Raw genomic sequence first — 57671 nt, forward strand, 5'->3', positions numbered from 1 at the left:
TGTCTCAGTCCCAGTGTGGCCGATCACCCTCTCAGGTCGGCTATGTATCGTCGCCTAGGTGAGCCGTTACCTCACCTACTAGCTAATACAACGCAGGTCCATCTTGTAGTGGAGCAGTTGCCCCTTTCAAATGAATGACATGGGTCACCCATTGTTATGCGGTATTAGCTATCGTTTCCAATAGTTATCCCCCGCTACAAGGCAGGTTACCTACGCGTTACTCACCCGTTCGCAACTCTTCCAAGAAGAGCAAGCTCCTCTCTTCAGCGTTCTACTTGCATGTATTAGGCACGCCGCCAGCGTTCGTCCTGAGCCAGGATCAAACTCTCATTAAATTCTTTAATAATCGTTCGAGCGTTAACTCATTTCCGTCTTCTGACGTTTTTTTCTTGTAAATTGACAGGTTATAATTTCTTCTATCATAACCCTGCACTTGGTTTCTTATTCAGTTCTCAAAGGTCTTTGTCTCTCTTAAGACAACTCCTATATTCTAGCAAATCTAGAATATCTTGTCAACACTTTTTGAAAAGTTTTTTCCAAACTTCCTCGTGTCTCTGCTTCATCCTCCGATGTAGCCTATTCATATTATCATCTCTTGCTTACCTTGTCAATAACTTTTTTATTATTAAGTTAACTTATGTTTTACTTTTTCGATTAGTGATTTTTTGCCAAAATAAATAAGCAGGACATACATATATCCCGCCTAATTATTCTATTTGGCTTCGATCAAGCCGTAATTACCATCTTCACGTTTGTAAAGTACATTTGTTGTATGATCTTCGCTATCAGCATAGATAAAGAAGTCATGGCTTAACAATTCCATCTGAAGAATAGCTTCCTCAACATCCATTGGTTTCAACTCAATGTTTTTTGTTCTCACAACTTCAATAGATGGTGCTTCTTCAACTTCTTCCTTGTTAAAGTCAACTGAGAATACCTCACCTGTGGATACTTTTTCACGATGTTTACGAGCAATTTTTGTTTTGTTTTTACGGATTTGTCTTTCAATCTTATCAACTACCAAGTCAATTGAACCATACATATCCTGTGAAATATCTTCTGCACGTAAAATAACAGATCCTGTTGGTATGGTAACTTCCACTTTAGCAGTTTTTCCACGATAAATCTTAAGATTTACACGTGCATTCAATTCTTGGTCTTGGTTGAAATATTTTTCAATTTTGCTAAGTTTATTTTCAACATAGTCACGAAGAGCTTCCGTTACTTCGATGTTTTCACCACGGATACTATATTTAATCATAAAAGACCTCTTTCTCGCTTGTTAGCGTTTTCTTTATTTTTATTATATCCTTTTCATGAAAATTTGCAAGGATTTTTATTATCTGGCTAGGGAAAAGGTCACAATTTCCTCAACATGTGTTTTTTGCAATAATTGAACCATTTTATAAATCGTCGAGCCCGTTGTATAGATATCATCTACTATAACAATTTTTCTTGATAACTCTACGTTTTGTTTTATAAAAAATGGGTTTTCTTGATTTAAACGTTCTTTCCTTGTTTTAGAAGATTGCTTTTCAATATCCTTTTTCCCAAAAATGTTTTGATAGGGGAGTCCCTCTAGCAATCCTTCAACCTGGTTGAAGCCCCTTTCGGCAAATCGTTCTTCCGAGAGTGGCACTGGGACTAATGTGTATCCTTTCTTTAATAAGGGGTTCAGTGCATCCGCAATATCTTCTTGAAAAATTTTCCTTAGGTAATAGTCGCCCATAAATTTATAATGACTAAAGTACTCTTTCATAAACCCTTCATAGCGAAAGATTGCAATGTGATTTGGAGTGTAACCTTTTTTCTTCCAAATTTGACAATCAACACATTCATTTCCGTGCATTTCTTTGTAACAATTTGGACACCTTACTTTTGAGAGTTTCTTAAAATGACTCTTACATTCTGTGCAGCAATATTCCTTACTTTCCGTAAACGTGAGCAAATAGCGTAATCTGGGAATCACTTCGATACTTTCATTGCACATTAAACATCTCATCATCAAATCCTCCTTTTCTATTCATTGCTTTTATTTCTTGTCGACATTGCAATATCGATTTAGATAGTCCTTCATGAAAGAAATAGAGTTTTCCTGTAGGTCTCTCGGGCGAGCGCCCCACCCTACCACCAATCTGAAGAAGACTCGAACTTGTAAATAAGTGGTGATTTGCCATGCACACAAAAACATCTACTTTAGGAAAGGTCACCCCACGCTCAAGAATGGTAGTCGTCACAAGAATAGTCAGATCTTGTTTCCTAAATTTCTTTACCATTTCTGAACGCTCTTTACTTTTTGAGGAAACAAATGCTATTTTTTCTTCTGGGAAATAGTTTTGAAGAATTTTGGTAAATCTCTCACCCATTGCTATATTGGGAAAAAAGATTAATAAAGGAAACTTTGATTTTCTTTGCTTCTTGAGTTGTCTAAGGAGGGGTCTTGGAAGTTTTTGCTTAGATAAAGATTGTTGTAATTTCCCTTGCCAAAAGAATTGAGGAATCACTAAAGGGTTACCATGAAAGCGTCTGGCAAGGTGGTATTTTTCTAGTACACCGACTCGTACTTGCTCTTCCAGAGATACTGTAGAAGTTGCTGTTAGGTAAATAAGCTGTCCGGTTTTTTTCTTTGCTTGCTTAACAGCATGATTTAACATAGGATTTCCTACAAAGGGGAAAGCATCTACTTCGTCAACGATAATTAAGTCAAAACTCTGATAAAATTTTAGCAATTGATGTGTGGTGGCTATGACAAACGGACTCCCGTCGTATGGCTCGCTTTCAGCATGAAGTAAGGAAATACTACACGTAAAATCTCTTTGAAGACGTATATGCAATTCTCGGCAAACATCAACCCGAGGACTGGCAATAGCAACTCGGCCTTTAGTTTCAAGAACATAGGCAACGATTTTATAAATCATTTCCGTCTTACCAGCACCAGTTACAGCATGTACAAGACTGTTTTTCTGTTGTTGATAAGTTTTCAACAGTTTCTCTGAGACCTCAGCTTGATAAGAAGTTAATTTCCCCGACCACTTTAGAACAGGAAAGTTGATGTCAGCTTCTTTTGAAGCAAAGTAATAAAGTTGCTTCCCTTCTTGGTTTCTACCAAAGACTATACAAGCTCTGCAGTAATGTTTGCCATTTGGTAATTGCCATTCTTCCTCTATTGGACTAAAACATCTTTTGCACCTGAGTTGATTATCTATCTTTACCATGCTTTCTAATGTTAAAGCCTCAGAATAATAGTCTGTTGGCAATTGATCTTCTGTAAATAGTCGTCCATAATATTCTTTAGGTACCATACCTTTCTATTCGAAAATATGTTTGAATTCACGTTTTTATGATAAAATTTTTTTATGGATTACAAAACTATTACCAACGATGGAATCGTTGAAGAAGAAATCAAAAAATCTCGTTTTATTTGTCACTTGAAACGCATTAGCAGTGAAGAAGAAGGAAGAGAATATATTGCTCAGATTAAAAAAGAGCATCACAAGGCCAATCACTCTTGCTCAGCAATGATTGTCGGAGAAGATGGGCAAATTAAGCGTTCTAGTGATGATGGTGAACCTTCTGGGACGGCTGGTGTTCCCATGCTTACTGTCCTAGAAAAACAAGGACTAACTAATGTCGTGGCAGTAGTAACCCGTTATTTTGGTGGAATCAAGCTTGGAGCTGGTGGCCTTATCCGTGCTTACTCTGGTAGCGTTGCTCATGCCATTGAAGAAATTGGTCGAGTTGAAGTCAAGGAATTAACTGGGCTAACCATAGAGTTAACCTACTCTCAATACCAAGTCTTCTCCAATTTTCTTGAAAAAGAAGGGCTCCAAGAATTTGATACAACTTTCTTATCTGATGTTTCTACAACTTTGTTTGTTGAAGAGTCTGAAATTGAAAGGCTTGGACAAGAGCTTACTAACTTCTATCAAGGAAAAGTAAGTTATCAAAAGTCTGGCAAAAAAATCGTTGAAATTCCCCTTTGATAGTTAAACGTTATCACAGTGATAAAGAAGATGTATTTTACAAGTTAGGCCTACCGTCGTATACTTAAAACCATCAACCAAAGATTAAGAGGATTTTAAATATGACAATTTACAACTCAATTACCGAACTTGTTGGAAAAACACCAGTTATTAAACTTAACTCTATTGTTCCAGAAGGTTCAGCAGATGTTTATGTTAAACTTGAAGCATTTAACCCTGGTTCTTCAGTTAAAGACCGTATTGCTCTTCGTATGATTGAAGATGCTGAAAAAGCCGGTACAATTAAACCTGGAGATACTATCGTTGAACCAACTTCAGGTAACACTGGTATTGGTCTAGCTTGGGTTGGCGCTGCCAAAGGCTACAAGATCGTTATCGTAATGCCTGACACAATGAGTGTTGAACGTCGTAAAATCATCCAAGCTTATGGTGCTGAACTTGTTTTGACACCTGGTAGCGAAGGAATGAAGGGTGCTATCGCTAAAGCTAAGGAAGTTGCGGCTGAACGCAATGGTTGGGTGCCACTTCAATTTGCTAACCCTTCAAATCCAGCTGTTCATGCTGATACAACTGGCCAAGAGATTCTTGAAGATTTTGGTGCAGATGGTTTGGATGCCTTTGTCGCAGGTATCGGTACTGGTGGTACTATTTCAGGTGTTTCTAAAACTCTGAAAGCTGCTAACCCAAATATCAAAGTTTATGGTATTGAAGCTGATGAATCTGCTGTATTGAATGGTGACAAACCAGGGCCACACAAAATTCAAGGTATTTCAACTGGATTTATTCCTGACACATTGGATACAAAATCATATGACAGTGTTGTGCGTATTCCTTCTGATGAAGCTATCGCAACATCACGTACATTGGGTAGCGAGGAAGGTTTCCTAGCTGGTATCTCATCAGGTGCTGCTATTGCTGCTGCTCTTAAAGTTGCCGCTGAACTCGGCGAAGGTAAAAAAGTATTGACACTATTGCCTGATAATGGTGAACGTTACCTTTCTACAACACTTTATGATTTCCAAGACTAACAAAAAAGAAGCTAGAACATTAAATGTTCAGCTTCTTTTTTTACTGTCAAAAACTTATAGCCGGCAACTAGTCGTTCAAATAGAAGAACCTGTTGCTAAGCTACTAACCTATGGGAGTGAGATTCAGAGATAAATTCGTTAAGCTCTGACTCCCTTTTCTTATTAGTCTAACTCTTTTGATTCTGTTTCAGCAATTTCGGTAACTGTAAACCCTGCTTCTACAAAAACTTTTTTAAGGTGTTCTGGTTCCACATCCCCTTCAACTTGAAGTTCAACACGAAGAACAGTATCATTTTTAGGTGCAACAATTGTACGTTCAATGTTGAGATTTTCACTAGAAATGAGGTTGGCAATTTTTTCCAGGACACGTGGCGTATCTAAGACTTCAAGCCCAATACGGATTCCGGCTTGACCATAGCCAGAGATTTCCAAAAAGGCACGAAAAACATCCTTGTCTGTAATAATTCCAGAAATTTGGTCATTGTCCACAACGGGAAGAACACCAACTTTATTTTGAAGCATGATATAGATAGCATCCTCAAGACTAGCATATTTGGAAACAGTAAGGACATTCTTGATCATAATGTCTCCTACCTTTGTCTTATTAAGAAGATAGTTCATCTCATAGATTGATAAGCTAGTTGCTTTAGATGGTGAGGCATCAGCCATTGTCCCTTCTGTGATAAGACCAACCAGCTTGTCGTTCTCAATTACTGGTAAGCGGCGCAAACCTTTTTCACGCATAATGTCTGCAGCTGCTGCAACAGTTGTTTGTGGTGAAACGTAGACCACACGCTTCGCCATAAAATCTTTTACTGCCATTTTCATTTTCCTCCGAATAATTTCTTACTTGTATTATACCACACTAATTGTAAACGATTGCACTATTTTACTGAAAAATTAGCAAATTACAATCACGATAAGACTATAGAAAAACGCCCTTGGGCGCTTTTTCTTATCCTCCAAGATAGGCTTTACGAACTTCGTCTGACGCAAGAAGCTCTTTACCAGTACCTGAAAGAACGACTTTACCAGTTTCAAGAACATAACCACGATCCGCAATTGACAAAGCCTTATTGGCATTTTGTTCAATCAAAAGAACGGTAGTCCCTTGTGCCTTGATATCTTCGATAATGTCGAAAATTTCTTGAATAAAGATTGGGGCAAGTCCCATTGAAGGTTCATCCAAAAGCAAGAGTTTTGGACGGCTCATAAGGGCACGGCCCATTGCAAGCATTTGTTGCTCACCACCAGAAAGTGTGGCTGCATCTTGATTTTTACGTTCTTCTAGACGTGGAAAACGTTGGAAGACTTTCTTCAAGAGAGCTGCATTTTCCTCTTTATTTGTATGAAGGAAGGCTCCCATTTCAAGATTTTCCAAGACAGTTAATCCTGGGAAAACATGGCGCCCTTCTGGGACCTGAGCCAATCCTTCTGCGACAATCTTACGAGCTGGTGTTTTGTGAATATCTTTTCCAAGGTACGAAATAGTTCCAGCAGTTGGACGAACAAGACCAGAAATGGTACGAAGAATAGATGTCTTACCGGCACCATTAGCACCGATAAGTGTTACAACTTCACCTTCATTAACCTCAAAGCTAACATTTTTAACAGCTTCAATTGATCCGTATTTAATTGAGAGATTTTCAACTTTTAACATAGCCATTATGCTTCACCTCCCAAGTAAGCTTCAATAACACGTTTGTTATTCTTAATTTCATCAGGTGTTCCTTCTGCAATCAAGCGTCCATATTCCAAAACATAGATACGCTCAGTAACATCCATGACCAGACTCATATCGTGCTCAATCAAGATAATTGTGATACCAAAGTCTTTTTGAATTTGACGAATATGAGCCGTCAACTCAGCTGTTTCTTGTGGGTTCATACCTGCAGCTGGTTCATCAAGGAAAAGAATTTTAGGTTCCGTTGCTAATGCACGTACAATTTCCAAGTGACGTTGTTGTCCATATGCCAAGTTCTTCGCAAGTGTTTCTGCTTCATCATCCAAGTTGAAGATAGCCAATAATTTCATAGCTTTTTCTTTCAACTCTTCTTCACCTGAATAGTACTTAGGCAAACGCAAGAGTGATGCAAAGAAGTTTGAAGGTTGTTTATTTGACAAACCAACAAGAACATTTTCAAGTACAGTCATATCTTTGAAAAGGCGGATATTTTGGAAGGTACGTGACAAACCAAGAGAAGCAATCTTATAAGGTGCCTTACCATTTAGAACTGTACCATCGAGGGTAACGGTTCCTTCACTTGGTTCATAAACACCTGTCAACAAGTTGAACAAGGTTGTCTTACCAGCACCGTTTGGTCCGATAAGTCCGACCAATTCACCCTCGTTGAGTTCCATTGAAACATCACCAACGGCAGTCAGACCACCAAAGTTTTTAGTCAATTTTTTAACTTCAAGAAGTGCCATTTTTATTTGCCCTCCTTAGATTTATTGAAGAATTTTGAGAGATAGAGTTCTTTCGTTCCAAGAAGTCCACTTGGGCGGAAAAGCATGACAAGAATCAAAGCCAATGCGTAAATAATCATACGGAGGTTTGAAACGTTTTGAAGGAACATATTGATAATACCAAGAACAATAGCGGCAATGACAGTACCTGTAATTGATCCGAGACCACCAAGAACGGCAATGATAAGGTAATCAATTGATTTCATAATGGTGAAATCTTTTGGCACGACAGTACCGATGTAGCTAACATAAAGTGAACCGGCAATCGCTGAAATCATGGCACCGATAACAAAGATAAGTACCTTCATTTTTGTGACGTTAACACCCATTGACTCTGCAGCAATTTCATCTTCACGAAGTGTAATAGCTTGACGACCAGTCGCTGAACGCAAGAAGTTTAGCACTAAAATTGTGATGATGACTACAAAGAAATAAATGACAGGCCAACTTGTATAAGGAAGAATTCCTGTCAAACCAGCGGCACCATTGGTCAATTCACCACCATTAACAATAATGATACGGATAATTTCCGCCATACCAAGAGTGGCAATGGCAAGGTAATCTCCCTTCAAACGAAGAGTAGGTAGACCAAAGATAAGGGCAACGACAGCTGCAATGATAACACCAACAACCATAGAGAGGTAGAAACCATCATAAGTTGGCATCATGCCAGTAATAATAGCAGATGAGTAAGCACCAATTGCCATGAAACCGGCTTGTCCAAGTGTAAATTGTCCTGAGAAACCAAGGACCAAGTTAGTACCAAGTCCCATAAGAATTGAAATACCAATTCCCATTAAGATTTGGATGTAGTAAAGGTTCATGATACCTGAAAGTTCAAGGCCTTTCAAGATAAGGAAGAGCCCAATGATAAGACCAAACCAAATAAGGTTTACTTTTAGATTTTTCTTCATGTCTTACACCTTCTCTTTCACATTTTTACCGAGGATACCCGCTGGACGAACCAAGAGGATAACAATCAAGACACCATAAACAATGGCATCACGGTAACTTGACAAACCAATTGCAGTTGATAGAGTCTCCAAAATACCGATAACAAATCCACCAAGGGCTGCGCCTGGGATAATACCGATACCACCAAGAACAGCGGCAACAAAGGCTTTAATACCTGGTGTCATACCCATAAGAGGTTCAATTGAGTTGTAGTAAAGTCCAATAAGGACACCGGCAGCACCCGCAAGTGAAGAGCCAAGAGCAAATGTAAAGCTGATAGTATTGTTAACATTAATACCCATCAATTCAGCTGCATCGCTATCTACAGATACCGCACGCATGGCTTTACCCATTTTAGTTTTCTTAACAATCAATTGCAGAGCAACCATGAGAACAAGGGCAACCACCAAAATCAGCAATTGCACATTCGTCACAGAGATTGATCCAAGATGATAGGTATGCATTTTAATTGATTGTGGGAATGAACGTGTGTCTGCTCCGACGAAGTAAACCATGATGTATTCAAGGAAGAATGACACACCAATGGCCGTAATCAAGGCAGAAATACGTGTTGAATTACGGAGTGGGCGATAAGCCAAGAACTCGATAACAACCCCTAAAATGGCACATACAATCATGGAGAACACAAGGGCAATCCAGAAATTCATCTTCAAGCTGTTAATCGCATAGTAACCAACGAAGGCACCTATCATGTAGATGTCTCCATGGGCAAAGTTAATCAATTTGATAATCCCATAAACCATAGTATAACCAAGGGCAAGTAGGGCATAGATACTACCCAAGATGATACCATTGACTAGTTGTTGGGGAAGTTGTTCAAAAAACATATATAACCAAACTTTCTAGTTCATTTTCAGTAAAGATAAGAGCTTATTTTTCAATTTCAACGGCTTCTGCTGAAACTTCTTCACCATTATCTCTTTTAACCATAAGAGCTGCTTTAATCGGGTTATGCTCCTTGTCAATTGTCATTTTACCGGTAACCCCAACATAGTTTTTCATTTTTGCAAGATTATTGGTAATATCAACTGATGTTTTCGCACCCTTAGAGGCTTCTGCAACCATATAAACAGAGTCGTAGGCTAACGCAGCAAACATATTTGGTTCAGTCTTGTAAGTTTTCTTATATGCTTCGATGAAGCCTGATGCTTTATCAGAAAGAGAAACTTTTGTTGAATATCCTGATACGTAGTAAACGTTTGAGGCATTCTTTTTACCTGCAAGCTCTGTAAATTTCGCATCACTAAATCCGTCAGGTCCAAGGATTGGTTTATCAATTCCAAGGTCACGTGCTTGTTTAGTGATAATACCTGTTTCAGTATAATAACCAGGCATTACAATAGCATCATAATCAAGGTCTTTGAATTTAGTCAAAGCTGATTGATAGTCCTTATCCCCTGAAGCGAAAGTTGCTTCAGTAACGATTTGGCCTTTGTATTCACGCTTGAATTCATCCGCAATCCCCTTAGCATAATCAGAAGCATTATCGTAGTAAAGAACGACCTTCTTAGCATGCAAGTTATTAAAGGAATAAGCTGCCAAAACTTTACCTTGGTAACTATCTTTAAAGGTTGTACGGAAAACGAATTTCTTCGTTCCTTTAGCATCTACCGTAAGGTCATCCTGTGTACCAGATGGAGTCATCAAAGGAACCCCTGTTTTTTGAGATACAAGGCTGGCAGCAGCAACTGCACCAGATGTTGCCGGACCAACGATAGCATTTACATTATTCTGGATAGCCAAGTTAGTTGAAGATGTTGAAGCTTCAGCATTTTCAGATTTATTATCTTTAGTGACGAGTTCTAGCTTTTTACCATCAACACCGCCAGCTTTATTGATTTCTTCAACAGCCAACTTAATACCATTTTGCTCGGCTTTACCATAGGCCGCAACAGGACCTGTCAACTCCATGTTGACACCGATCTTAATCGTATCCCCAATCTTGGTACCAGTGGCTTTAGCAGTCACGTCTGGTGACTTACCACAAGCAACCAAGAAAATGGATGCAAAAAAGGCTAACACAATAAGTGTGATCTTTTTAGACATAAGATTTCTCCTTAATATTTTCTTAAAAAAGTCCACCTTATAGCTTACAGAATTATCAGACAATTGTCAACTACACATAACTAAGCTTTAGCGGCAGTAATCGTTTCCATTACTTTAAGAATAACTCTTTAAAAAGAAAAAAACTTTTCTCTTATTAAAGAGAAAAGTTCTTATACGGTTCAGGGACTGAGGTGTCGTAACGTTCCAGACTACCTACAAAGTCCATATCAATATCAGAATAGTAAGAAGGCAGAACTTTTTTCACTGCTTTCATTCCATCGAGCTCTTTCAAAATATCCTCGACCTTGTCCTCATCTACATAAAGGTGCACATAACGCATCTTATAAGAATGGTAGACAACATCCCCAAACTTGGCAATTTTACGTAAGTCTCTATTGTAATATAAATAAACAATAATGCCTTGACGCTTAATCATGACTCATCTTCTCCTTTATGTTCGTGTCTCCCTTTTTATGATGTGGTTTATGAGGGGCAAGAGGTAGCCCAGTATCAATAAAAATCTGGTCTGAAACAGCTTGGGCAATCTCCTCACCAAGATTGGCTAAAATAGTCTGTAAATCGAACTCTGCCTGACGATAGCCAATAACCACCTCGTTTAAATCAATTTGACGCTTCATTCGCAAAACCTGACGTTTCAACTCTCTCACATCTGGTCTAAAAGCCTCATACGCCTTAGCAGTATCATAGCTATCCTTTAATTTTTGAAATGCAAAGAGTTGCTCTTGAAGTTCTCTATCATTTTCGAATTTCTGGCGTTTTAAACGATAATTCTCTACCTCAGGTAGCTTTAGAAAATACGAAACAAGATACTCTATAGCTTGATCAATCGCAAGCAACTCCTCATTGATTATTAACATGTTTTCTATTATAACACAAAAAGCCAGATGAAACGGTCCTTATACAACCGATTTGCATCTGACTTTTATTTAAGACAAGCTCAGTTTATTTTAATTGGTTATTAGCCATGATTTCATCGATGAAACCATATTCAAGCGTTTCTTGAGCACTCATCCAATTGTCACGTTCAGCGTCTACATGAACCTTTTCAATTGGTTGTCCAGAATTATCTGCTAAGATTTGCTCCAAGTTATTACGTGTCTTGAGCAAGTGTTCAGCTGCGATAGCCATGTCTGTTTGTTGCGTACCGCCACCAGTACCACCCATTGGTTGGTGAATCATGTACTCTGCATTTGGCAACATGAAACGTTTACCTTTGGTACCGCTTGAAGCGATAACTGTTCCCATAGATGCTGCCATCCCCATAACGATAGTCTGAACATCAGACTTGATGAAGTTCATTGTATCAACAATGGCAAGACCTGCCGAAACGGATCCACCTGGTGTATTAACATAAAGATAGATATCTTTTGTATTGTCTTGAGCATCCAAGAACAAGAGTTGGGCAATAATTGAGTTTGCCATATTATCTTCAACAGGACCTGTTAACATGATGATACGATCCTTGAGCAAACGTGAGTAAATATCATAAGAACGCTCACCGCGTGATGTTTGTTCAATTACTACAGGAATCATATGAATCCTCCTTTTAATATTGTCTTGATGCTATTATATGATTTTAGTCAAATTAGGTCAAATAAAAAACATCATTCTTAGCACTCTTTTGGAAAGAGTGCTAACCCCCCCTAAAATAATTTCACTTTAAACTTATTAATCTAGTAAAAAAAGGGAAATTTTCCCTTTTCAACTTATTTTGTACCAAAGAGACGGTCACCTGCATCTCCAAGACCTGGAACAATATAACCGTTTTCATTAAGTTTCTCATCCAAAGATGCTGTGTAGATATCGATATCTGGGTGAGCATCTTGCAATTTTTTGACACCTTCTGGTGCTGCAACCAAGCAAACAAACTTGATATTAGCAGCGCCACGTTTTTTAAGTGAGTCTACTGCCAAGATTGCTGAACCACCAGTCGCAAGCATTGGGTCTACTACAAAGATCTGACGTTGATCAATGTCTTCTGGTAATTTAACCAAGTACTCAACCGGCTCAAGAGTTTCCTCATCACGATACATACCAATATGACCAACTTTAGCTGCTGGTACAAGGCTAAGAAAACCATCGACCATACCAATACCCGCACGAAGGATTGGAACAATCGCTAATTTCTTACCAGAAAGTTGTTTTTGTACTGTTTTGGTAATTGGTGTTTGAATTTCAACCTCTTCGAGAGGAAGGTCACGAGATACTTCGTAACCCATAAGCATAGCAATTTCATTAACTAGCTCACGGAAGTCCTTAGTAGAAGTATCCTCACGACGGAGGATTGAAAGTTTATGTTGAATCAGTGGATGTGAAATAACTTGAAATTTACCCATAATAGTTTCTTCCTTTGCTTTATACTCACTCCATTATATCAAAAAGGCAAAAAAAACGCTTGCTTTTCTGCAAACGTTTTTGAAAAGGATTATTTTTTAGGTAAATGAATCTTTCCTGTGACCAAACCATAGCCAAGAAAAGCTAGACTAGCAATTGCTGCAAAGATAGTCGCCAAGATTGAAAGAATGTTGCTGTTTGAACCTTCTGAATCACTTGGTGTCTTAGGAGTCGTAGCAAGTTTGGTAGCAACTTTAGTATTGTTGCCTTTACTTGACTCATCAGACTTAGTTACTTCATTAGCTTTATCAACTCCGTGAGACTGAACTTTTTCTTCAGACTTAACTGGTTTTGGAGCTTCTGTTTCAGTCACAGACTCTTCTTTAACAATATTCGTTGGAACAGTTGGTCCAGTTGCTACAATAGTCTTTGGTACTGGTGTCGCAATCTCTGCGGCTTGAGCTACTGGACGACGATCACCCACAGAATCTCCTGTCGAAGGTTTCACAGGGACCGCTACATGATGATCATTTGAAGAATTGTTATCATTAGAGTGGTCTCCATAATATGGGAAAGGAGTACGAGCTGGAGAATCCGGATTCGTAGGACTTGTTGGTTTATCTTCTTTATCAGCTGATGGTTGATTATTGTCCGCCGGTTTAGAAGTTCCTGGTTTATTAGTCTTATCATCAACAGAATGATTACCTTCTGTTGGACTTACTGGTGTTTCTGGCTTATCTGCCTTCTTATCTCCACCATCTTTAACAGTTACAGTTAAGACACCGCGAGCTTCAGAAACGCCTGTTGAACCATCAACTGTAGGATAAGTATGTGGTTTAAGACCATAATCTGACACTGCATAATAATCTACATTAAAGTCCTCGTTTGGCAATTTAGCACTGTTTTGATCGCCTACGTGTACCAAGCTTTCACTAGATTTATCCCAAATCCAGTCCCCTTGGTTGGTCATCTTAGGAAGAACTTCTGTAGTATCATCTTCATTCATCTTAATGAGGAAGCTTGGAGCCCATGTTGATTTATTCTCAGCACCGGCAATTCCACCACGGTTAGTCATGTAAGAAGTTACCAAAAGAGTATCTGATGAGCCTTCAACAGGAACCGCATAGTAAGAATAGGTAGATGTACGCCAGTCAGCTGGTACAGAGGCTGTCAAGACCACACCTGAGCCATTAAGTGGACGATATTTTCCTCGGAGGCTGTCTGATACGAATCCAAGCATGACAACGTCATCACCGACAGCTTTACGCGCTGCTACAGTACCTTCAGCATCCGTAGATTTGTTGATACGTGAAGCAGTGAAGAGGTAATACTTGCCACCCATCTTAACAACACTTGGACGTTCTACTTCATCAGTAACCATGTGGCTAGTGACAAGCGGTGTGTAAAGTTCAGCTACAGATGGATTTTTCTCATTATCATCAAGTTTCAAGATACCGATAGAACCATTTGCCCATGATGCAAGGTTGTAAAGGTGTTTATTATTAACAATATTGAGGAATGACTTAAGGTTAAAGGCGTCATCTCCTCCATAGTTTGACCATTTGTAAATTTGTTTTTCGCCTTGGTAGTTTTCGTCACCTGTATTTGATTCAAAAATAAGGTAACGGCTACCGTTATCTTCAATGATGTGTGGGTCACGAAGACAGTAGTTATCCGTACGGTCTGGATTACCATCATGGTTATGGTCATCATCAAAAGTACTCATAAATTTAGGATAGCTTTGATAGTGATAATTATCTCCACCAAAGAGAATGTGGTCATTTTCAACTGACTTGATAACAACTTCGTCGTTTTCAACAGCCAAGTTAAGTGTAGCACTAGCCAATTGTTGCCAGTTTAATTTACCACCACTAGTATCATTCTTAGTGTAATAAAGTTGGATACTACCGTCAGAGTTTACCGTCGCTGAACCTGACCATTGTTGGTCATCTTCAAGGGCATTATAACCAAAGATTGGACCCGCATTTTTCCAATGTGTAAAGTCATTATCTCCGTATTTACTATAGAGCAAGTAAATGTGGTTTGAATTTTTATTTGGTGCACCGGCCATTGAAATAACCAACTGGTAACCATTCCAGTTGCTAACTACACCTGACTTAGCATCTTGGACTGGCCAAGAATCCCAAACGTCGATTTCTTCTTTTTTCATCGTTTGGGCATCAACAGTGTTGAAAGCAGGCATATTGATGATTGTATCTGCTTTAAAGTAAGGAACTGCCAATTTGCTGTCTTGCTTCAAGAAGCTAGCAACGATATCTTTCAAGTTACGGTAAGTCAAGCTAGTACCTGTACCCTTGATTGCATCATCACTAAAGTCAACTTTATTAAGTGCTTTAATTTCTTCCTCAGTCAAGGCAACGATTTGATCTGAGGTCATATTATCTTCAACAATAGACTTGATACGACCATTAAGTTTGCTAAGGTTTGCATTAGCAGCGCTGTTTTCAGTAGGTTTAAGGGCTACTTCAGTGTGTGTATCAGCTGTTTCTGAGCTTGCTGTTGAAGTTGGTGCTTCTACTGCAGCCTCTGATGTATGAGCTGGAGCAGAAACCGCAGCAACTGTTGATGAAGGTGTTGTTGCATCTGATGAAGATGTCACTACTGTGCTAGACGCCTTTTCTTCGACTACTGATGGAGTTGTGTTGCTTGGTTGTGTCTCTGTAACTGGTGTAGTTGCAACCTCTGAATGTGCAACTGAAGATTCAACTGCTTCTGAAGTTGCCACACTTGTTGCTGTTTCACTGGCTACCGTTAGAGATGCTGTGCTTGTTTCTGGTGTTGCTGTCGCAGTAGCTACCGCTGGTGCTGTTTCTGTAACTTGATCAGCTTTTACCTGAGTGGCACCCAAAAATGCCAAGGTACCAACGAGCGCTGATGTTGCCCCTACTGTGGCAACCTTACGGATGCTATAACGCATCTTTTTGCACTCTGCTTGCTTTGGTGCTACTGTATTTGACTGTGAATTAACTGTACTATCCATATTAAACTCTCCTTTTAGGTTTTCACATGTTTTATTCTATCATTTTTTAATCTAAATTCCAATCTTTTTTTAATGACAAATTTATATTTTTTGTAAAAAACTATTTTTTTGTTAAAATAATAACTACAAAATAAGTAATTTTATCAGGAAATATCACTATATGGAATCAAAATATTCACCTCTAATTTTAGCTCTCGTTTTTTTAATTTTATTTTTTGTTTTTATAATAAAAAATGAGAACGCTAACAATCCTTCCCAAAAAACAAATAAGGTTTCTATGAGTCAAACCTTTCATCTAGCATCTCATAAAGGATGGTCTAACGACCTACAGACTATCGTGTGGAATCAAGAAAAAAATTACTATGATATCTATTTTCTACATTCTGTAGATGGGGCTACTGATCCTTTTGGACCTAGCGGTCAAGATTGGATACATACAACGACTAAAGATTTTATCACCTATAGTAAACAAGAGACTGCTATACCAGCAAAGGGTGGCGACTCTAAAGAAGGATGGCATTCTGCTTGGACAGGGAGTGTAGTCACAGATAGTCAGGGGATTTCTGGTATCCAAAACGAAGAACCTGTCGCCTATTTTACTGGACTCATGGATGATGGAAGCCAAGCAATCTATGCTAGTGCATCAAATGACAAGGGAACTAGCTTTACTAAAGCCTTAAAAGATGGTAAACCTTTATTGACAAAGGAACAATCCTATAACGGTAAAGACTTCCGCGATCCTTATGTCTTCCACTTCAAAGACAAATTACTCATGTATGTCGCTGAAGGTGACGCCTTAGGTGTTTATCAATCTCAAGATGGTATCAACTGGACCAAAGCAGATAGCAAGGGAGACTCCAAAATCCTACCCGAAACATTTTTTAAGGGTCGTAACTGGCAGGACAACGCTCCTATCGAGTGTCCCGTTCTCAAAACAATGACAACAACTGATGGTCGGGACAAGCAAGTTCTCTTTTTTGGAGCTAAGGATACAGCCTCAGGCGAAACAACTGGAACCTACTATACTGTAGGGCATTTAGATGGTAACGGCTTATTTATTGCAGATACAGAAACAAAACGCTTAGATCAAGGCTCAGACTATTATGGCTCTAACTTCACTGGAAGCGATCGAATTGAAGAAAGCAACCATAACCTTATCAGTCTTGGCTGGGTTGGTAATTGGAACTACTTCACGTCAGGCATTCACAGTGACCAAGAGGCCAAGAGTGATTTTCTAAAAACTATCGGTTTTTACACTACACCCAGACAGCTACAGCTAGATAAGAACAATATTATTCAGTCTGCTCCCCTCTATAAAAATGAACAATTAACCCTCAAAAATCAAAACGGCAACATTTCGAGTCAAAGGCCACTCACCAGTGACAATAGAAAACCTTGGATTGATAAAAGTCACAATCAGAATGCTAATGGCCTTCTTGACCTTGCTGGAAAAAATAGTTCAGGGTATTACCAACTGCATTTTTCAAATATTAAGAAAGAAGGAGGCTATATCTACATTGATATCTGGCAAGGCTCTGATTACGTTAAAATCGCCTACCAAATAACAAGTGGTACCTATCAGGTCTCTGCCTATGCTGCCGAACTGAATAACAGCATGGATGGTAGTCAAACTGCCTCTTCTTACTATTACGATGGTCTCTTAGGTAACGGTCAAGGTTATAAAGCTGACAGTCACTATAAGGAAACTGATAATATCACTATAACGCTTATTACAGACAATCGTAGCTTGGAAATTTTCTTCCCCAATGGCCAAACCTACACTCTAGCCAGATTTAATACCTCTGGCAGGCAGGATGTCAAGGTCTTCTCCACTCAGAAAGATCTTCTATTAAACTTGAAAATCTACGATGTACACTCATAACAATAATAAAAGTGATGCTGTTCGCATCACTTTTATTATTTTCCAAAGACAGAAACGAGACGTTTAACTCCTTCTGCAACAACTGTGGTTGGCGTAGCTACGTTAAAGCGGAAATGTTTTTCTCCTTCAGAACCAAAAGTAATACCGTCATTTAGCACTACCTTGGCTTCTTCTTTAAGCAAACGTCCAAGCTCATTATGGTCTTGATCATAGGCTGAAAAATCAAGCCATACCAAGTAAGTTCCCTCAGGTTTCATGACCTTGATATTAGTCTTTTCACTAAGTTCCTTGGTTAAAAGGTCAATATTAGTTTCAAAGACAGTTTTCAATTCCTCTAACCAAGGTTTCCCATAGGTCAGAGCTGCCTGGGTTGTAATCAAACCAATGGTTGGAATTTCATGTTGATTATTTGCCAATTGCTTTTGTTTAAAGGCTTTACGTAAGTCTTCATTTTCAATGATAGTAAAACTGTTTTTGGTACCAGCAATATTAAAGGTTTTAGTAGCCGAACTAAGCACCAAGGTAAAGTCCTTGTAAGCATCTGAAATGGTATTCATAGAGATGTGCTTATTCCCATATAGAGCTAAGTCTTGGTGGATTTCATCAGATACCAAGAGGACACCATGTTTCTGGCACAAATCTGCCACCTTAGTCAATTCTTCTTTGGTCCAGACACGCCCACCTGGGTTATGTGGGCTACAGAAAACATAAAGTTTAACATCATTCTCGACGATATCACGTTCCAACTGTTCAAAATCAATTTCGAAATGGCCATTAACCTTAACAAGACTATTTTCAATCAACTGACGATTATTCAAACGGACCGAACGAGCAAAAGGCGGATAAACTGGTGTGTTGATGAGAACAGCATCACCTTCTTTGGTAAAGGCTTGAATAGCCGTTGAAATGGCTGGGACAACACCTTCAATGAGAACAATACTCTCTTTATCAACGACGTAACCGTGTTGATTTTTTTCCCAATTAATGATGGACTGATAAAGCTCTTCACTTGGATAAGGATAGCCAAAAATATGTGTCTCAGCATAGTTGATAACTGCATCCCTAATCTCAGGAACAGGTAGGAAGTCCATATCGGCAACCCAAAGCTCAAGTAGTTCTGGATTACTTTCGGCTTCGTGCCATTTCATGGTATTTTGATCCAAGCGATTTGGTTGTGTTGTAAAATCATAACGTGTCATAGATAACTCCTTAAAGACTAAGGGCATTTTCCAAGTCAGCAATCAAATCTTGTGCTGCTTCAATACCAATTGAAAGACGAAGCAAGTCGTCTGTCAAACCATAGGAAGCACGCACATCACCTGGAATATCTGCGTGAGTTTGTGTCGTTGGGTAGGTAATCAAGCTTTCGACACCACCTAGACTCTCTGCAAAGGTAAAGACTTTTAGGGAATTGATAATGGTTGGAATCTTGTCTTGATTAGCCACTTTGAAGGAAATCATACCACCCTTGCCTGGATAGAGGACTTCCTTAACAGCTGGTGACTTTTCTAAGAAAGCTACAACTTCTTGAGCATTGGCTGTCGATGCCTCCATTCGAAGTTTTAAGGTTTTAAGACCACGCATGAGCATATAGCTATCAAATGGTGACAAGGTAGGACCAGTCGTATTGAGGTTATAATAAAGTTTATCGTAGAATTCTTGGTTGCTGGTCACAACAACACCAGCCAAAACATCATTATGCCCTGATAGGTATTTAGTAGCTGAATGGACAACGATATCAGCACCTTGAGTAATCGGTGTTTGATAGATTGGGCTATAGAAAGTATTATCAACAATAACTACCGCACCTTTGTCATGAGCAATTTGGGCCACTTTTTCAATATCAAACTCAATCATAAGTGGGTTTGTCGGTGTTTCGATGTAGACAATATCGGTATCTTCTGTAATAGCCGCAATCATCTCGTCTTCTGTATTAGTGTATTCAAAAAAGAAGCGACCTTCTTTTTCCTTGTCATTAAACCAACGGAAAGAACCTCCGTAAAGGTCACGCGCAGCTACAACCTTACTGCCTACTGGGAAAATTTCAAAGGCCAAAACAATGGCGCTCATCCCTGAACTTGTCGCAATAGCATAATCTGCTTTTTCAATAGCTGCAAGTGTTTTTTCCACTGTTGCGCGTGTTGGATTTTTAGTTCGTGTATAGTCAAAACCAGTAGAATGGCCAAATTCTGGATGTTGGTAAGTTGTTGAAAAATGAATTGGTGAAGCCAAGGCTCCTGTTGCTTCATCCGAATTGATTCCTGCGTGTGCCAAAATGGTTTCTAATTGATATTCTTGTGTCATAATTTGTCCTTTCTACTTGGTAAAGTGAATATACCCCATATCTATGTCCTCTATTTTATCACTATTTTCTGAAAAATAATGGGAACTCCATCATACGGATTCTTGATAGTTAGTTATAGTTAATATCTATAACCTTTTGGGCATACTCTATATCTATTAGTAATAACTTAAAAGTAAGCCGTCGGCTTACTTTTAATCAAACAGTCTGTGCCTTATTTCCTCTAGAGCCATAATGATAAATGGACAGAGGAGTAAATAAAGCCAGTCATCAAGACCAATCGGAGCTGTATTAAAAAGAGTGTGGAAAAGAGGCACATAAGACAGGAGAATAAAGAGAATGATTTCTAAGACAATCCCCAGACTAATAATTCTATTAGCAAATGGTTTGATTTGGAAAATAGATCCTCTACCCTTTCGACTATTCATAGCCATACCAATCTGTGTGAAGATGATGGCTCCCAAGGTCATGGTTGTTGCCTCTCGGTAAAGAGGTCCTGAACTAGTTAGATAATTCAGATGCCCTTGATTAACCCAATAATTAAGGAAGAAGGCCCCCATAGCCAAGACAGACTCAATCATACCATACCAAGCAAAGGCTTTTAATAGTAATTGTCGATTCAGCAAACGATCTGATAGACGTCTTGGTGGTTTGTTCATAACGCCTTCTTCAGGTGGCTCAACCCCCAGTCCCAAAGCTGGCATCATATCCGTTCCAAGGTCAATAGCTAGGATTTGCATAACTGTTAAGGGAAGAGGAATACGCCCCAAGGAGAACAAGAAGAAAGCAGAGGGAATAGCTTCTGGAGTATTAGAATTAAAAATATAGGTCAAAAATTTTTGAATATTTCGGTAAACGGCACGTCCTTCTTCAACAGCATGGACAATAGAAGCAAAGTGGTCATCCGTTAAAATCATATCGGCAGATTCCTTGGCTACGTCAGTTCCCGATACCCCCATAGCTACACCGATGTCAGCCTTTTTAAGAGCAGGGGCATCATTAACACCATCACCAGTAACAGCAACAACCTCACCAAGTTCCTGAAGTGCATTGACTACACGATATTTTTGTTCAGGAGCTACACGAGCAAAGACAATCTCGCCTTTAAGAGCTTCTTTGAGATCTTGGTCGGTCATATCTGCCAGTTCAAGACCTGAAACAACACGGGCATTGTCACCTTTTACAATTCCAATTTTCTTGGCAATACTAAGAGCTGTCAACCCATAGTCACCTGTCACCATGATAATGCGAATACTGGCACGGTGACATTGCTCAATTGCTTCACGGACACCTTGACGTGGGGGATCACTCATAGCAACGAGTCCCACAAAGACCATATCTTCTTCGAGGGTCCGCATATCCCACTCGTCTTCTTTGATATGTTGGCTTTCCAAAGGACGATAAGCGACAGCTAAAACACGCAAGCCGTCACGAGCAAATTGATCGTTAGCAGTAAGAATAGCTTGACGTTCTGTAGTGGTCATAGATTTGATTGCTCCTTGACCATCATAATAGTCTGAGCAAAGTTCCATCACTTCTTTAGGCGCACCCTTAGTGATGGAAATATGGTGACTACCATCCAGACCTTTTTCGAGACTATGTACTGTTGTCATCCGTTTACGGTCAGAATCAAAGGGAATTTCTTTAATCCGAGGAGCCCAGATGTGGTTGTCATTTAAATCAAGGCCTGCTTTTTCTGCAAGAACATTAAGACAAGCTTCAGTCGGGTCTCCCAAGACCGTATAGTTAGGATTGTCAGCACTTGGCGCAACCACTTGAGCATTACTAGCCAAATGAGAAAAGCGGACCAGACGATTCAGGAGGTCATTTTCTTTAAGAGAAACAGGGTGACCATCCTGCTCAATGTGTCCTTCTGGTGCGTAACCTAGTCCAGTCACCTCATAATTACCTGACAAGGTCCATAAATGATTAACTGTCATGGCATTTTGAGTCAGGGTCCCTGTTTTATCTGAGCAAATAACAGAGGTTGCTCCGAGTGTCTCAACAGAAGACAATTTTTTCACTAAAGCATGTTCTTTAGCCATGCGCTGTACAGCCATAGCTAGAGATAGAGTAACTGTAGGAAGTAGCCCCTCAGGGATAAAGGCAACAATCATACCCAAGGCAAAGATGAAGGCTTGAGACAAAGGTTGGTGGACAAATAGTGTTGCTGCAATCATAAAGAAGAGACCTACAGATACTGCAATGACCGAAATCTGTTTGGTCAAATGGTCTAGTTCCTTTTGCAGTGGACTTTTTTCTTGAGCTAGGTTTTGCGTCAAGTCTGCAATTTGTCCGAACTCAGTTTTCATACCGATGGCTGATACTATAAAATGTCCAGAACCAGAGGAAACTGTGGTACCTGCAAACACCATATTGTCATATTCCAAATCAGTCTTATCAGGAGCCAAATCTGCTTGGTCTGATTTATAAATGGGATTAGACTCACCAGTGAGGGCAGACTGATTTACTTGCAAGTCTGTCACAGCAATCAAACGTCCATCTGCAGAAATACGGTCACCTTCTTCAATGAAAACCAAATCACCTGGCACCAAGTTCTGTGCAAGGATTTTATCTTCCTTTCCATCACGAAGAACTCGGGTGTAGGATGGAAGAAGCTTATTCAGTGCTTCCGTGGCTTGACTTGCCCTATATTCTTGAATAAAGCTAAAAAGACCGTTAATGATATTGACCAACCAAATCGCAATCCCCAGCTCCAAGCTATGAGAAATCACAGCAATAAAGCCACCAACCCACAACAAGAGAGCCATGAGACTGGTAAAATGTCTGACAAAGGTCAACCAAATAGGCTCTTTCTTGCTTTCTTTCAACTGATTAGGACCATAAGTTGCTTGTCTCTTTTTTACTTCTTGTGTGCTTAACCCTTGAGGGCTTGTTCGCAACACCTGATAAACCTGATCAGGGGTACAGGTTCCTAATTTAGTATCTCTTTGTCTAGAACTACCCATAATCCTTTCCTCGATTCTAAATCATAAAAGCGATTTCATATTTATGCCCTCATTATACTCCTTTTTCAGAAAATGTTGAAAGAAAAAAACCAAGCTACAAGACTTGGTTTCAAATACTATTTAATATGTAATTTAGCTCGTAATCTAGCTGCTCGAGCACCAAGCAATTGGTCAGCCATACGCGTCACAAGAGCAAGCACACCATAAACCAGAATACCCAGGCCACCTCCTAATACTAGATGAATGATACTTCCCATACGGCTTGTTGGAGATAGGATAAATTGGAACAACCAGTAGAAGACAGCAACTGGAATCGCCATGAGGACTGTAAGAATACAAATAAGTAGAGCTTTTCTAAAAACTGTCTTACGACTAAAATGCGTAACTGTGTGAAGGCGCTTATACATGAGAGCAATGGGAACACCTAAGCCGATAGCTGTTGAAATAACCGGGCCGAGAGCTCCTAGGAAAATAATCAATGGTAGCTGAAGAATTGCCTTAACCAACACCCCAATCGCAAAATAATTGATAGCTTTACGGGTCTCAAAGATGGCCTGAAGCATTGGTGCTAAAACACTATACAGGGCCAGGAAAATCACTTGAATCAAACTAGCAGCAAAAAGCAAATGAGCCTGACTGTCTGGTGCTCCATAAAAGACTGTGTAGAGTGGTTTGGCTAAAATCACTGAACCCGCAATAGCAGGTACAATAAAGAGCAAGAGTAACTGTAGATTATTAATAATGAGTTTGGCCGCCCCTCGAAGGTCCTTTTTAACCATATTTTCCGTTAAGAGTGGAATCCCAACCCCAGCAATAGAAATAGCAACGGCAATCAAAATCATAGTAATCTTACTTGGGTTTGAAGACAAATAAGCATAGAGAACCTGAAGCTGACTGTTACTATAGCTTGTAAACTTCTCCATAGTACGGATGAAAGTCCATTGGTCAATCAACTGGAAAAGTTGAACCGCTGACCCAGTGATAATGAAGGGGATGGCTTCCTTAAATGTCTCAATAACAATTGCAGTTGGATTGATATCAGGATGAACGGCCTGCTTACCAAAAAGACTCTTGAGCTTACCTTCCTTCCAAAGGTAGAAGAAAAGCACCCCGTAACTAGCCAACATACCAATGAAAGCGGCAAACGTCGATTGAACAACGGCAGTCACGTAGTCACCTGTCCCAATCCTCATAATGAAGAAAGTTGCCAACAGCATCCAAATGACACGAATAATCTGCTCCGCAATCTGACTCAAGGCGTATGGCTTCATGTTATTGAAGCCCTGGAAAAAGCCTCGTAAAACAGACATAGATGGAAAAATAACAACCGCCCAAGAAAGACTACGCATCACTCGAACCAAGTCTCCATCTCCCCCTGAAAGATAAGACATCCAAGGCGAAGCGAAGTACATGAAAACCCCAAAAATGACGCCCAGACCGACCATGTAATACAAGATACGCTTGAGTAGAAAGAAGCTCGTTTCCATTTTGCCGAGAGTATTGTATTTAGACACCTGCTTGGCAATGGCGACTGGAATCCCTGCTGTCGAAATCAAAAGGAAAAGGGCATAAATATTATACCCCTGACCAAAGAGGGCATTGGCTTGGTCTCCTTGTTTGCCCATCCAAGCATACCAAGGAATAATGTAGAGTGCCCCTAAGAGACGACTGATAATATTGGATGCTGTCATCCATGCCGTCCCTCTTAGCATCTGCTGCTGCTGTGTGTCAGTTTTAGTTTCAGTCATAACTTTCTTTCTAGAGAATAAAATATAATCTAGTTTATTATAAACTTTTGGCTGTGACTTGTAAAACAAGAACATTAAGGCTAAAATAGGAACTATGATTACTATTGAACAAGTTCTAGAGGTTCTTAAAAAGGACCGTAATTTTAGAGATATTATTGACCAAGACCACTACTACTATTCATGGACTGGAGTGACTTTTGAGCATCTTTCTTACGACAGTCGTGATGTCACACCATCTTCCCTCTTCTTTGCCAAGGGGGCTGGCTTCAAGCGTGAATTTTTAGAGAATGCTGTCAAAACTGGCTTGAGCTTCTACGTATCCGAAAAAGATTACCAAGTGGGAATCCCTGCCATTATTGTTTCAGATATCAAGCAAGCTATGAGCCTCGTTGCTCAGGCCTTCTACCAATACCCTCAAGACAAGCTGAAATTGCTGGCTTTTACTGGGACAAAAGGGAAAACAACGGCGGCCTACTTTGCCTATAACATTCTTAAGCAAAGTCATAAACCTGCTATGCTTTCAACCATGAACACGACACTAGACGGAAAAACCTTCTTCAAGTCTACCTTAACAACACCTGAGAGTTTGGATCTTTTCCGTATGATGTCCGAAGCTGTTGATAATGGCATGACCCATCTGATTATGGAGGTTTCAAGTCAGGCCTATCTAACCAAACGAGTCTATGGGTTAACCTTTGACGTAGGCGTCTTTCTTAACATCAGTCCAGACCACATCGGGCCTATTGAACACCCAACCTTTGAAGACTACTTCTACCACAAGCGTCTGCTCTTAGAAAATAGTCGAGCAGTCATCGTCAATAGTGGTATGGATCACTTCAATTTTGTTGCGGAGGAAGTCGCTGATAAAGACCACGACTTCTATGGTAAGGACTCTGAAAATACCGTTCAACATAGCTCAGGATTTAGCTTTAAAGCAAAAGGTAAACTAGCTGGTGATTACGATATCCAACTCATCGGTGACTTTAATCAGGATAATGCTATGGCTGCTGGTTTAGCCTGCTTACGTCTTGGAGCCAGTCTCGAAGACATTAAAAAAGGGATTGCTCAAACCTCTGTTCCAGGTCGTATGGAAATTCTCACTCAGGCAAATGGTGCTAAGGTATTTGTCGACTATGCTCACAATGGTGACAGTCTAGACAAGCTCTTGCAAGTCGTAACTGACCACCAAAAAGGTAGGATTGCTTTGATACTAGGAGCTCCTGGAAATAAGGGGGAAAGCCGTCGTAAAGACTTTGGTCATGTCCTCAACACTTACCCCGAGGTAGATGTCATCTTGTCTGCTGATGACCCTAACAAGGAAGACCCCCTTACCATCTGCCAAGAGATTGCTAGTCATATCAATCGTGAGGTGCGTATCATTGTTGATCGTGAGGAGGCCATCAAAACTGCCATGTCTGAAACTACAGGCTCAAAAGATGCTCTTGTTATCGCAGGTAAGGGAGCTGATGCCTTTCAAATTGTAAATGGTAAACACACTGATTATGCTGGTGATATTGAAGTCGCTAAGAAATATTTGTAAACAACAAAAAGTCAATTGAGGTATTACAATTAGCCTCAATTGACTTTTTTCTATATGGAAACTAGTCCTTACCTAGTGTCTTCTTAAAAATATCGTAGAAGGGATTGAGGGTCTTATCAAATGAGCCAACAAGCGTCTCTAATTGTCCGCCAAACTGACGCTTAAAGTTAAAGTTTCCTTTGCCAGAACTAGCTGCCTCAGTTTCAATAGTACCGTAAAAGTTAAAACGCTTTTTAGCCTTACTTTTAGCATATTTTATCATCTCCCAATGAAGCAAAACCGCTCCACCAAAATTAAGGTAGGCTTCATCATTACCTCCGTAAAAGCTGACAATTTCCGGACCATAATCCATGAAAAGATAAGCTGAAAGCGGTAATTTGTCAGTCTTGATTTGGTAAGACTTGAATTGCTCTAAGCGCTTATAGTAGCTTCTCAGCTGATCCTCCGCATCTGCTATTTGACCCTTGGTACGTTTTTTCTGAGGACCTTCTTTTAAAGCCTGAATCTTGGCTTCAAAAGACTGAATATTCTCGTCAAGATAAACTAGATAGGCTGGACAATCCAAATAAGCCAACATAAACTTGGCAGATTTGCCAAAACATTTTTTTAGATTTTGAAAATAAACCAGCGGATGAACAGAAAATCCCTTTCTCTCCGCCGTTCGACTTAAAATATCGTAGAACTGGTCAAGTTGATGCTCATCCAACTCTTCAATCTTGACATTCAGAGCAGTAAATTTTTTGAGGTCTCGCTTCAATGACGGAGAAAAGGCAGCAAGAATCTCATCAGAACCAGCAAAATTTTCAATTGGCTTGACAAACATCTGGTTAACTACTAAAGATTGCCCCGAATCCAAAGAGTGCTCAAAACCTAACGTTTCAAATACCTTTAGCACATCACTGGCCTTATCTACTTCGATATTTTCAAGCTTTTCATTTCTAATAAGATTTGTCAGATAAGGGTGTATGGAAAGTGTGGCAATATTTTTCTTTCTTAAATAGAGTATTAAAGCCTCAAGTAGCTCTGTCAAACTATCAAGAGAGTGGTAATTTAACAGGGGACCATGCAACAAGAGGGCCTTTTTAAATATACGAAAGCTCTTCTTATAAACGACTATTGTTTGGCCTACCCTTAAGCCATCTCTTTCGAAAACCAGGGCTTCTACTTTTTCTATATGGTCTTGACCTTCCTGAAGTTTGGACATCTCAGCAGACTGCAGAAAATTGGCACACTTTGCGGTTACCTGTGTGTTTTGATAATCCTCAAAACTAACACTTTTAACCCTAATAGACATTACTATCATCCCTTCCGTTTCATCCTATATCCCACATTTCCCTAAAATCATTAAATGCTTTTAATGATTGGCAAAGTTTTCCAAACCAAGAGGGGTATTTAGTGATTATGAATGTTACTCACAGATGATGAGGAAAATTAATTAAATTATTAAAATTACAAACATCATTATATACAAAATTATTGTTTTTGTTAAGCCTTTTGGGTGATTTTCTGAAACTTACATGAATGTTCATCTGATTATAAAAAGTCCTTCCACTTAAATGCAGAAGAACCTTTCTTCACCGATACTTACCTATAACGTCGCAATTGAGGTGGGGTATAAGACTGAACAAAGGCCTCAATTTCAGCAAAATCATCTGTAAAGAGGAATTTTGTAGCCGTTCCAGCCTCTAAAAAATCATGAGCAACCATGGTATCTAACATGGCCTTCATGGCATCATAATAGCCGTTTAGGTTAAAGAAAACACAGGGTTTGTCCAGCTTACCCACACGAGCAGCAGCAATGGCTTCTGAGATTTCTTCAAGTGTTCCGAGACCTCCTGGAAGGGCGATAAAGAGCTCACCCTGCTCTAACATAGCTGTCTTGCGCTCTGCCATCGTTTTTACTATCGTCATTGATGTCAATCCCTCATAAGCAATTTCTCTATCCTTAAGAAATTGCGGCATAATCCCATGAACCTGTCCACCATTTTCCAAAACAGTATCACCAAGAACCCCCATAAGACCCATCTTACTACCACCATAGACTAGGGTATGTCCATTTTTAGCAATCCAGCGACCTAAGGTAATTGTTGCCTCCTTAAAGCTTGGACTATCTCCCATATTAGCACCCAAATAGACTGTAACTTTCATCGTAGTCCTCCTTTTTATTCTATTATAACGCAAAATTCCTGCCATAATTGACAGGAATGTTATCTTAGTCTTTACGCTCCAAATTACGAAGCATTTCATCAATTTTATTACCGTATTCGATAGATTCATCCTTGATAAAGGTCAAATCTGGGATCTTATACATGGTCAAATTTTTACCAAGTTCACGTTTGATGGTACCAGTCGCCTTTTCAAGTCCTGTTTGGGCCTTTTGACTATCTGATGCCAAGTTTGAATGAATGGTATAAAATACCTTTGCAGCTGACAAATCGCCAAGCATTTGCACATCGGTAATGGTTACATCTTGAACACGTGGATCACGAACCTTCTTTTGAAGAATTTCGTTGACTTCACGTTTAATTTCCATCCCAACACGGTCTATACGAAATGAATTTCCCATAGTCTCATCCTTTCATTTTCTTATAATGGAACAAAAGCCAGGCCTGATGACCTAGCTTTGTCTCCTAAGTCAGCTCTTTCTGAGAAATCTGACAAAAATTAACGTTTGATTTCTTCCATGATGTAAGCTTCAATAACGTCGTCAACTTTAATATCGTTATAGTTTTCAATCATCAAACCACCCTCTTGAGCGTTTCCGACTTCTTTAACATCATCTTTAAAGTGTTTCAAACTTGCCAATTTACCATCGAAAATAACAACACCATCACGGATGACACGGGCACTTGATTCACGAGTAATTTTACCGCTAGTAACCATGAATCCACCGATTGTTCCGACTTTAGAAACTTTGAAGGTTTCACGAATGATTGCTTCACCAAGGATTTTTTCTTCAAATTCTGGATCAAGCATCCCTTTCATAGCATCTTCGATTTCTTCAATAACCTTATAGATAATGCTATGAAGACGAATTTCAACTTCATCAGTTTCTGCTTGTTGGCGAGCTTGAGGCGTAGGGCGAACGTTAAATCCGATAACCACAGCGTCTGAAGCTTCCGCAAGTGTAATATCAGATTCATTGATAGCACCTACCGCTGAGTGAACAACATTCACACGAACGCCTTCAACATCAATCTTAAGAAGTGATGCTGCCAAGGCTTCAACAGAACCTTGTACATCGGCCTTGATGATAACATTAACAGTCTTCATTTCACCAGCTTTAAGGGTATCAAAGAGGTTATCCAGACTAACACGGTGTGTTTGTTGACGTTGCTTCATAAGAGCACGTTTTGCACGTTCTTCACCAGCCGCACGGGCTGCTTTTTCATCTTCATATACGGCAAAATGGTCACCCGCCATAGGAGCTTCATTCAAACCAGTAATGGAAACTGGTGTTGATGGCGCTGCAGTCTTAATGCGACGACCAAGGTCATTAGTCATAGCACGGACACGTCCGAAGGTGTTACCAACAACGATTGGGTCTTGAACATGCAAGGTACCTTGTTGAACAAGGAGGGTAGCAACTGCACCTTTACCTTTATCCAAACGGGCTTCGATAACAGTACCGATAGCACGAACACTTGGATCCGCTTTAAGCTCTTCCACTTCAGCCACAAGAAGAACGGTTTCAAGCAATTCTTCAATGTTTTGGCCAAATTTAGCTGAGATTTCAACAAACTCGCTATCGCCACCCCAAGCAGTTGAGATAACGCCATGCTCTGCTAATTCACCGATAACACGTTCTGGGTTAGCACCTGGTTTATCAATCTTGTTAATCGCAACAATGATTGGAACACCAGCAGCCTTAGAGTGGTTGATGGCTTCAATCGTTTGTGGCATAACACCATCATCCGCAGCTACAATCAAGATAGTAATATCCGTAACAGAGGCACCACGAGCACGCATAGATGTAAAGGCCGCGTGTCCAGGAGTATCAAGGAAGGTAATTTTCTTACCACCCTCTTCAATTTGGTAGGCACCAATATGCTGTGTGATACCACCAGCTTCACCTGTAGCAACACGTGAGTTACGAAGGGTATCAAGAAGGGTTGTTTTACCATGGTCAACGTGTCCCATGATAGTAACAACTGGTGCACGTTCTACCATAGCATCTTTGTTAAGGTAATCTTCATCAACAAAGAAACGTTCGATATCAGCATTGTCAACTTCTTCTTTCTTGGTTGCTTCAATGCCATAGTCAACCATCAACAACTCAATGGTATCTCCATCCAGAGATTGGTTTTGAGTTGCCATAACACCCATCATGAAGAGTTTTTTAACGATTTCAGCTGGCTCACGTTTAATACGTTTTGCGATTTCTGCAACCGTCATACCCTCAGTGTATTCGAATTCTTTTGGCAATTCATGGAATTTACGCTCGGTTACTGGTTTTGGAGCCGAATTACCACGGTTGTTTTTACCTTTTTTATTTTTGTTTTTGTTCCAGTTACTATTTCGTTGATTTCTCACTTGGTTTTGATTATTCCACTTATTATTTCTTGTTTGCTTAGGTCCATCTTCATTCTCGCGACGATTATCACGTGATTTATCAGGACGTGCCTTTTTACGACGTGTATCTTGTGCTTGTGCGGCTGGGGCTGGTTGAGCAGCCACCGGAGCTGGTTTGGGAGCTGGCTTAGCTTCAGCCACTGCTTTTTGAGCGGCTACTTCTGCCTGATGCTTCTCTTGTCTTGCCTTTTCCTGCTCTTTTGCACGGCGTTGTTCTGCAGCTTTTTCTTCACGGAAACGCGTTTCACTTTGACGTGAATACTCTGCATTTTGCTCTGCCTTCAAGGCTGCTGCACGCGCTTTAAAGTCAATACGTGGACCTGCCTGATTGTTACGGGCAGCATCATTACGCTTATTTCGACCTTGATCATTGCGCTGTTTAGCTTGGAAATTACGGTCACGATTATTTTTGTTATCACGGTTTCCGTTATTACGGTTTCCTTGACCATTTCCATTTTGGTTACGACGGTCATTATTGTGACGTTTACCTTGATCGTTACCTTGTTTATTGCGATTACGGTTACGGTTGTCACGACCACCACCATTTTGGCGACGCTCTGCTTCTGCCTTAGCACGTGCTTCACGTTCTGCCTTAAAGTTACGACTTTGTGGCTTTTTCGGCGTCACAGGAGCTTCTTTAGCTTCAGCCTTTACGGTTTCCTTAGCAGGAGCCGGTTTGGACGTCGAAGCCTTTTCAGCTTTTGGCGTAACCTTCTCTTTCTTAGGAGCTGGTGCTACTTTTGGAGCAGGCTTACTCTCTGCCTTAGCTGTGCCTCCTTTTAAACTTGAAGTGATACGATTAGCATCAGCTTCTTCAACTGATGAGGAATGGCTTTTAACAGAAAGCCCTAGTTCTTGCGCCTTTGCGACAACAACCTTACTTTCTACACCAACCTCTTTTGCGATTTCATATAATCGTTTCTTTGACACGTGATGCCCTCCTATTCTTTAGTCCATAAGAGTCCTCATTTTCTTTGAAAATCCAGCATCAACCACAGCAACCGTTTTTCTCGGTTTACCAATAGCCATGCTTAATTCCAGTGCGTTAAACACTGTGGAGAATTCTATATTATAGTAGTTACATTTATCAGTCATCTTTTTAGTCACATTACTACCAGCGTCATTGGCAAGAAAGACTAATCTTGCCTTTCTTGATTGAACTGCCTTGATGACAAGTTCTTCGCCAGAAATAAGTTTTCCAGCCCTTTGCGCTAGTCCAAGTAAATTGGACAATTTTTCTGTGTTATTCAAGACCTAACTCTCTTCTTTTGACCTTGTGATCCACATAGGCGATAAGTTCATCGTAAAAACTTTCAGGAACTTCCATTGAAAAACTATGGTTAAAAGCTCGTTTCTTTTTAGCTTGGAGAGCTTCCTCATTATCTAATTTAATATAAGCTCCTCGGCCATTTTTCTTTCCTGTTGGATCAATGAAAATCTCACCATCTTTAGTTTTCACAATACGGAGCAAATCACGTTTATCAATGATTTCTCCTGAGACAACTGATTTTCGTAAAGGTATTTTTCGTGTTTTAGCCATCAAACACCTCTAAATTCTTCTTATTCTGCTTCTGTTACTTCTTCTGTTGTGACTTCAACAGGTGTAGTTTCTTCTGCAACAACCTCGTCTACAACTTCTTCTGTAGCAGCCTCAGCTTTTTCAGCTTCAAGAGCTTCATATTCAGTAGCTGACTTGATATCAATACGATAGCCAGTCAAGTGAGCCGCTAAACGAACGTTTTGTCCACGACGACCAATCGCAAGTGACAATTTATTATCTGGAACGACAACTGTCGCACGCTTGCTATCATTTTCGTCAAAGAGGACATAGTCCACTTCAGCAGGTGCAATAGCGTTGTAGATAAACTCAGCTGGATCTTCAACCCATTGAATAACATCAATGTTCTCTTCAACAGGAACTTCAATACCTGTCTTAGCATCCAAACGTGTTGGATGGAAGCGGCTGACCACCTTTTTGATATTATTTCCACCACGCCCAACAATGGTACCAATGGCATCAACATTAGGGTTATGGCTGCGAACAGCAACCTTAGTACGATCACCAGCTTCACGAGACACACTCATAATTTCTACAGTTCCATCAAATACCTCAGGAATCTCTTGTTCCATGATACGTTTGATGAACTCAGGATGGCTACGGCTTACAAAGACGTTAACACCTTTTGGATTATTTTCCACTTTATAAACATAGACATCGATCACATCGTGAGACTTAAAGCTTTCGCCAGGAATTTGATCTTGACGTGACAATTGAGCCTCAAGAGTCCCGAGATTGACATAAATGAAACGTTGGTCAAAGCGTTCAACTGTTCCTTGCATGATTTCACCTTCATGTTGTTTGTAGTCATTATAGGTGATTTCACGCATTTGCTTACGCATTTTTTCCATGATGGTTTGCTTAGCAGATTGCGCTGCCACACGACCAAATTCATCCACTGACTCTTCGAAACGAATCTTATCACCGAGTTCGTAGGCAGAACTAATAGCAAGCGCATCCTTAAGACTGATTTCCAAGCGGCTATCAAAGACTTCGTCTACAACTTCACGAACAGTATAAACTTGGAAATCACCTGTTTTTTCATTAAATTCAACAACAGCTGATTCTGATTGACCATAACGACGCTTGTAAGCTGATTTAAGCGATTCAACCACAGCTTCGATGATATCATCCTTGTTAATGTGTTTTTCTTCTTCCAAGACACGGAAGGCTTCTAGCATTTCTTTGCTCATATTCTTTGTCGTTTTAGCCCTTCAAAGGCAAAACTGGCATCCTTTCTTTATTTACACTAAGAGTTCTAGAGTTTGACTGCCAAACGAGCTTTAGCAACTGTTTGATAGGGAATCTCAACAGTTTTATGGCGAGTCTTGTCAAGATAATCAATTGTTAGGATTTCCCCATCAAAGGCCACCAAGTCACCTTGGAAAATCTTAATCTTATCAATAGCCTTGTAAAGACTAACATTGATATACTGACCAACAGCATTGGTCAAAGCTTCTTTGGTCTTCAAGGGACGCTCTAACCCTGGACTAGATACTTCCAGCATGTATTGGTCCGGAAAGGGATCAGGCTGAATAGTATCCAAGAGAGGACTGATAATTTCAGTCAGGTCTGCAGTATCTTCGACAGTAATACCACCTGGCTTATCAATCAAAACGGACAAGACATAGTCACTGCCAAGCTTTTCATACTCGATATCGACCAATTCGTAGGGCCCAGGAATAGCTGGTGCTACGACAGCCGTCACGAGATCAATAATTTTTTGTGACATTATGACCTCCTTACATACACAAGAGACGAAGTTTCTACTCCGCCTCTCTTTCATTATTTTCCTATATTATAGCATAGCTCATAAACCATTGCAAGGAATAACCATATCACAAGATAGACATAAGAAAAAGGATGGGAATTCCCAATCCTTCTATTGCGTCGCCGGAGCAGAACTATAAGTAGTCACACCAGAACCACCATTATTGTAAGTGGCACTTGCCGTACCTTGATCCTGAACATAGCTACCTGTTGTACCACTATAATTACTGCTATAAGTGGTGTTCCCACCATAAGTATTTACTGAAGCACTACCCGCTCCCTCTACAGTGGCACCCTCATACACTCCAGAGGATTCATTAGAGGCTGCATTTGATTTCGAATTAACGAAACTATCAGATCCATAACTTGATGCTCCTGAGCCAGAGAGAACCAAGGACGTCTTAAGATTAGACTCAGAAACCTTTTTCTTACCGACTTCTTTTCTAATACGGTTCTGTACTTTCAGGATATCTTCAGTTGAAGCCATTTGATAGCTTCCACCATTAATCATGGCATCCGAACCAGCCAACTGATAAGACTTAATATTTTTAAGGGCATCACTATAACCCATCAAACTACGGAGAGTATCTGTATCACCAAGCTCAATACTTGTTTGCACATTTGAGCTCACAGCTGATAAGATTTTTTTGTAGGAACCAATAGAGTCCATCTTCAAAATCTTGGCAACAACCTTCTGAATAACCTCACGCTGACGTTTTTGACGACCATAGTCACCATCAGGGTCATCATAACGCATACGCGAATAAACCAAGGCTTGTTCACCATTAATTTTGTGGGTTCCTGGCTCAACTTTTGCCTGAAATTCTGGTTCATTCTCTGCAATCGAAATTGGAAAATCGAAATGATTGGTTACTTCAATACCACCTACGGCATTAACCAGATCTATCATCCCTTGCATATTAATCAGTGCATAATAGTCAATATCAATGTCTAAAACCTTTTGAATCGTCGAGATAGCCAAGTCGGCGCCTCCCTCAGCATAGGCTGCATTCAGTTTGGCTTGTCCTGACCCCTCTATATCCGTTAACAGGTCACGTTCTAGACTGGTCATGGTTGTTTTCTTAGTCTCAGGATTCACCGTCACCAAAATCATGGTATCAGAGTTCCCTTCCCAGGTTTCCTTACGTTCTTTAGACCCCGTATCTACCCCCATTAACAAGATAGTTATCGGTTTAGTCTGTTGAATCGCCTTGCTATTACCTGTGGTTGCCTTAGACATCCTAAATGTCTTTGACAATTCACCAGTTGCATAGTTGTAGGTTGTCGTTAGGTAAATACCCGCAGCTACTACAGTAGTGGCAAAAATCGCCAACAACATTAATAAAATTTTTCGTCCAAGTTTCATATTTTTTCCTAATCTATAAGTTTAGCCATAAGGTAAACGTCTAGAAATTCTCCATTTTTAGTTCTGGCACCACGTTTCTTAGTGCCTTCGATGTCAAATCCAAATTTACGATAGAGGTGAACTGCCCGTTCATTACGTGCTTGAACCGTCAACTCTAAACGACGAATAGCCGGTGTATGATTGGCCCAATCAATCATTAATTCCATAAGAGACTGACCAACGCCATGTCCCCAATAAAGCTTAGAGACCGCAATAAAGACATCACCGATATGACTGGTTTTAGTGTCTTGGTCAGCAGTAACATTGCAAACACCAATGACCTCATGGCCTAATTTCGCCACTAAACAAATTTCGTTAGTCACATTTTGGCGACTATCAATATAAGATGCTAGCTGTTCAGCACTCAGGACAAAACTCCTATCATCCTGGGCTAGAAAGTCTGACTCCAAGGCCACCGTCTCAAGTAATAAGGCCAACGAAGTTGCATCTTCTCTTTGGGCTTCTTCAATGACTAATTCTTGCTCAGCCATTTAATATAGCCTCCTGAATTTCTTGGCTTCTCGGTCCAAAAGCTTCGAACGTCAACTGTCGTCCATCATCATGATGAGCTATCGAAATCAAGAGATAATCCCCTAAGAGATCCTCATCCAAGAGCTCACCCCACTCGATAATCGTTACGCCGTCGCCATATAGAAAATCATCCAAGTCAATAGAATCTGGATCATCGCCTATACGATACACATCTAAATGATATAGTGGCAAACGTCCTTCATACTCCCTAACGATAGTGTAGGTCGGACTTTTAATCATCTGTGAAATATTTAAACCTTTGGCAATCCCTTTCGTTAAAGTGGTTTTGCCCGCTCCCAGATCACCTGAGAGAACAATTATATCACCAGAATTGAGCAGGCTACCAATGTTTTGGCCAATGCTTATCAATTCCTCTTCATTTCGACTGTAAATCATGTTTTCATTATATCAAAAAATAAAAATATGGACTAGAATCCGCTGTAAATTTCCAGTAAAATCATGCAAATAATGACTCCTCTCAACCGCAAGTGCAGAGACGACGCACTAATTAAAAACTTATCTTAGCTTTATTTAGTACTCATAAAATTAAATCCCAAACATCTATTTGTCTTGATTTCAATTTCCTTTAAAAAACAGCCTTAAAAATAGGAAAATCGTGCTTCACAAGAGAACTACAAAAGCCCGACACAAGTGCCAGACTTTTGTATGATTCAAACTTTAGAGCACAGCCATACTGATGAAGTTAAGGATAAACAAGATATCCAAAATCCACATAATAAAGTGGACATCCTTAGCTTGACCTTTGACGATTTTGACCAAAGTATAAGTAAGGAAACCAGCTGCGATACCATAGGTAATACTATATGAGAATCCCATGAAAATAGAAGTGAAGAAGGCAGGAATAGCTTCAGACAAGTCTTCCCAATCGACACTCTTAAGGTTAGAGAGCATCATAACACCTACAATAATAAGAATAGGCGCTGTTGCCGCATTTGGAACGATTGACACCACTGGACTAAAGAAACTAGAAATGGCAAAGAGTACAGCAACCACAAGAGCTGTCAAACCAGTACGTCCACCAGCACCAATACCTGCTGCAGATTCAACGTAAGTTGTAACGTTTGAAGTCCCTGCAATGGCACCAATACTTGTACCAACAAGGTCAGAGTAAAGAGCACGGTCAAGAGCTTTTGATTCGTTGTTATCACCTGTTGAAGCAATGATACCAACCTTCTCACCAGTACCGATTAAGGTACCGATAGTATCGAAGATATCAGTCAATGAGAAGGCAAGGATAGCCATAAAGACACCAGGCAAACGAGAAACGTCTGCAAAGAGTGATCCCAATCCCTTAGATCCAAGCGCTGCACCAAAGACCTGACCAAGATCTTTAATAGATGATGTCAAGCTAGCTGCGTGCCAATCGATGCTTCCAAGATCAACGACACCAGCAAAAATAGCAATGATAGTCGTTACGAGGATTGAAAGAAGAACTCCACCACGAATACCTTTAACAATAAAGAAAATCGCAATCGCAAGACCAATCAAACCTACAATTACAGTTGGATTATTGAAGGCAACCAAACCTGGTGTAGCTGACGATGAAGCTGTAATTGACGCCTTGGCCATGTCAGCACCTTTACCTGCTACAGTGTAGGTATGTGGATTAATTGAGAATTTCAAGAAACCAGCATTTTTAATCCCAACATAGGCAAGGAAAACACCGATACCTGCTGAAATAGCAGATTTGAGAGCTGTTGGAATAGACTCAATAATCATCTTACGTACTTTAGTTACCGTGATGATCAATGAAATAACACCACATAGAAAGACCATTGCTAAGGCCTCTTGCCAAGTGTAACCCAAAGAAAAGACCACTGTGTAGGTGAAGAAGGCATTAAGCCCCATACCAGGCGCTTGAGCGTATGGTAGGTTAGCATAAAATGCCATCATCAATGTCCCTGCAACCGCACCAATAATTGTTGCTAAGAAAACACCTTGTGCAGGCATTCCTGTTTGGGCCAACATCGCTGGGTTAACAAAGAGGATGTAAGACATGGCAAAGAAAGTTGTCAATCCGGCAGTCACTTCTGTGCGGACATCAGTACCATGTTCTTTCAATTTGAAAAACTTTTCCATGAAAGTTTAGACTCCTTAATAAAAAATATTGTCAAAATCCGAATAATTTCGGAACATTCTCATGTAGAATGCAACATTACTATTCTACATGAAATCATTTGACGGTGCAAGGTTTATTTCCTGAGACTTTTCTTATGAAAAACCGAACGTTCTTAGAAAGCTCTTTCTTAATCACCAACAAAGGACAGATTTTTGCTATAATAGGAACATGACAAAAAAATTGATTGCACTAGATCTTGATGGAACGTTATTACGCCCAGATGGAACTATTTCAGAATTTACACAAAAAACGATTAAAGACGTACAAAACAAAGGACACCAAGTCGTTATTGCTACAGGTCGTCCTTATCGTATGGCTATTGACCATTACAAAACACTAGGGTTAGAAACACCACTCATCACCTTCAACGGCTCTTTGACCAATCTTCCAGACCAAGACTGGGCTTATGAGCATTCGGTTAAATTAGATAAGAAATATCTGATTAGCCTCTTACAACGCCATGATGAATTAGAGATGGATTTTCTGGCTAGTGAATATCGAAAACACTTCTATATCACTATGAATCACCCAGAGCGTATTCAACCACAACTCTTTGGTGTTGATAAAATTATTGAGGCTATGCGTTTAGAACCAACTAAAATCACGCGCAACCCAAATGCTCTTCTTATGCAAACTCGTCACGAAGATAAGTACCAGCTAGCCGATGATATCAAGAAAGACTTCAAGGAAGAAATTGAAGTTGATTCTTGGGGTGGCCCGCTTAATATTTTGGAATTTTCGCCTAAAGGTATTAACAAGGCCTACGCCCTGAACTACTTACTTAAGGCCATGCGTAAATCAACGGATGATTTGATTGCTTTTGGTGACGAACACAATGACACAGAGATGTTGGAACTTGCTAAAACTGGTTATGCCATGAAGAATGCTAGCTCTGTCCTTCTTCCCCACGCTAACGAACAAATTGAGTGGACTAATGAAGAGGATGGCGTTGCTCGCAAACTTCAAGAACTCTTTTTATAAACAAGAAAAGACACTGAAAATTTCTTCGGTGTCTTTTGTTCTGATTAAGGTAAAATAGCCACTGCACGCACTGGGGAACCTGTCGCCTTGTCCCAGTGAGGAAATGCAATTGAAATCAAAGCACCAACGGCTGGAACTTGATCCAATTGGTTCAAGACTTCTACCTGATAAATGTTTTGTTCCAAGAGGTAGTATTCGTTAACCAAGCCATGTTCTGCTGCTGGAATACCAGCATCTGTATCAAAAGTCTCATGACCGACAGCCTTAACATGGCGTTCATGAATCAAGAATTCTAGAGCTTCGCGGCTCCAACCTGGACTTTGCTGAACCCCATTTTCATCAAGGTTGCGCATAGCATCTTGATCTGGCCAACGCTTCGACCAATCACTACGAAAAGCGACAAAGGCCCCTTCAACAATTCGTCCATGTTCTGCTTCAAAGTCTAAGATATCTTGTTTGCTCAAGACAAAGTTTGGACTCGCAGCAACTTCTTTAGACTTGTCGATAACATAGAGTGGTAAAAGAAGATCTTTGAGGGCAATCTCATCCAACCAACGACCACCTTCTACAAAGTGAATCGGTGCATCAATATGCGTTCCGTATTGACCAACTACTGTAAATTTTTGAACATGGAAACCATCTTTTAATGTGAAAAGATCTTCTTGTTTCAAAGCAGGGAGGGCTGGGAAATGTGGACTTTCCGCATTAATTTTGTGGGTCAAGTCAACCCATTTCTTAGATTGCAATTCATTATAAATACTTAGTAAATCTGACATAAGGAGGTCCTCTTTTCTTATAGATTTAACCTTAAATAGTTAATTGAAGAAATTATAGCAGCCAACACTAGCTATTACAAGCATTTATCTCATTTTTTCTCAATCCCATTTTCTCTATTTAGATATAGCTAAAAACTATATCCAAATCCTTTTGTCTGAAAAGAAAGTATATTTGCGATAATTTGATATTTTTTTCAATTTTATGACACTTTTGTTACGAAAACCATTGACAAATCTATGATAACGTTTTACAATTAGATTGTTCTAATTTTCGAGGGACTAAAAAAATATTGTTGTCATTTTCATATCATGAATGATAATACCAATAATCATTTTTCTATTCCTAAGAAGCAATATATAAAAGGAGGAAGAACACTAATGGGTATCGGTATTATTATTGCTAGCCATGGTAAATTCGCTGAAGGTATTCACCAATCAGGTTCTATGATTTTTGGTGAACAAGAGAAAGTTCAAGTGGTTACTTTCATGCCAAATGAAGGTCCAGACGACTTGTACGCTCACTTCAAAGATGCCATCGCTCAATTTGACGCTGACGACGAAATTCTTGTCCTTGCAGACCTTTGGTCTGGATCACCATTTAACCAGGCAAGCCGTATCAAGGAAGAAAATCCTGATCGCAAGATGGTTATCGTGACAGGACTCAACTTGCCAATGCTTATCCAAGCATATACGGAACGTATGGTAGCTCCTGATGCTGGGGTTGAAGAGATTGTCGCTAACATTTATAAGGAAACAAAAGAAGGCGTTAAAGTCCTTCCAGAAGGCCTTATTCCTGAAGAAGACACTAAACCAGCAGACGCTAAACCTTCTATTCCTAAGGGTACCATTCCTGAAGGAACAGTACTTGGTGATGGAAAAATCAAATACGTTTTGGCTCGTGTTGACACACGTCTCCTCCACGGTCAGGTTGCGACTGGTTGGACTCACTCAACTCACCCAGACCGTATCATCGTTGTTTCAGACACTGTTTGTCATGATAAACTTCGTACAAACATGATTAAACAAGCCGCTCCATCTGGTGTTCAAGTTCACGTTATCCCAATTAAAAATATGGTTAAAGCAAACAATGACCCACGTTTTGGAGATACACGTGCTATGCTTCTCTTTGAATCTGTTGAAGATGCTCTTGCTGCTGTTAAAGCAGGTGTTGATATTAAAGAAATCAACCTTGGTTCTTCAGCTTATAAAGAAGGAAAAGTCAACGTTACTAAAGCTCTTTCATTTGACCAAACAGATGTGGATGCTATCAAAGAGTTGCAATCATTGGGTGTCAAATTTGACGTTCGTGGGGTACCAAGTGATAGCCCAGCAAACGTTGATGCCTTGATTAAGTCAGCTGAAACTAAATTAGCAGAGAAGAAATAATTTTGGAGGATGCATAAATGAGTTTAGTACAAATTATTTTAGTCGTAATTGTTGCTTTCATCATCGGTTGTAGCTCAGTTAACGACCAAATCGAAACATACCAGCCAGTTGTGGCTTGTTCCCTTATCGGTCTTGTTACTGGTCATCTCGAACTCGGCGTAATGTTGGGTGGTAGCTTACAATTGATCACTATGGGATGGGCAAACGTTGGTGCTGCCATGGCACCAGATGCCTCACTTGCCGCTGTAGCTTCTACAATCATCCTTATCTTGGGTGGTCAAGGAGCTAAAGGAATTGGTCCAGCCATCGCCCTTGCGGTTCCTTTGGCTGTTGCCGGTCTTGCCTTGACAATGTTTGTCCGTACTGCAACTGTCTTCATCGCTCACATTATGGATAGTCGTGCTGAAGATGCTGATATCGCTGGTATTGAAAGATGGCACTTTATCGGTATGTCCCTCCAAGGTCTCCGTGTTGCTATCCCTGCCCTCCTCTTGCTATTGATTCCTGCACACCTTGTACAATCTGGTCTTGAATCTATGCCTGAATGGTTAACATCAGGTATGACAATCGGTGGTGGTATGGTTGTAGCCGTTGGTTATGCCATGGTTATCAACATGATGTCTAGTCGCGAAGTTTGGCCATTCTTCTTCCTTGGTTTTGCTTTGGCTGCCCTCAAAGAATTGACCTTGATTAGCTTGGGTATCATCGGCCTCTGTCTTGCCGTTATGTACCTTGCACTTGAAGCTAGTGGTTCAAATGGTTCTTCAAATGATGGAGGATCAGGTGATCCCCTCGGTGAAATTCTGGAAGACTTTTAATTAGGAGGAAAGAAAATGGCTGATTCAAAAATTAAATTAACAAAAGCAGATCGTTTCAAAGCTTTCTTGCGCTCATACTTCCTTTTAGCTTCATTCAACTATGAACGTATGCAAAATGGTGGTGTGGCTTACACCCTTATTCCTGCAATCAAAAAACTTTATCAATCAAAAGAAGACCGAGCTGCGGCTCTTAAACGCCACTTGGAATTCTTCAATACACAACCATTCATGGCTAACCCAATCTTTGGGGTTACACTTGCCTTGGAAGAAGAACGTGCTAACGGGGCGGACATCGATGATGCCGCTATCTCAGGGGTTAAGGTTGGTATGATGGGGCCTCTTGCAGGTGCCGGTGACCCTCTCTTCTGGTTTACCCTTCGCCCAATCTTCCTTTCATTAGGAGCAGGTTTGGCTGTTTCAGGTAACATCTTGGGACCTATCGTCTTCTTCGTACTTTGGAATGCTATGGTCGCTGCCGTTAAATGGTACACTCAAGAGTTTGGTTATAGAGCTGGTGCTGCGATTACAGACGACGTATCTGGTAACCTTCTTCAACAAGTAACTCGTGGCGCATCAATGATGGGGATGTTCGTTATCGGTTCTCTTATCCAACGTTGGGTAAGCATTACCTTCACACCAGTTGTCTCTACTGTTAAACAACAAGAAGGAGCTTATATCGATTGGGATAAACTTCCAAAAGGTATTGCCGGTGTTAAAGAAGCCTTCCATCAACAAGCTGCTGGTCGCTCTCTTGACGTTAACAAAGTGACAACCTTGCAAGATAACTTGAACCAATTGATTCCTGGTCTTGCTGCCCTTGGTTTGACTTTCCTCTGCATGTACCTTCTTAAGAGAAAAGTTTCTCCAATCGTTATCATCTTAGGTATCTTTGTCCTTGCTATTGTGCTCCACATTATTGGTCTACTCTAATCGGAGCAAGGTATGGTTAAATCGCTCAATACCGAAATGGCTCACACAACTAAGGGAACTTGGTTTCGTGAAGGACCTATTTACGGAAATATCATGGTCGGTGATAAGGCCTTCGAATTTTACAATGATACGAAGTTACAAGACTACGTTCAAATTCCTTGGGATGAAGTCACTTATGTGATTGCCGATGTCTACTTCGGTGGTAAGTTCATCCCACGCTTTGAAATCCGTACTAAGCAAAATGGACGTTTCCGTTTTGCCAGTCGAAAAAGCCGAATAACTTTGAAAGAAATTCAAAAAAGAATTCCTCGAGAAAGTTTAAGAAAAGCACCTAGCTTCATCGTTGTTCTCAAACAAGGCTTTAAGAATCTTTTCCGACTCATTGTCAAAAAGAAATAATCTCCGAATATTATAAAAAGATTGTCCAATCTAATGGTTGGGCAATCTTTTTATAATATTTTGCTCATTTTTGAAAGAAATTGACTTATTTTGAAATTTTATCTCACTAGCTATTGACATTTACGTGAAAGCGTTTTACAATATAATTGTTCTTGATTTCTTATGTTTAAAAAGATTGAGAGACGCTTTTTTTAGCGTCTTGATAAAAATCGGAGATAGTCTTTTTAAGCCTAGGAAAAAATATTTTAAAGGAGGAGAACACGAATGGGTATCGGTATTATTATCGCCAGCCATGGTAAGTTCGCTGAGGGAATCCACCAATCAGGATCTATGATTTTTGGAGACCAAGAGAAGGTTCAAGTCGTTACCTTTATGCCAAGTGAAGGTCCTGACGACCTTTACGGCCACTTCAACGATGCCATCGCACAATTCGATGCTGATGATGAAATTCTTGTTTTGGCTGACCTTTGGAGTGGATCACCATTTAACCAAGCCAGCCGTATTGCTGGGGAAAATCCAGATCGTAAGATTGCCATCATCACAGGTCTTAACTTGCCAATGCTTATCCAAGCATACACAGAACGTATGATAGATGCTAACGCTACTGCAGAGCAAGTTGCTGGTAATATCATCAAGGAAGCTAAGGGTGGTATTAAAGCACTTCCAGAGGAACTTAATCCTGTGGAAGAAACAACAGCTGCACCTCAAGAAGCTGCAGCACCTCAAGGAGCTATCCCAGAAGGGACAGTTATTGGAGATGGTAAGCTCAAGATTAACTTGGCACGTTTGGATACACGTCTTTTGCATGGTCAGGTTGCAACTAACTGGACCCCTGCATCTAAAGCAGACCGTATCATTGTAGCATCAGACGATGTTGCTAAAGACGAATTGCGTAAGGAATTGATTAAACAAGCAGCACCAAATGGCGTTAAAGCTAACGTGGTTCCAATTCAAAAATTGATTGATGCTTCTAAAGATCCTCGCTTTGGTAACACACACGCTCTTATCTTGTTCGAAACTGTTCAAGATGCCCTTCGTGCTGTCGAAGGTGGCGTGCCAATCAAAGAACTTAACATTGGTTCTATGGCTCACTCAACTGGTAAAACAATGGTTAACAACGTTTTGTCAATGGACAAAGACGATGTTGCATGTTTTGAAAAATTGCGTGACCTTGGCGTAGCATTTGACGTTCGTAAGGTTCCAAACGATTCTAAGAAAGACTTGTTTGACCTTATCAAAAAAGCAAACGTTCAATAATCTTCATTCGGATACATTAGTTGACTTGCTCAGCTAATCACAACTCAATAGAAAAGGAATTATAACCATGTCAGATATGTCAATTATTTCTGCTATTTTGGTCGTAGTTGTTGCCTTCCTTGCTGGTCTTGAAGGTATCCTTGACCAATTCCAATTCCACCAACCACTTGTTGCTTGTACTCTTATTGGTGCTGCTACAGGTAACCTCACTGCAGGTATCATGCTTGGTGGTTCCCTTCAAATGATTGCCCTTGCCTGGGCCAATATCGGTGCTGCCGTAGCTCCTGACGCTGCCCTTGCATCTGTTGCTGCTGCCATTATTTTGGTTAAAGGTGGTAACTTCACAACTGAAGGTATCGGGGTTGCGACTGCAACAGCTATCCCACTTGCAGTTGCTGGTCTCTTCTTAACGATGCTTGTTCGTACAGCTTCTGTTGCCCTTGTTCACACTGCTGATAAGGCTGCAGAAAACGGAAATATCGCAGGTGTTGAACGTGCTCACTACCTAGCTCTTGTTCTTCAAGGTTTGCGTATTGCTGTTCCTGCTGCACTTCTTCTTGCTATCCCAGCTCAATCTGTTCAACATGCCCTTGGCTTGATGCCTGACTGGCTCAACCATGGTATGGTTGTCGGTGGTGGAATGGTTGTAGCCGTTGGTTATGCCATGGTTATCAACATGATGGCAACTCGTGAAGTTTGGCCATTCTTCGCCATTGGTTTTGCACTTGCAGCTATTAGTCAATTGACTCTTATTGCTCTTGGTGCAATCGGTGTCGCTATCGCCTTCGTTTACCTCAACCTTTCTAAACAAGGTGGCGGTAACGGTGGTGGTGGAACTGCTTCTGGTTCTGGCGACCCTATCGGCGATATTTTAGAAGACTACTAGGAAGGAGTGCTCTCATGGCTGAAAAAATTCAATTATCCAAATCAGATCGTCAAAAAGTTTGGTGGCGCTCACAATTCTTGCAAGGTTCATGGAACTACGAACGTATGCAAAACTTGGGTTGGGCTTACTCACTCATTCCTGCTATTAAAAAACTCTACTCAAAGAAAGAAGATCAAGCTGCTGCCTTAAAACGCCACTTGGAATTCTTTAATACTCACCCTTATGTTGCCGCTCCTATCATGGGTGTTACCCTAGCTCTTGAAGAAGAAAAAGCTAATGGTACTCCTATCGAAGATGCTGCTGTTCAAGGGGTTAAGATTGGTATGATGGGACCTCTTGCTGGTATCGGTGACCCAGTCTTCTGGTTCACAATCCGTCCTATCCTTGGGGCACTTGGTGCTTCTCTTGCTGCATCTGGTAACATTGCTGGTCCACTTATTTTCTTCATCGGTTGGAATATTATTCGTATGGCCTTCTTGTGGTATACTCAAGAACTTGGCTACAAAGCAGGTTCAGAAATTACTAAAGACATGTCTGGTGGTATCTTGAAAGATATTACTAAAGGGGCTTCAATCCTCGGTATGTTCATCCTTGCCGTCTTGGTTGAACGTTGGGTTTCAATCAACTTCATCGTAAATCTTCCTGGTAAGGTACTTTCTAAAGGTGCTTACATTGTATGGCCAAAAGGAAATGTTTCTGGTGACCAACTTAAAACTATCCTTGGTCAAGTCAACGATAAACTCAGCTTTGATAAGATTCAAGTCGATACCCTACAAAAACAATTGGATTCTTTGATTCCAGGTTTGATGGGACTTCTCCTTACGTTTGCATGTATGTGGTTGCTTAAGAAGAAAGTTTCACCAATCACAATCATTATCGGACTCTTTGTAGTTGGTATTATTGCAAGCTTCTTCAAAATTATGTAACAAAAAGAGTAAGAGTTTAGCCGAGCTAAACTCTTTTCTTATGCTATAATAAGGATATTACTATCAAAAAGCGAGAAAAATATGGCACAATCATTAAACAAAACAGTTGAATTGCATACAACAGGCGTCTCCTACATGGCCATCGGAGGTAAGGTGGGGAAGTTTCTAATTGGCGATGTGGCTATTGAATTCTATCCTGATATTAATGTTGAACAATACATTCAAATTCCTTGGACCAGCATCACTCAAATTGGTGCTAATGTGTCAGGAAAGAGAATCAGTCGTCATTTTGAAATCTTAACTGACAAGAGCAAATTTCTCTTTGCTTCTAAGGACTCTGGAAAGATTCTAAAGATTGCAAGGGAACACTTAGGAAATGACAAGGTCGTCAAATTACCAACTCTTCTTCAGACTATTGGCGCTCGTTTCAAAGGTTTATTTGCCAAAAAATCATAATTTTTGTATAATGTTAGGGACGGATAAGTAATAGCTAGACCTTTCCAGAAAGCCTGCGGTTGCTGCGAGCAGGTAGGGTTAACCTACGAAATTCTACCGTTTCATTTAATTAAAGACATAAACAAGTGCACTCCTGTGAAGTTGGATGGAACCGTGGCTCATGTCACTCCAACAGTTTCACTGGGGTGTTTTATTTTTTGGAGGAACCTATGTTAGATGTAAAACGTATTCGTAACGACTTCGATGCCCTTGCTGAAAAATTGGCTACACGTGGTGTCGCTGCTGAAACTTTAAATGAACTAAAAGAACTTGATGTCAAACGTCGTGAACTTCTTATCAAATCTGAAGAACTCAAAGCTCAACGTAACGTTGCCTCAGACGGTATTGCTCAAGCAAAACGTAATAAAGAAGACGCCTCAGAGCAAATTTCAGCCATGCAAAAAGTTTCTGCCGAAATCAAAGAAATTGATGCTGAACTTGCTGCTATCGATGAAAAACTTAACAGTATCGTTGTGACACTTCCAAACACACCACACGAGACTGTACCAGTTGGTGCTGACGAAGATGAAAATGTAGAAGTTCGCCGTTGGGGAACACCTCGTGACTTTGATTTTGAGATTAAACCTCACTGGGATCTTGGTGAAGACCTTGGTATTCTTGATTGGGAACGTGGTGCTAAGGTCACTGGTTCTCGCTTCCTCTTCTACAAAGGCTTGGGAGCAAAATTGGAACGTGCAATCTACAACTTCATGTTGGATGAACACGCTAAAGAAGGCTATACTGAAATGATTACACCTTACATGGTTAACCACGACTCAATGTTTGGTACTGGTCAATATCCAAAATTCAAAGAGGACACTTTCGAGCTTGACGGTACTGACTACGTCCTTATCCCAACAGCTGAAGTTCCTTTGACCAACTACTACCGTGGGGAAATTCTTGACGGAAAAGAATTACCAATCTACTTCACAGCCATGAGCCCTTCATTCCGTTCAGAAGCTGGTTCAGCTGGTCGTGATACACGTGGATTAATCCGTCTTCACCAATTCCACAAGGTTGAAATGGTCAAATTCTCAAAACCAGAAAGCTCATACGATGAATTGGAAAAAATGGTAGTTAACGCTGAAAATATTCTTCAAAAACTTAACTTGCCATACCGTGTCATCACTTTGTGTACTGGCGATATGGGATTCTCAGCTGCCAAAACTTACGATTTGGAAGTTTGGATTCCAGCACAAAACACTTACCGCGAAATTTCTTCATGTTCAAACACAGAAGATTTCCAAGCCCGTCGTGCACAAATCCGCTATCGTGACGAAGCTGATGGTAAGGTAAAACTTCTTCACACTCTTAACGGTTCAGGACTTGCTGTTGGACGTACAGTAGCCGCTATCCTTGAAAACTACCAAAACGAAGATGGTTCAGTAACTATCCCTGAAGTTCTTCGTCCTTACATGGGTGGTGCTGAAGTTATTGCACCAAAATAAATAAACGAATAAACGAGGCTGGAACAATCGTTCCAACCTCGTTTTTATTTTACTTTAAACCAATGATGCAGCTGTGAACTGAGCTTTTCGTCCACTTTCCGACTCGGGAGAACCCAAGTCAATCTTGTGGGGCTGATATTAAGAAAGCAATACCTTTGGGGGCTAATTTAAAATTCTCATTCAAAGCAGTAAGCCTTGTGTATGTATTCTCTTCGATTACACTATTACTACAATAAATCATTTGTGTCATGACAACTATCATAATAGGGCATTAATAGTTGAAAGCCTTCCATTAGTTGATCTATCAAGTCAGCCTCAGTCAAGCTACTCGTCACAGGTACATCATATTTAACCAATACCTTACGAACACGACCATCTCTAACTGCTGCTTTAAGCATCTGACGATTCTCTTCAGTTCCTTCTACACGATGACTGACACCATCTTCCTGGGCAAAATAGTATAGAGAGGGGGCAATAGGTAAGTCTAGGACCTTATGTTGCTTAGCTAGAGTGGTGTCTGATTTTTTCCGTTCGACAAAGCTAACTTCAACTGAAATCCCCCATTTTTTAGGCTGACCATAAAGGCGAATCGCCATGGCAACATCGTCTAAACTGTCCTCAGGGGCCCTATAATAGCACCAAAAGTGTGGGCGACATATTTGTGCCTGATTGGCCCAATTACTGACACGATCCATCTTAAAGGGTGCCAAACGCTCCTCTAAAACTTTTGATAAGACCTGCATTTCCTTACGAGCTGCTTGGCCAAGTGCCTTGAGCACTTCCATTTCTTCTTGATGTTGACCCGCTTTTTCAGGTTTGATATACTTAACCCCTTGTTTAGATAAATAAGCTTTAATATTTTCTAACATCATTTTCTCCTTAAAATACTAAAAGACCAACCCATAACGATTCTATTCTGGTTGGTCTCTTTTTTATTTACGTTTACGAGCAATCAAGTGGATTGGTGTTCCTTCAAAACCAAAGGCCTGACGAATTTGATTTTCCAAGAAACGCATATAAGAGAAGTGCATCAGTTCTTCTTCATTGACAAAGATAACAAATGTTGGTGGTTTAACCGAAACTTGTGTGCCGTAGAAAATCTTAAGGCGTTTTCCTTTGTCAGTTGGTGTTGGGTTGATGGCAATGGCATCCATGATAACATCATTCAAGACAGCCGATGAAATACGACGGTTTTGACTTTCACTGATGCGTTTAACCATCTCTGGCAACTTGTTAAGACGTTGTTTGGTCTCAGCCGATACAAAGATAATTGGTGCATAGCTCAAGAATTGGAACTGGTCACGGATATCTGCTTCCCAGTTAGCAACGGTATGATTGTCTTTCTTAATAGTATCCCATTTGTTAACTACGATGATAATCCCTTTACCAGCTTCATGGGCGAAACCAGCAATGCGCTTGTCATACTCACGGATACCTTCTTCTGCATTGATAACCATAAGAACAATATCAGAACGGTCAATGGCACGCATAGAACGCATGACAGAGTATTTCTCTGTATTTTCATAAACCTTACCAGATTTACGCATACCAGCGGTGTCAATCATGGTATACTCTTGACCTTCACTGTCCACAAAGTTTGTATCAATGGCATCGCGAGTCGTACCAGCAATTGGGCTGGCAATCACACGGTCCTCGCCCAAAATGGCGTTAATCAAACTTGATTTTCCGACATTTGGACGCCCAATCAAACTGAAACGAATGATGTCTGGATTTTCTTCTTCAATCTCTGTTGGGAGATTTTCAACGATAGCGTCGAGAACGTCCCCCGTTCCGATACCATGAACAGATGAAACAGGATAGGGATCGCCAAGCCCCAAAGAATAGAAATCATAGATATCTGCACGCATTTCAGGGTTATCCACTTTATTGACGGCTAGGATAACTGGCTTATGAGTCTTATAGAGAATACGAGCAACGTATTCATCCGCATCTGTTACGCCTTCCTTGCCTGAAACAACAAAGACAATAACGTCTGCTTCGGTCATGGCAATATCAGCTTGGTGCTTGATTTGCTCCATGAATGGGGCATCAACATCATCAATACCACCCGTATCAATCAAGCTAAACTGACGGTTAAGCCATTCAGCAGAAGTATAAATACGGTCACGTGTTACCCCCTCGACGTCTTCGACGATAGAGATACGTTCACCCGCAATTCGGTTAAATAGGGTCGACTTCCCAACATTGGGGCGACCCACGATAGCAACTGTAGGTAATGTCATATGTTTAAGTCCCTAGTTAAAACAGGGATTCCTTTCTTCGTTTAGCAACCTTACCTTCCACAAGGAAAGCAAAATCAATCATTTTTTTATCATTTATTGGGGCCAACTTAACGACGGTTAACGCCTCTCAAGTGAACCTCTTTGGCTAGAAAACGGATTCGCTCCATGACACGTTTAGCCTGCCATGTTTCGTCTCCCTGACGTCCATTGGATAGCTTAGCTTCTAAGTCCGCAAAGCTATAGTTAGACGTGAAGAAGGTCGGTAGCTCCTCAATCATGCGGTACTGGAGGATGACCTGCAAAACATCGTCTCTAATCCAAGAAGAGAACTGCTCTGCACCAATATCATCTAAAACCAAGACTTCTGCTTCTTTTACAGCATCAATTTGTTCCTTAACAGAACCATCTTTAATACCATTCTTAACATCAATGGTAAAGGATGGGTAGTGGATAATGGTCGTAGCAACCTTCTTGGTCTCTGAAAGTTCATGAGCCATGGCAGCCAACATAAAGGACTTTCCAACTCCCATGTCACCATAGAGGTAGAGACCCTTTTGATCTGGACTTGGATAATCAGCCACAAACTCTACAAGACTCTCATAGGTATCAACACGAGCCACATCGTCTAAAGCGATATCCGCAAAAGTAATCTTACGATAAGATTGAGGGAGACTTACCAAGTTAATCCGATTGGCAATAGCCTGTTGCTCCTGCTGCTCTTTGAGCTGACGTGTCTCCTTATAAGTCACATCGGCGTAGCCCTCATTCATGGTTAGAATTGGCTCATACCCCTTGGCAATGTAGGAGACATCACCTTCTTTGACCTTACGGCATTCCACCAAGAATTGATTAAACTTAGGGAGACTACGTTTGATTTCATCCTGACTTAAGCCATGCTCTTGAATAAAACGTGCCACTCTTGGATCTGCCAAGATTTGCTTGGTTAAATCTATTGCATCAACAGACCCATAATGACCCGTTCGGTTGAGGGTTTGTCCAACTCTTTCCATGGGCTACTCCTTTCCTTTTTCTAGTTTAGCCAAAGCACGACGTCTAATTTCGTCCAATTTGGCTTGATCAGCCTGGCTGGTCTGGTTGTCATAATTAGGATCACTCCAGCTCGGCACATTTGTTTTTTTCTTAGCATCAGCCTTAGTTTGCTTTGATTTCTTATCGTAACCACTACGCAAAGCTAAAAGCCCTTGTTCAGCACTGATGATTTTCTTAAAGGCAAAATCATTAGCAAGTTTAGAAATATACTCTCTATTCACATTGGTTGAATGTGTCCTACCCAAACTATAGGCAACCATGAGATTGATGACCTCATCCATAAAGCCTCTTTGTGCCAAGTCTGTGAGAATCTTCTTCTCAGAATTAGTCACAGCACCACCAGGACCCTTGGCACCTTGTAGATAATCTATAGGTTTTTCAGACCTAACCGCCTTAAGAACCTTTTCTTCAGTCTCCGTCAAAGCAGAGTCACCACCCAATTTTTGAGCTTGTGCCTGCTCTAATTGCACCTGCATACGCTTGACAATAATCTGATGGTTTACAGCTGTTTTTTTAGCCAAGAGATAGGTATCATACCAATTCATATGATGAATCTCAGACAATTTATAGATTTCGGTCACATCTGTCTTTTCATCTGTAAAGACAAGACCATCGGCCTGCATCCGATTTCTGAAGCTAGTTAAATCAAACGAATTCTTAGGCTTGATGTCTGACACGGTCTTCTGAGCCAAACGCTCATCTGTAAAGACATCTGAAAAACGTTTGGATAAATCTTGCAAACCGTGTAGACTTGCTGGTTTTAAAGCATTTACTGATGGTTCGCTAATTTTTTGTTCCAAAAGCGAGCTGTAAACCGCATGCTTGAGGAATTGCTCAATGGATAAAGGAGACTTAAGCTCAACAACATAAATTCCTTGGGGTGATTGGTAGAAGGCTAAAAGATCCACCGCTGTCAGGACGGCCAGAGCCTCCTTGAGGGGCTGCATGCCAAAATTGAGGTGATTCAAAATAGCCGCAAACTTATGACGGTGATTTCCATTGTCATAGAAAGCCACAAAATACTGGTAAAGAGCGTAACCCTCACTCCCAATAATGGGGTAGTAGCAACGCATTAAACTTGCCTGATCGGGAACGATAACCTGATTGCCAACATAGACAAATTCTTCAATAGGTCTCATTTTTTAGACTCTTTTTTCGCACGTACTGTCTTGGTGATTTCTTGAAGTAACTCTTCAATTTCATCAACATCTTTGAAAGAACGGTAAACACTGGCAAAACGGACATAGGTAATTTCATCAAGGTCAGCGAGTTCTTTCATGACTAAATTCCCAATAACCTCGCTATCAACCTCTCCATCATGGTTGCGGCGAATGTTTTGCTCAATCCGAGTGATAGCATTTTCAATATCCTCACTAGAAACTGGGCGTTTTTGTGCACTCATCAGGATACCATTGAAAATCTTATCACGAGAGAATTGTTCACGCGTACCGTCTTTTTTGACAACTAAAAGTGGAACTTCCTCCACACGCTCAAATGTTGTAAAACGAGTGTGACACGTATCACACTCCCGACGACGACGAATGGTATTTCCATCCTCTGCCTGACGGCTATCGATAACACTAGATTTATTATGTTGACATTTTGGACAACGCATGCATTTCACCACCAATCTTCGAAATTCGGTACTCTATTTTACCATAAAAGCACGTAAAAAGCACGCCCTAAGCTAGGACATGCTTATGAAGAGAGTCGCTATAGCACTCATTTTTTCTTACTTAAAGTTCAAGTTGTGGTGACGTAGTTTCTGCCCCTGCAAAAGGAATATAGAGGTCGAAACGTGTACCGACACCCAATTCAGAACTAACTTCAATACGGCATCGGTAAGCTTCCACAATTTGGTAAAGGATTGATAAACCAATACCCACACCAGATTGAGTTGTAGTACGATTACGTGCCTTGTCTGAACGGTAGAAGCGCTCAAAGATATGTTCGATGTCCTCTTTAGAAATTCCTTCACCATTATCTTGTACCTGTACCAACATTTCATTTTCCAGAGCTTTAATTGTTACCTGGATTTCCTTGTCAACAGGTGAATACTTGACGGCATTATCAATCAAAATTGTGATAGCCTGTTCAAAGTGTTGGCTGTAAATCTGTGCTGGACGCTCAGAACTTTCAAAATCATTGAGATAGAATTGGTAATCTTCATGCAAAACACGGAAGTTCCCAATAACCGTACGAATTGAAGAATTCAAATCACAAGTGTCATTTCTGTGATTCTCAAAGGATCCCTTAACTCGGATAGAATCCAACATATCATTGATCATAATGGTCATACGGTTGGCCTCATGGCTTGCAGCCTCCAGACTTTCTTCCAAAATCTCAGGGTCATTTTTACCCCAACGTTGCAAGAGGTCCATATGTCCCTTGATAACGGCAATCGGAGTACGCAACTCGTGACTCACGTCACTCAAGAAGCGCATCTGCATCTGATTATTCTCTTGGATTTTATCCATCATACGGTTAAAGTTAACCGCCAGATCACCAATTTCATCATGACTTTCAATCTTAGAACGGAGCTCCAAATCACTTGGTGAATCGGTAATAACCCCCATAGTCTCGTGCAACTGTCTCATCGGACGAAGAATAGATGTCAAGACAACGACAGTCGCTGCGATGACCAAGACCGTCATCCCTACTTCAAGGAAAATCAATAAGAAAATCAGACGCTCTTTGAGGGCATAATAGAATTCCAAATCATGGAAGATTTGGGCATAACCAACTATTGTCTTTTTATCTTTACCATAAATCGGAACCTCTAGCAAGAAGCCACGTTTTCCCTTATAAGACACTGACTTTAGTTTGTTAACCTCAGACATGCCTGGTGGAGAATCTGTATTCTCCTCAGAGGTAAAGATAAACGTTCCTTTTTTGTCATAAACAAAGACTGACTGATTTGAATAGAGTTTATTAGAAATCGCAACTTGGCCATCTAGAGAATGCTTTTCAGAAAGCACGCCATTAATAATTGATGCATAGATATTTTTAGGCGAATAAAGGGCAGCTAAGAGCGGTTCTGGACTTAATTCTTCATCAGAATCCCAGTCTTTTTCAATGTATGTAACAACCTTTGAGATGGTAGCATTTACATTTTGACGTTCACGTTGTAAAAGAAGCGTATTTGCTGAAAAAACAACAACGAGGGTGAACATCGATAATACAAGAAAGAAGACCACAGCAGTTGTCATGGTCAACTTTTTTCTAATGGTTACTTTACCGAATAATTTATCTTGTAATTTACTCATTTTTCACGAATAACATAACCCATGCCTCGTACCGTTTGAATATATGATTCTTTGCCTGGAACATCAATTTTTCCACGCAAGTAACGAATATAAACGTCTACAACGTTTGTTTCGATAGCATCATCATATTTCCAAACTTGAAGTAAAAGTTCTTCACGGGTCATCACTTGGTTCATATTGCTCAAAAGTGTGTTCAACAAATCAAACTCACGTTTTGTCAATGGGATAGCTTCATCACCACGTACAACTGTACGGTTTTGAACATCTAATTTCAAGTCACGGTAAGTTGACGCTTTAGCTGGTGCATTCTTAGCAGCTTCAATATCTTGACGACGGAAGGTCGCACGAATACGTGCCAAAAGTTCTTCAATCGCAAATGGTTTTACAATATAGTCATCAGCACCACGATCCAATCCGGCAACGATGTCCATGATTGAGTCGCGAGCTGTCATCATCATAATATAAGTATCTTTTTCCTGTTGGAGACGACGAGTTACTTCAAAACCGTCCATCTCAGGTAACATAAGATCCAAGAGAATAAGATCGAAATCTTTCTCAAGTGCCATTTCTAGTCCTTCACGTCCGTTGTCTGCTGTCACAACGTCGTATCCTTCGTGTTGAAGTTCTAACGAGACAAAACGAGCAAGGTTTTTCTCATCTTCAACAATCAAAATGCGTTTGCTCATAATAAGTATTTACCACTTTCTTAAATTTTTTTGACTTCTATTTCCCTTTAAAAGTCTGTCGATTTATTTAGCAAATAAATCTGAAAATTAACTTCTAATGATATAATAATATACAGTTTTAAAATTGTCAAACATTTTTAGTTTATTTTTTTGAATTAATTTTCATCAAATAGACCATTCAATTGGGCAAAAGGATTACTTGCCTCTTTTTTCTCTTGTTGGAGGGCTGCATATTCCTCTTCCGACAGGACTTCCCAGTCATTTCCTGAAAGAGAAATTTGACCTTTCTCTTCTTCTGGTGTTAAGACTTTCATAGGAATATTAAGAAGAATATTGTCCAATATACTCTCATCTAGATTAATGGCATCACCATCCAAGATAAGAACCAAGTTTTCTTCGACTAATTCCTTTTGTAGAAGGGCATCTGCCTCTTGAATAAAGGTCTCCGAGACTGGATAGTTAAAACTAAGCGTTACAGGCTCAAGAGAACGGCTAGATGGTAATGTAATATTATAAGCTAATTGATAATCCAAAAGGTACAAACCATTATCATAGACTACCTGTCCACTTGCTTGAATCTGTTCAAGATTTAAAACCTGATTATAGCGTTCTTTAATAGACTCCAAAAGTAAAGGTGCTTCGTTAAAAGCAAGCCCTTCTGGAGACTTTCTAACTTCTGAAAGATAAATCATTGTCAATCCTCAAACTAAATTTCCTCACGGGGAGTGATTTTTAATCCACAAGACCATAATCCCCCACAACCGCCTTTCATTAAAGCAACTATATTGTCACTTTCTTTTAAGCGAGTAATTATGATTTTAGACTTAATTAGTATTATATCAGATTTTTAAGAAAAAATAACACCTTAAATATTACATATTTCTTAAACTTAGAACTTCTTTAAAAGATAATGAAAAATACGTTCGCTCCTAATGTTCGCTCATTTTTGGTGTTAGATGAAAGGCCTTAATTATGGTAAAATAAGAGCATTGAAACTATTTAAAAGGAATATAAAAATGACACCTGAAGATTTTTACAAAGCTCTACAAGAAGAGGGATTCAATCTGAGTCAGCAGCAAAAAGACCAATTTCAACGCTATTTTGAGCTATTGGTAGAATGGAACGAAAAAATCAATCTTACGGCAATCACTGATAAAAACGATGTTTACCTTAAGCATTTCTATGATTCGTTGGCTCCCGTTCTGCAAGGACATATCAAAAATCAAGATATTCGACTCTTAGATATTGGGGCTGGAGCTGGTTTTCCAAGTCTCCCTATGAAGATTCTTTGTCCTAAGCTTGAAGTGACCATCATTGATTCTCTCAATAAACGCATCAATTTTCTCAATCTCTTGGCAGATGAGCTGCAACTTAGCGGTGTTCACTTCTATCATGGACGTGCCGAGGATTTTGGTCAAGATAAGTCCTTCCGTGCTCAATTTGATGTGGTGACTGCCCGTGCTGTTGCACGTCTGCAGATTCTCTCAGAATTGACCATTCCTTTCTTGAAGGTTGGTGGACAACTCATTGCACTTAAGGCTGCAGCTGCCGATGAAGAATTGGCTGAAGCTAAGAATGCTTTGAACCTCCTTTTTGCCAAACCTATTCTCAACGATAACTACCATTTACCAAATGGTGATGGGCGTCATATTACCATTGTCGAGAAGAAAAAAGAAACTCCAAACAAGTACCCTCGTCGTGCTGGAATGCCTAATAAGAAGCCACTATAACGTTCATCCAAGGATGTTTTTGATTCCTTGGATTATTGTTTCCCCTTATGGTAAATTTGGAGGTTTTCATTGATTAATCGTTTTTCTGTCACTCAAAGACTTGTGCTTAGTTTTGTCTTT

At 40.2% G+C, this 57671-nt stretch carries 55 protein-coding genes and 1 rRNA gene (1 of these 56 running past the window's edge); 16 read left to right on the plus strand and 40 right to left on the minus strand.

Features of this window, described 5'->3' with window-relative positions; translation table 11 throughout:
• From PCY14_RS01190 to PCY14_RS01205, 4 genes are all read right to left on the minus strand, one after another.
• A 16S ribosomal RNA gene (locus tag PCY14_RS01190) occupies positions 1-335 on the minus strand; the annotation flags it as partial.
• Positions 336-712: 377 nt separating this feature from the next.
• Complete coding sequence (gene raiA, locus PCY14_RS01195; RefSeq protein ID WP_164376397.1) at positions 713-1261, minus strand: ribosome-associated translation inhibitor RaiA; 549 nt, start codon at positions 1259-1261, stop codon at positions 713-715.
• Between the two features lie 78 nt (positions 1262-1339).
• On the minus strand, positions 1340-2002 hold the full coding sequence (locus PCY14_RS01200; protein WP_021145079.1) for a ComF family protein: 663 nt from the start codon (positions 2000-2002) through the stop codon (positions 1340-1342).
• The gene (locus PCY14_RS01205) at positions 1980-3302 is read right to left on the minus strand and encodes a DEAD/DEAH box helicase (RefSeq protein ID WP_164376396.1); all 1323 of its coding nucleotides are present in this window, start codon (positions 3300-3302) and stop codon (positions 1980-1982) included. Before PCY14_RS01205 ends, PCY14_RS01200 begins: the two co-directional genes overlap by 23 nt.
• Before the next feature lie 54 nt (positions 3303-3356).
• Between PCY14_RS01205 and PCY14_RS01210 the strand changes: the two genes are divergently transcribed.
• A complete protein-coding gene (locus PCY14_RS01210) occupies positions 3357-3983 on the plus strand; it encodes a YigZ family protein (RefSeq protein ID WP_060933502.1) in 627 nt (208 codons plus the stop codon).
• A gap of 101 nt (positions 3984-4084) precedes the next feature.
• Positions 4085-5011 (plus strand): cysteine synthase A, encoded by a 927-nt coding sequence (gene cysK, locus PCY14_RS01215; RefSeq protein WP_060933503.1) that lies wholly within the window; start codon positions 4085-4087, stop codon positions 5009-5011.
• A gap of 162 nt (positions 5012-5173) precedes the next feature.
• Here the strand turns inward: cysK and PCY14_RS01220 are convergent, their stop codons facing one another.
• From PCY14_RS01220 to PCY14_RS01270, 11 genes are all read right to left on the minus strand, one after another.
• Positions 5174-5833 carry a CBS and ACT domain-containing protein gene (locus tag PCY14_RS01220; RefSeq protein WP_021145074.1) on the minus strand — a complete coding sequence of 220 codons (660 nt, stop codon included), beginning with the start codon at positions 5831-5833 and terminating at the stop codon, positions 5174-5176.
• Between the two features lie 133 nt (positions 5834-5966).
• Complete coding sequence (locus tag PCY14_RS01225; RefSeq protein ID WP_002889135.1) at positions 5967-6677, minus strand: ABC transporter ATP-binding protein; 711 nt, start codon at positions 6675-6677, stop codon at positions 5967-5969.
• Positions 6677-7441, minus strand: a complete 765-nt coding sequence (locus PCY14_RS01230) for an ABC transporter ATP-binding protein (RefSeq protein ID WP_002889136.1) — start codon at positions 7439-7441, stop codon at positions 6677-6679. The genes PCY14_RS01225 and PCY14_RS01230 overlap by 1 nt, the downstream gene beginning before the upstream one ends.
• Before the next feature lie 2 nt (positions 7442-7443).
• Positions 7444-8394 carry a branched-chain amino acid ABC transporter permease gene (locus PCY14_RS01235; RefSeq protein WP_002889137.1) on the minus strand — a complete coding sequence of 317 codons (951 nt, stop codon included), beginning with the start codon at positions 8392-8394 and terminating at the stop codon, positions 7444-7446.
• Between the two features lie 3 nt (positions 8395-8397).
• The gene (locus PCY14_RS01240) at positions 8398-9282 is read right to left on the minus strand and encodes a branched-chain amino acid ABC transporter permease (protein ID WP_002889139.1); all 885 of its coding nucleotides are present in this window, start codon (positions 9280-9282) and stop codon (positions 8398-8400) included.
• A gap of 43 nt (positions 9283-9325) precedes the next feature.
• On the minus strand, positions 9326-10501 hold the full coding sequence (locus tag PCY14_RS01245) for an ABC transporter substrate-binding protein (protein WP_008535942.1): 1176 nt from the start codon (positions 10499-10501) through the stop codon (positions 9326-9328).
• A gap of 154 nt (positions 10502-10655) precedes the next feature.
• A complete protein-coding gene (locus PCY14_RS01250; protein WP_021151469.1) occupies positions 10656-10937 on the minus strand; it encodes a DUF2129 domain-containing protein in 282 nt (93 codons plus the stop codon).
• A complete protein-coding gene (locus PCY14_RS01255) occupies positions 10930-11379 on the minus strand; it encodes a YlbF family regulator (protein ID WP_301363075.1) in 450 nt (149 codons plus the stop codon). Before PCY14_RS01255 ends, PCY14_RS01250 begins: the two co-directional genes overlap by 8 nt.
• Before the next feature lie 85 nt (positions 11380-11464).
• A complete protein-coding gene (gene clpP / locus PCY14_RS01260) occupies positions 11465-12055 on the minus strand; it encodes an ATP-dependent Clp protease proteolytic subunit ClpP (protein WP_002886628.1) in 591 nt (196 codons plus the stop codon).
• A 173-nt stretch (positions 12056-12228) separates the two neighbouring features.
• A complete protein-coding gene (gene upp / locus PCY14_RS01265; RefSeq protein ID WP_002883819.1) occupies positions 12229-12858 on the minus strand; it encodes a uracil phosphoribosyltransferase in 630 nt (209 codons plus the stop codon).
• An 89-nt stretch (positions 12859-12947) separates the two neighbouring features.
• The gene (locus PCY14_RS01270; RefSeq protein ID WP_301363076.1) at positions 12948-15857 is read right to left on the minus strand and encodes a glycoside hydrolase family 68 protein; all 2910 of its coding nucleotides are present in this window, start codon (positions 15855-15857) and stop codon (positions 12948-12950) included.
• Between the two features lie 277 nt (positions 15858-16134).
• On the opposite strand from PCY14_RS01270, the gene PCY14_RS01275 reads away from it, so the two are divergent.
• Entirely contained in the window at positions 16135-17739 is a 1605-nt protein-coding gene (locus tag PCY14_RS01275) for a glycoside hydrolase family 32 protein (RefSeq protein WP_301363077.1), read from the plus strand.
• A gap of 35 nt (positions 17740-17774) precedes the next feature.
• Here PCY14_RS01275 and PCY14_RS01280 read toward each other — a convergent pair whose 3' ends face one another.
• The 4 genes from PCY14_RS01280 to PCY14_RS01295 all read right to left on the minus strand — a co-directional run bounded on the left by PCY14_RS01280 (position 17775) and on the right by PCY14_RS01295 (position 24758).
• Positions 17775-18938, minus strand: coding sequence for a MalY/PatB family protein (locus tag PCY14_RS01280; protein ID WP_060933507.1), 1164 nt, complete (start codon positions 18936-18938; stop codon positions 17775-17777).
• Between the two features lie 10 nt (positions 18939-18948).
• The gene (locus tag PCY14_RS01285) at positions 18949-20043 is read right to left on the minus strand and encodes a cystathionine gamma-synthase (protein WP_060933508.1); all 1095 of its coding nucleotides are present in this window, start codon (positions 20041-20043) and stop codon (positions 18949-18951) included.
• A gap of 192 nt (positions 20044-20235) precedes the next feature.
• Positions 20236-23010, minus strand: coding sequence for a cation-transporting P-type ATPase (locus tag PCY14_RS01290; RefSeq protein WP_301363078.1), 2775 nt, complete (start codon positions 23008-23010; stop codon positions 20236-20238).
• A gap of 116 nt (positions 23011-23126) precedes the next feature.
• Positions 23127-24758, minus strand: coding sequence for a polysaccharide biosynthesis protein (locus tag PCY14_RS01295; protein ID WP_143567501.1), 1632 nt, complete (start codon positions 24756-24758; stop codon positions 23127-23129).
• A gap of 94 nt (positions 24759-24852) precedes the next feature.
• Here PCY14_RS01295 and PCY14_RS01300 point away from each other — a divergent pair, with 94 nt between their 5' ends.
• On the plus strand, positions 24853-26298 hold the full coding sequence (locus tag PCY14_RS01300; protein WP_021151460.1) for a UDP-N-acetylmuramoyl-L-alanyl-D-glutamate--L-lysine ligase: 1446 nt from the start codon (positions 24853-24855) through the stop codon (positions 26296-26298).
• Positions 26299-26359: 61 nt separating this feature from the next.
• Here PCY14_RS01300 and PCY14_RS01305 read toward each other — a convergent pair whose 3' ends face one another.
• The 12 genes from PCY14_RS01305 to PCY14_RS01360 all read right to left on the minus strand — a co-directional run bounded on the left by PCY14_RS01305 (position 26360) and on the right by PCY14_RS01360 (position 38234).
• Positions 26360-27592 carry a peptidoglycan bridge formation glycyltransferase FemA/FemB family protein gene (locus PCY14_RS01305; protein ID WP_301363080.1) on the minus strand — a complete coding sequence of 411 codons (1233 nt, stop codon included), beginning with the start codon at positions 27590-27592 and terminating at the stop codon, positions 26360-26362.
• Positions 27593-27882: 290 nt separating this feature from the next.
• Positions 27883-28446, minus strand: coding sequence for a TIGR00730 family Rossman fold protein (locus tag PCY14_RS01310; protein WP_301363081.1), 564 nt, complete (start codon positions 28444-28446; stop codon positions 27883-27885).
• A gap of 64 nt (positions 28447-28510) precedes the next feature.
• Positions 28511-28864, minus strand: a complete 354-nt coding sequence (rbfA, locus tag PCY14_RS01315; protein WP_002889159.1) for a 30S ribosome-binding factor RbfA — start codon at positions 28862-28864, stop codon at positions 28511-28513.
• 98 nt (positions 28865-28962) lie between these two features.
• Entirely contained in the window at positions 28963-31800 is a 2838-nt protein-coding gene (gene infB / locus PCY14_RS01320) for a translation initiation factor IF-2 (protein ID WP_143567504.1), read from the minus strand.
• An 18-nt stretch (positions 31801-31818) separates the two neighbouring features.
• Positions 31819-32121, minus strand: a complete 303-nt coding sequence (locus PCY14_RS01325) for a YlxQ-related RNA-binding protein (protein ID WP_021151455.1) — start codon at positions 32119-32121, stop codon at positions 31819-31821.
• The gene (locus PCY14_RS01330; RefSeq protein WP_008535929.1) at positions 32114-32410 is read right to left on the minus strand and encodes a YlxR family protein; all 297 of its coding nucleotides are present in this window, start codon (positions 32408-32410) and stop codon (positions 32114-32116) included. Before PCY14_RS01330 ends, PCY14_RS01325 begins: the two co-directional genes overlap by 8 nt.
• Before the next feature lie 20 nt (positions 32411-32430).
• Positions 32431-33621: a transcription termination factor NusA gene (gene nusA, locus PCY14_RS01335; RefSeq protein ID WP_042771701.1), complete on the minus strand. Its 1191-nt coding sequence runs from the start codon at positions 33619-33621 to the stop codon at positions 32431-32433.
• Positions 33622-33686: 65 nt separating this feature from the next.
• Positions 33687-34160 (minus strand): ribosome maturation factor RimP, encoded by a 474-nt coding sequence (rimP, locus tag PCY14_RS01340; RefSeq protein WP_021151453.1) that lies wholly within the window; start codon positions 34158-34160, stop codon positions 33687-33689.
• Positions 34161-34310: 150 nt separating this feature from the next.
• Positions 34311-35564, minus strand: a complete 1254-nt coding sequence (locus PCY14_RS01345) for an LCP family protein (RefSeq protein ID WP_021151452.1) — start codon at positions 35562-35564, stop codon at positions 34311-34313.
• Between the two features lie 8 nt (positions 35565-35572).
• A complete protein-coding gene (locus PCY14_RS01350) occupies positions 35573-36094 on the minus strand; it encodes a GNAT family N-acetyltransferase (protein ID WP_301363082.1) in 522 nt (173 codons plus the stop codon).
• Positions 36087-36530 carry a tRNA (adenosine(37)-N6)-threonylcarbamoyltransferase complex ATPase subunit type 1 TsaE gene (gene tsaE / locus PCY14_RS01355; protein ID WP_021145053.1) on the minus strand — a complete coding sequence of 148 codons (444 nt, stop codon included), beginning with the start codon at positions 36528-36530 and terminating at the stop codon, positions 36087-36089. Before tsaE ends, PCY14_RS01350 begins: the two co-directional genes overlap by 8 nt.
• A 282-nt stretch (positions 36531-36812) precedes the next feature.
• Positions 36813-38234, minus strand: coding sequence for an NCS2 family permease (locus tag PCY14_RS01360; protein ID WP_021151450.1), 1422 nt, complete (start codon positions 38232-38234; stop codon positions 36813-36815).
• A gap of 208 nt (positions 38235-38442) precedes the next feature.
• On the opposite strand from PCY14_RS01360, the gene PCY14_RS01365 reads away from it, so the two are divergent.
• Positions 38443-39255 carry a Cof-type HAD-IIB family hydrolase gene (locus PCY14_RS01365; protein WP_014633589.1) on the plus strand — a complete coding sequence of 271 codons (813 nt, stop codon included), beginning with the start codon at positions 38443-38445 and terminating at the stop codon, positions 39253-39255.
• Positions 39256-39299: 44 nt separating this feature from the next.
• Here PCY14_RS01365 and PCY14_RS01370 read toward each other — a convergent pair whose 3' ends face one another.
• Positions 39300-40031, minus strand: a complete 732-nt coding sequence (locus PCY14_RS01370) for a cyclase family protein (RefSeq protein ID WP_070838916.1) — start codon at positions 40029-40031, stop codon at positions 39300-39302.
• A gap of 378 nt (positions 40032-40409) precedes the next feature.
• Between PCY14_RS01370 and PCY14_RS01375 the strand changes: the two genes are divergently transcribed.
• The 9 genes from PCY14_RS01375 to serS all read left to right on the plus strand — a co-directional run bounded on the left by PCY14_RS01375 (position 40410) and on the right by serS (position 48576).
• Positions 40410-41417 (plus strand): PTS sugar transporter subunit IIB, encoded by a 1008-nt coding sequence (locus tag PCY14_RS01375; protein WP_022495829.1) that lies wholly within the window; start codon positions 40410-40412, stop codon positions 41415-41417.
• A gap of 17 nt (positions 41418-41434) precedes the next feature.
• Positions 41435-42235, plus strand: coding sequence for a PTS mannose/fructose/sorbose transporter subunit IIC (locus PCY14_RS01380; protein WP_021145048.1), 801 nt, complete (start codon positions 41435-41437; stop codon positions 42233-42235).
• A gap of 15 nt (positions 42236-42250) precedes the next feature.
• The gene (locus PCY14_RS01385; protein WP_293917430.1) at positions 42251-43165 is read left to right on the plus strand and encodes a PTS system mannose/fructose/sorbose family transporter subunit IID; all 915 of its coding nucleotides are present in this window, start codon (positions 42251-42253) and stop codon (positions 43163-43165) included.
• Between the two features lie 12 nt (positions 43166-43177).
• Positions 43178-43564, plus strand: a complete 387-nt coding sequence (locus PCY14_RS01390; RefSeq protein ID WP_002883750.1) for a DUF956 family protein — start codon at positions 43178-43180, stop codon at positions 43562-43564.
• Between the two features lie 264 nt (positions 43565-43828).
• A complete protein-coding gene (locus PCY14_RS01395; protein WP_002889177.1) occupies positions 43829-44821 on the plus strand; it encodes a PTS sugar transporter subunit IIB in 993 nt (330 codons plus the stop codon).
• Positions 44822-44888: 67 nt separating this feature from the next.
• Positions 44889-45707 carry a PTS mannose/fructose/sorbose transporter subunit IIC gene (locus PCY14_RS01400; protein WP_008535905.1) on the plus strand — a complete coding sequence of 273 codons (819 nt, stop codon included), beginning with the start codon at positions 44889-44891 and terminating at the stop codon, positions 45705-45707.
• Between the two features lie 14 nt (positions 45708-45721).
• Positions 45722-46633, plus strand: coding sequence for a PTS system mannose/fructose/sorbose family transporter subunit IID (locus tag PCY14_RS01405; RefSeq protein WP_002889179.1), 912 nt, complete (start codon positions 45722-45724; stop codon positions 46631-46633).
• A gap of 81 nt (positions 46634-46714) precedes the next feature.
• Positions 46715-47089 (plus strand): DUF956 family protein, encoded by a 375-nt coding sequence (locus PCY14_RS01410; RefSeq protein ID WP_002889180.1) that lies wholly within the window; start codon positions 46715-46717, stop codon positions 47087-47089.
• A gap of 209 nt (positions 47090-47298) precedes the next feature.
• On the plus strand, positions 47299-48576 hold the full coding sequence (gene serS, locus PCY14_RS01415) for a serine--tRNA ligase (protein WP_021151443.1): 1278 nt from the start codon (positions 47299-47301) through the stop codon (positions 48574-48576).
• 227 nt (positions 48577-48803) lie between these two features.
• Here the strand turns inward: serS and PCY14_RS01420 are convergent, their stop codons facing one another.
• The 8 genes from PCY14_RS01420 to PCY14_RS01455 all read right to left on the minus strand — a co-directional run bounded on the left by PCY14_RS01420 (position 48804) and on the right by PCY14_RS01455 (position 56513).
• Entirely contained in the window at positions 48804-49445 is a 642-nt protein-coding gene (locus PCY14_RS01420; RefSeq protein ID WP_021145040.1) for a hypothetical protein, read from the minus strand.
• 63 nt (positions 49446-49508) lie between these two features.
• Positions 49509-50819: a ribosome biogenesis GTPase Der gene (gene der, locus PCY14_RS01425; protein ID WP_021145039.1), complete on the minus strand. Its 1311-nt coding sequence runs from the start codon at positions 50817-50819 to the stop codon at positions 49509-49511.
• A 107-nt stretch (positions 50820-50926) separates the two neighbouring features.
• Positions 50927-51829, minus strand: a complete 903-nt coding sequence (gene dnaI / locus PCY14_RS01430; protein WP_021145038.1) for a primosomal protein DnaI — start codon at positions 51827-51829, stop codon at positions 50927-50929.
• 3 nt (positions 51830-51832) lie between these two features.
• A complete protein-coding gene (locus tag PCY14_RS01435) occupies positions 51833-53008 on the minus strand; it encodes a DnaD domain protein (protein ID WP_164376375.1) in 1176 nt (391 codons plus the stop codon).
• The gene (gene nrdR, locus PCY14_RS01440) at positions 53005-53484 is read right to left on the minus strand and encodes a transcriptional regulator NrdR (RefSeq protein ID WP_002889188.1); all 480 of its coding nucleotides are present in this window, start codon (positions 53482-53484) and stop codon (positions 53005-53007) included. Before nrdR ends, PCY14_RS01435 begins: the two co-directional genes overlap by 4 nt.
• Positions 53485-53605: 121 nt before the next feature.
• Entirely contained in the window at positions 53606-55135 is a 1530-nt protein-coding gene (locus PCY14_RS01445) for a HAMP domain-containing histidine kinase (RefSeq protein WP_002889189.1), read from the minus strand.
• The gene (locus PCY14_RS01450; protein ID WP_002883757.1) at positions 55132-55821 is read right to left on the minus strand and encodes a response regulator transcription factor; all 690 of its coding nucleotides are present in this window, start codon (positions 55819-55821) and stop codon (positions 55132-55134) included. The genes PCY14_RS01445 and PCY14_RS01450 overlap by 4 nt, the downstream gene beginning before the upstream one ends.
• 155 nt (positions 55822-55976) lie before the next feature.
• Positions 55977-56513 carry a YceD family protein gene (locus tag PCY14_RS01455; RefSeq protein WP_008535894.1) on the minus strand — a complete coding sequence of 179 codons (537 nt, stop codon included), beginning with the start codon at positions 56511-56513 and terminating at the stop codon, positions 55977-55979.
• Positions 56514-56837: 324 nt separating this feature from the next.
• Between PCY14_RS01455 and rsmG the strand changes: the two genes are divergently transcribed.
• Together rsmG and PCY14_RS01465 are read left to right on the plus strand one after the other, a co-directional pair.
• A complete protein-coding gene (gene rsmG, locus PCY14_RS01460; protein WP_008535891.1) occupies positions 56838-57551 on the plus strand; it encodes a 16S rRNA (guanine(527)-N(7))-methyltransferase RsmG in 714 nt (237 codons plus the stop codon).
• 69 nt (positions 57552-57620) lie between these two features.
• Positions 57621-57671: the start of a TrkH family potassium uptake protein gene (locus tag PCY14_RS01465; protein ID WP_164376374.1), read on the plus strand. Its footprint extends 1314 nt past the window's final position; the window shows 51 of its 1365 coding nt (coding positions 1-51); the start codon lies at positions 57621-57623; its stop codon lies off the right edge, out of view.

It is taken from the genome of Streptococcus sp. SV2 (assembly GCF_030440175.1).
In the GTDB taxonomy this organism is placed as follows: Bacteria; Bacillota; Bacilli; order Lactobacillales; family Streptococcaceae; genus Streptococcus; species Streptococcus raffinosi.

Coding starts and splice junctions, on each gene's coding strand:
- PCY14_RS01275 (WP_301363077.1), top strand. CDS start 16,135: ATGAGTCAAACCTTTCATCTAGCATCTCATAAAGGATGGTCTAACGAC.
- cysK (WP_060933503.1), top strand. CDS start 4,085: ATGACAATTTACAACTCAATTACCGAACTTGTTGGAAAAACACCAGTT.
- PCY14_RS01305 (WP_301363080.1), bottom strand. CDS start 27,592: ATGTCTATTAGGGTTAAAAGTGTTAGTTTTGAGGATTATCAAAACACA.
- tsaE (WP_021145053.1), bottom strand. CDS start 36,530: ATGATTTACAGTCGAAATGAAGAGGAATTGATAAGCATTGGCCAAAAC.
- PCY14_RS01205 (WP_164376396.1), bottom strand. CDS start 3,302: ATGGTACCTAAAGAATATTATGGACGACTATTTACAGAAGATCAATTG.
- PCY14_RS01455 (WP_008535894.1), bottom strand. CDS start 56,513: ATGATTTATCTTTCAGAAGTTAGAAAGTCTCCAGAAGGGCTTGCTTTT.
- PCY14_RS01230 (WP_002889136.1), bottom strand. CDS start 7,441: ATGGCACTTCTTGAAGTTAAAAAATTGACTAAAAACTTTGGTGGTCTG.
- PCY14_RS01345 (WP_021151452.1), bottom strand. CDS start 35,564: ATGAAACTTGGACGAAAAATTTTATTAATGTTGTTGGCGATTTTTGCC.
- PCY14_RS01300 (WP_021151460.1), top strand. CDS start 24,853: ATGATTACTATTGAACAAGTTCTAGAGGTTCTTAAAAAGGACCGTAAT.
- rsmG (WP_008535891.1), top strand. CDS start 56,838: ATGACACCTGAAGATTTTTACAAAGCTCTACAAGAAGAGGGATTCAAT.
- PCY14_RS01330 (WP_008535929.1), bottom strand. CDS start 32,410: ATGGCTAAAACACGAAAAATACCTTTACGAAAATCAGTTGTCTCAGGA.
- PCY14_RS01370 (WP_070838916.1), bottom strand. CDS start 40,031: ATGTCAGATTTACTAAGTATTTATAATGAATTGCAATCTAAGAAATGG.
- PCY14_RS01250 (WP_021151469.1), bottom strand. CDS start 10,937: ATGATTAAGCGTCAAGGCATTATTGTTTATTTATATTACAATAGAGAC.
- PCY14_RS01220 (WP_021145074.1), bottom strand. CDS start 5,833: ATGGCAGTAAAAGATTTTATGGCGAAGCGTGTGGTCTACGTTTCACCA.
- nrdR (WP_002889188.1), bottom strand. CDS start 53,484: ATGCGTTGTCCAAAATGTCAACATAATAAATCTAGTGTTATCGATAGC.
- PCY14_RS01310 (WP_301363081.1), bottom strand. CDS start 28,446: ATGAAAGTTACAGTCTATTTGGGTGCTAATATGGGAGATAGTCCAAGC.
- PCY14_RS01410 (WP_002889180.1), top strand. CDS start 46,715: ATGGCACAATCATTAAACAAAACAGTTGAATTGCATACAACAGGCGTC.
- PCY14_RS01435 (WP_164376375.1), bottom strand. CDS start 53,008: ATGAGACCTATTGAAGAATTTGTCTATGTTGGCAATCAGGTTATCGTT.
- dnaI (WP_021145038.1), bottom strand. CDS start 51,829: ATGGAAAGAGTTGGACAAACCCTCAACCGAACGGGTCATTATGGGTCT.
- PCY14_RS01245 (WP_008535942.1), bottom strand. CDS start 10,501: ATGTCTAAAAAGATCACACTTATTGTGTTAGCCTTTTTTGCATCCATT.
- PCY14_RS01445 (WP_002889189.1), bottom strand. CDS start 55,135: ATGAGTAAATTACAAGATAAATTATTCGGTAAAGTAACCATTAGAAAA.
- serS (WP_021151443.1), top strand. CDS start 47,299: ATGTTAGATGTAAAACGTATTCGTAACGACTTCGATGCCCTTGCTGAA.
- PCY14_RS01200 (WP_021145079.1), bottom strand. CDS start 2,002: ATGAGATGTTTAATGTGCAATGAAAGTATCGAAGTGATTCCCAGATTA.
- der (WP_021145039.1), bottom strand. CDS start 50,819: ATGACATTACCTACAGTTGCTATCGTGGGTCGCCCCAATGTTGGGAAG.
- PCY14_RS01295 (WP_143567501.1), bottom strand. CDS start 24,758: ATGACTGAAACTAAAACTGACACACAGCAGCAGCAGATGCTAAGAGGG.
- PCY14_RS01290 (WP_301363078.1), bottom strand. CDS start 23,010: ATGGGTAGTTCTAGACAAAGAGATACTAAATTAGGAACCTGTACCCCT.
- PCY14_RS01400 (WP_008535905.1), top strand. CDS start 44,889: ATGTCAGATATGTCAATTATTTCTGCTATTTTGGTCGTAGTTGTTGCC.
- PCY14_RS01240 (WP_002889139.1), bottom strand. CDS start 9,282: ATGTTTTTTGAACAACTTCCCCAACAACTAGTCAATGGTATCATCTTG.
- raiA (WP_164376397.1), bottom strand. CDS start 1,261: ATGATTAAATATAGTATCCGTGGTGAAAACATCGAAGTAACGGAAGCT.
- PCY14_RS01285 (WP_060933508.1), bottom strand. CDS start 20,043: ATGACACAAGAATATCAATTAGAAACCATTTTGGCACACGCAGGAATC.
- PCY14_RS01235 (WP_002889137.1), bottom strand. CDS start 8,394: ATGAAGAAAAATCTAAAAGTAAACCTTATTTGGTTTGGTCTTATCATT.
- nusA (WP_042771701.1), bottom strand. CDS start 33,621: ATGAGCAAAGAAATGCTAGAAGCCTTCCGTGTCTTGGAAGAAGAAAAA.
- PCY14_RS01350 (WP_301363082.1), bottom strand. CDS start 36,094: ATGGCTGAGCAAGAATTAGTCATTGAAGAAGCCCAAAGAGAAGATGCA.
- PCY14_RS01390 (WP_002883750.1), top strand. CDS start 43,178: ATGGTTAAATCGCTCAATACCGAAATGGCTCACACAACTAAGGGAACT.
- PCY14_RS01255 (WP_301363075.1), bottom strand. CDS start 11,379: ATGTTAATAATCAATGAGGAGTTGCTTGCGATTGATCAAGCTATAGAG.
- PCY14_RS01225 (WP_002889135.1), bottom strand. CDS start 6,677: ATGGCTATGTTAAAAGTTGAAAATCTCTCAATTAAATACGGATCAATT.
- PCY14_RS01385 (WP_293917430.1), top strand. CDS start 42,251: ATGGCTGATTCAAAAATTAAATTAACAAAAGCAGATCGTTTCAAAGCT.
- rbfA (WP_002889159.1), bottom strand. CDS start 28,864: ATGGGAAATTCATTTCGTATAGACCGTGTTGGGATGGAAATTAAACGT.
- PCY14_RS01420 (WP_021145040.1), bottom strand. CDS start 49,445: ATGTTAGAAAATATTAAAGCTTATTTATCTAAACAAGGGGTTAAGTAT.
- PCY14_RS01210 (WP_060933502.1), top strand. CDS start 3,357: ATGGATTACAAAACTATTACCAACGATGGAATCGTTGAAGAAGAAATC.
- PCY14_RS01450 (WP_002883757.1), bottom strand. CDS start 55,821: ATGAGCAAACGCATTTTGATTGTTGAAGATGAGAAAAACCTTGCTCGT.
- PCY14_RS01280 (WP_060933507.1), bottom strand. CDS start 18,938: ATGACACGTTATGATTTTACAACACAACCAAATCGCTTGGATCAAAAT.
- PCY14_RS01375 (WP_022495829.1), top strand. CDS start 40,410: ATGGGTATCGGTATTATTATTGCTAGCCATGGTAAATTCGCTGAAGGT.
- PCY14_RS01270 (WP_301363076.1), bottom strand. CDS start 15,857: ATGGATAGTACAGTTAATTCACAGTCAAATACAGTAGCACCAAAGCAA.
- PCY14_RS01365 (WP_014633589.1), top strand. CDS start 38,443: ATGACAAAAAAATTGATTGCACTAGATCTTGATGGAACGTTATTACGC.
- PCY14_RS01360 (WP_021151450.1), bottom strand. CDS start 38,234: ATGGAAAAGTTTTTCAAATTGAAAGAACATGGTACTGATGTCCGCACA.
- PCY14_RS01395 (WP_002889177.1), top strand. CDS start 43,829: ATGGGTATCGGTATTATTATCGCCAGCCATGGTAAGTTCGCTGAGGGA.
- PCY14_RS01380 (WP_021145048.1), top strand. CDS start 41,435: ATGAGTTTAGTACAAATTATTTTAGTCGTAATTGTTGCTTTCATCATC.
- upp (WP_002883819.1), bottom strand. CDS start 12,858: ATGGGTAAATTTCAAGTTATTTCACATCCACTGATTCAACATAAACTT.
- PCY14_RS01405 (WP_002889179.1), top strand. CDS start 45,722: ATGGCTGAAAAAATTCAATTATCCAAATCAGATCGTCAAAAAGTTTGG.
- clpP (WP_002886628.1), bottom strand. CDS start 12,055: ATGATTCCTGTAGTAATTGAACAAACATCACGCGGTGAGCGTTCTTAT.
- rimP (WP_021151453.1), bottom strand. CDS start 34,160: ATGTCACAAAAAATTATTGATCTCGTGACGGCTGTCGTAGCACCAGCT.